Annotated in this window: 54 protein-coding genes (2 of these 54 running past the window's edge); 15 read left to right on the forward strand and 39 right to left on the reverse strand. The window is 60.8% G+C overall.

Going from position 1 to position 56090, the window contains the following annotated elements; translation table 11 throughout:
* The 3 genes in view from ACWNZ1_RS16005 to ACWNZ1_RS16015 are tightly spaced (at most 2 nt apart) and all read left to right on the forward strand, a layout consistent with a single transcriptional unit that may run on beyond the window.
* On the forward strand, positions 1-882 hold the 3' portion of the coding sequence (locus tag ACWNZ1_RS16005; RefSeq protein WP_135846904.1) for an aminotransferase class III-fold pyridoxal phosphate-dependent enzyme. Its footprint begins 243 nt before the window's first position; the window shows 882 of its 1125 coding nt (coding positions 244-1125); its start codon lies off the left edge, out of view; its stop codon occupies positions 880-882.
* Positions 860-2200, forward strand: a complete 1341-nt coding sequence (locus tag ACWNZ1_RS16010; protein ID WP_135846903.1) for an aspartate aminotransferase family protein — start codon at positions 860-862, stop codon at positions 2198-2200. The genes ACWNZ1_RS16005 and ACWNZ1_RS16010 overlap by 23 nt, the downstream gene beginning before the upstream one ends.
* 2 nt (positions 2201-2202) lie before the next feature.
* Positions 2203-3618 (forward strand): amidase, encoded by a 1416-nt coding sequence (locus tag ACWNZ1_RS16015; protein WP_456027761.1) that lies wholly within the window; start codon positions 2203-2205, stop codon positions 3616-3618.
* 6 nt (positions 3619-3624) lie between these two features.
* Here the strand turns inward: ACWNZ1_RS16015 and ACWNZ1_RS16020 are convergent, their stop codons facing one another.
* From ACWNZ1_RS16020 to ACWNZ1_RS16045, 6 genes are all read right to left on the reverse strand, one after another.
* On the reverse strand, positions 3625-4536 hold the full coding sequence (locus tag ACWNZ1_RS16020; protein ID WP_135848057.1) for a DMT family transporter: 912 nt from the start codon (positions 4534-4536) through the stop codon (positions 3625-3627).
* Between the two features lie 134 nt (positions 4537-4670).
* The gene (locus tag ACWNZ1_RS16025; protein WP_135846902.1) at positions 4671-5858 is read right to left on the reverse strand and encodes a cyanate transporter; all 1188 of its coding nucleotides are present in this window, start codon (positions 5856-5858) and stop codon (positions 4671-4673) included.
* 261 nt (positions 5859-6119) lie between these two features.
* The gene (gene copD / locus ACWNZ1_RS16030) at positions 6120-7031 is read right to left on the reverse strand and encodes a copper homeostasis membrane protein CopD (RefSeq protein WP_256453644.1); all 912 of its coding nucleotides are present in this window, start codon (positions 7029-7031) and stop codon (positions 6120-6122) included.
* A 4-nt stretch (positions 7032-7035) separates the two neighbouring features.
* Entirely contained in the window at positions 7036-7422 is a 387-nt protein-coding gene (gene copC, locus ACWNZ1_RS16035) for a copper homeostasis periplasmic binding protein CopC (protein WP_135846900.1), read from the reverse strand.
* Between the two features lie 53 nt (positions 7423-7475).
* Complete coding sequence (locus tag ACWNZ1_RS16040; RefSeq protein WP_256454427.1) at positions 7476-8402, reverse strand: copper resistance protein B; 927 nt, start codon at positions 8400-8402, stop codon at positions 7476-7478.
* Positions 8403-8421: 19 nt separating this feature from the next.
* On the reverse strand, positions 8422-10182 hold the full coding sequence (locus ACWNZ1_RS16045) for a copper resistance system multicopper oxidase (protein WP_456027743.1): 1761 nt from the start codon (positions 10180-10182) through the stop codon (positions 8422-8424).
* 327 nt (positions 10183-10509) lie between these two features.
* On the opposite strand from ACWNZ1_RS16045, the gene nadA reads away from it, so the two are divergent.
* Complete coding sequence (gene nadA, locus ACWNZ1_RS16050; protein WP_135846898.1) at positions 10510-11568, forward strand: quinolinate synthase NadA; 1059 nt, start codon at positions 10510-10512, stop codon at positions 11566-11568.
* Between the two features lie 234 nt (positions 11569-11802).
* Here nadA and ACWNZ1_RS16055 read toward each other — a convergent pair whose 3' ends face one another.
* The 8 genes from ACWNZ1_RS16055 to ACWNZ1_RS16090 form a co-directional block, all read right to left on the reverse strand.
* A complete protein-coding gene (locus tag ACWNZ1_RS16055) occupies positions 11803-12291 on the reverse strand; it encodes an RDD family protein (protein ID WP_210640373.1) in 489 nt (162 codons plus the stop codon).
* Between the two features lie 94 nt (positions 12292-12385).
* Positions 12386-12598 carry a cold-shock protein gene (locus tag ACWNZ1_RS16060; protein ID WP_003175786.1) on the reverse strand — a complete coding sequence of 71 codons (213 nt, stop codon included), beginning with the start codon at positions 12596-12598 and terminating at the stop codon, positions 12386-12388.
* 395 nt (positions 12599-12993) lie between these two features.
* The gene (gene gcvT / locus ACWNZ1_RS16065; protein WP_256453641.1) at positions 12994-14118 is read right to left on the reverse strand and encodes a glycine cleavage system aminomethyltransferase GcvT; all 1125 of its coding nucleotides are present in this window, start codon (positions 14116-14118) and stop codon (positions 12994-12996) included.
* A gap of 39 nt (positions 14119-14157) precedes the next feature.
* Complete coding sequence (locus tag ACWNZ1_RS16070; protein WP_456027744.1) at positions 14158-15534, reverse strand: L-serine ammonia-lyase; 1377 nt, start codon at positions 15532-15534, stop codon at positions 14158-14160.
* 139 nt (positions 15535-15673) lie between these two features.
* The gene (gcvP, locus tag ACWNZ1_RS16075; protein WP_456027745.1) at positions 15674-18535 is read right to left on the reverse strand and encodes an aminomethyl-transferring glycine dehydrogenase; all 2862 of its coding nucleotides are present in this window, start codon (positions 18533-18535) and stop codon (positions 15674-15676) included.
* Between the two features lie 10 nt (positions 18536-18545).
* Positions 18546-18929, reverse strand: a complete 384-nt coding sequence (gcvH, locus tag ACWNZ1_RS16080) for a glycine cleavage system protein GcvH (RefSeq protein WP_135846893.1) — start codon at positions 18927-18929, stop codon at positions 18546-18548.
* Positions 18930-19356: 427 nt separating this feature from the next.
* The gene (locus ACWNZ1_RS16085; protein WP_280944347.1) at positions 19357-20865 is read right to left on the reverse strand and encodes a sigma-54-dependent transcriptional regulator; all 1509 of its coding nucleotides are present in this window, start codon (positions 20863-20865) and stop codon (positions 19357-19359) included.
* Positions 20866-20979: 114 nt separating this feature from the next.
* Positions 20980-21885 carry a LysR family transcriptional regulator gene (locus tag ACWNZ1_RS16090; RefSeq protein ID WP_256453639.1) on the reverse strand — a complete coding sequence of 302 codons (906 nt, stop codon included), beginning with the start codon at positions 21883-21885 and terminating at the stop codon, positions 20980-20982.
* Between the two features lie 112 nt (positions 21886-21997).
* On the opposite strand from ACWNZ1_RS16090, the gene ACWNZ1_RS16095 reads away from it, so the two are divergent.
* Both ACWNZ1_RS16095 and ACWNZ1_RS16100 read left to right on the forward strand, forming a co-directional pair.
* Entirely contained in the window at positions 21998-22876 is an 879-nt protein-coding gene (locus ACWNZ1_RS16095; RefSeq protein ID WP_256453638.1) for an MBL fold metallo-hydrolase, read from the forward strand.
* A gap of 66 nt (positions 22877-22942) precedes the next feature.
* A complete protein-coding gene (locus ACWNZ1_RS16100; RefSeq protein ID WP_135846889.1) occupies positions 22943-23557 on the forward strand; it encodes an NAD(P)-dependent oxidoreductase in 615 nt (204 codons plus the stop codon).
* A 48-nt stretch (positions 23558-23605) separates the two neighbouring features.
* Here ACWNZ1_RS16100 and ACWNZ1_RS16105 read toward each other — a convergent pair whose 3' ends face one another.
* The 11 genes from ACWNZ1_RS16105 to ACWNZ1_RS16155 form a co-directional block, all read right to left on the reverse strand.
* Positions 23606-23935 carry a GlpM family protein gene (locus ACWNZ1_RS16105; protein WP_178084330.1) on the reverse strand — a complete coding sequence of 110 codons (330 nt, stop codon included), beginning with the start codon at positions 23933-23935 and terminating at the stop codon, positions 23606-23608.
* Between the two features lie 24 nt (positions 23936-23959).
* Positions 23960-25288 (reverse strand): two-component response regulator AauR, encoded by a 1329-nt coding sequence (gene aauR / locus ACWNZ1_RS16110; protein ID WP_135846887.1) that lies wholly within the window; start codon positions 25286-25288, stop codon positions 23960-23962.
* Positions 25285-27189, reverse strand: coding sequence for a two-component sensor histidine kinase AauS (aauS, locus tag ACWNZ1_RS16115; RefSeq protein WP_135846886.1), 1905 nt, complete (start codon positions 27187-27189; stop codon positions 25285-25287). The genes aauR and aauS overlap by 4 nt, the downstream gene beginning before the upstream one ends.
* A gap of 161 nt (positions 27190-27350) precedes the next feature.
* Entirely contained in the window at positions 27351-28085 is a 735-nt protein-coding gene (locus tag ACWNZ1_RS16120; RefSeq protein WP_003204983.1) for an amino acid ABC transporter ATP-binding protein, read from the reverse strand.
* Positions 28082-28753, reverse strand: coding sequence for an amino acid ABC transporter permease (locus ACWNZ1_RS16125; RefSeq protein WP_135846884.1), 672 nt, complete (start codon positions 28751-28753; stop codon positions 28082-28084). The genes ACWNZ1_RS16120 and ACWNZ1_RS16125 overlap by 4 nt, the downstream gene beginning before the upstream one ends.
* A complete protein-coding gene (locus tag ACWNZ1_RS16130) occupies positions 28753-29499 on the reverse strand; it encodes an amino acid ABC transporter permease (protein ID WP_135846883.1) in 747 nt (248 codons plus the stop codon). The genes ACWNZ1_RS16125 and ACWNZ1_RS16130 overlap by 1 nt, the downstream gene beginning before the upstream one ends.
* 192 nt (positions 29500-29691) lie before the next feature.
* On the reverse strand, positions 29692-30606 hold the full coding sequence (locus ACWNZ1_RS16135) for a glutamate/aspartate ABC transporter substrate-binding protein (RefSeq protein ID WP_256453637.1): 915 nt from the start codon (positions 30604-30606) through the stop codon (positions 29692-29694).
* Between the two features lie 357 nt (positions 30607-30963).
* Entirely contained in the window at positions 30964-32502 is a 1539-nt protein-coding gene (gene glpD / locus ACWNZ1_RS16140) for a glycerol-3-phosphate dehydrogenase (protein WP_135846881.1), read from the reverse strand.
* Between the two features lie 312 nt (positions 32503-32814).
* Positions 32815-33570, reverse strand: coding sequence for a DeoR/GlpR family transcriptional regulator (locus ACWNZ1_RS16145; RefSeq protein WP_135846880.1), 756 nt, complete (start codon positions 33568-33570; stop codon positions 32815-32817).
* Positions 33571-33660: 90 nt separating this feature from the next.
* Positions 33661-35166 carry a glycerol kinase GlpK gene (glpK, locus tag ACWNZ1_RS16150; protein ID WP_135846879.1) on the reverse strand — a complete coding sequence of 502 codons (1506 nt, stop codon included), beginning with the start codon at positions 35164-35166 and terminating at the stop codon, positions 33661-33663.
* 73 nt (positions 35167-35239) lie between these two features.
* The gene (locus tag ACWNZ1_RS16155) at positions 35240-36091 is read right to left on the reverse strand and encodes an MIP/aquaporin family protein (RefSeq protein ID WP_256453636.1); all 852 of its coding nucleotides are present in this window, start codon (positions 36089-36091) and stop codon (positions 35240-35242) included.
* Positions 36092-36401: 310 nt separating this feature from the next.
* Between ACWNZ1_RS16155 and ybaK the strand changes: the two genes are divergently transcribed.
* Positions 36402-36872 carry a Cys-tRNA(Pro) deacylase gene (gene ybaK, locus ACWNZ1_RS16160; RefSeq protein ID WP_256453635.1) on the forward strand — a complete coding sequence of 157 codons (471 nt, stop codon included), beginning with the start codon at positions 36402-36404 and terminating at the stop codon, positions 36870-36872.
* Between the two features lie 178 nt (positions 36873-37050).
* Positions 37051-37839, forward strand: coding sequence for a PhzF family phenazine biosynthesis protein (locus tag ACWNZ1_RS16165; protein ID WP_135846876.1), 789 nt, complete (start codon positions 37051-37053; stop codon positions 37837-37839).
* A 107-nt stretch (positions 37840-37946) separates the two neighbouring features.
* Here ACWNZ1_RS16165 and ACWNZ1_RS16170 read toward each other — a convergent pair whose 3' ends face one another.
* Both ACWNZ1_RS16170 and argF read right to left on the reverse strand, forming a co-directional pair.
* A complete protein-coding gene (locus ACWNZ1_RS16170; protein WP_135846875.1) occupies positions 37947-39056 on the reverse strand; it encodes an ABC transporter ATP-binding protein in 1110 nt (369 codons plus the stop codon).
* Complete coding sequence (argF, locus tag ACWNZ1_RS16175; RefSeq protein ID WP_135846874.1) at positions 39053-39973, reverse strand: ornithine carbamoyltransferase; 921 nt, start codon at positions 39971-39973, stop codon at positions 39053-39055. The genes ACWNZ1_RS16170 and argF overlap by 4 nt, the downstream gene beginning before the upstream one ends.
* 406 nt (positions 39974-40379) lie before the next feature.
* On the opposite strand from argF, the gene ACWNZ1_RS16180 reads away from it, so the two are divergent.
* From ACWNZ1_RS16180 to grxD, 3 genes are all read left to right on the forward strand, one after another.
* Positions 40380-40667 (forward strand): hypothetical protein, encoded by a 288-nt coding sequence (locus ACWNZ1_RS16180; protein WP_135846873.1) that lies wholly within the window; start codon positions 40380-40382, stop codon positions 40665-40667.
* A 131-nt stretch (positions 40668-40798) separates the two neighbouring features.
* Positions 40799-42907 (forward strand): molybdopterin oxidoreductase family protein, encoded by a 2109-nt coding sequence (locus tag ACWNZ1_RS16185; RefSeq protein ID WP_256453634.1) that lies wholly within the window; start codon positions 40799-40801, stop codon positions 42905-42907.
* Between the two features lie 89 nt (positions 42908-42996).
* Positions 42997-43338: a Grx4 family monothiol glutaredoxin gene (grxD, locus tag ACWNZ1_RS16190; RefSeq protein WP_135846871.1), complete on the forward strand. Its 342-nt coding sequence runs from the start codon at positions 42997-42999 to the stop codon at positions 43336-43338.
* Between the two features lie 226 nt (positions 43339-43564).
* On the opposite strand, the gene bfr is transcribed toward grxD, so the two are convergent.
* Positions 43565-44038 carry a bacterioferritin gene (bfr, locus tag ACWNZ1_RS16195; RefSeq protein WP_135846870.1) on the reverse strand — a complete coding sequence of 158 codons (474 nt, stop codon included), beginning with the start codon at positions 44036-44038 and terminating at the stop codon, positions 43565-43567.
* A 199-nt stretch (positions 44039-44237) separates the two neighbouring features.
* Positions 44238-44456: a bacterioferritin-associated ferredoxin gene (locus ACWNZ1_RS16200; protein ID WP_003178704.1), complete on the reverse strand. Its 219-nt coding sequence runs from the start codon at positions 44454-44456 to the stop codon at positions 44238-44240.
* Positions 44457-44773: 317 nt separating this feature from the next.
* Here ACWNZ1_RS16200 and ACWNZ1_RS16205 point away from each other — a divergent pair, with 317 nt between their 5' ends.
* On the forward strand, positions 44774-45376 hold the full coding sequence (locus ACWNZ1_RS16205; protein WP_047227018.1) for a peroxiredoxin: 603 nt from the start codon (positions 44774-44776) through the stop codon (positions 45374-45376).
* 185 nt (positions 45377-45561) lie between these two features.
* Here the strand turns inward: ACWNZ1_RS16205 and rnt are convergent, their stop codons facing one another.
* Together rnt and pyrC are read right to left on the reverse strand one after the other, a co-directional pair.
* Entirely contained in the window at positions 45562-46239 is a 678-nt protein-coding gene (gene rnt, locus ACWNZ1_RS16210) for a ribonuclease T (protein WP_123346475.1), read from the reverse strand.
* The gene (gene pyrC, locus ACWNZ1_RS16215) at positions 46236-47282 is read right to left on the reverse strand and encodes a dihydroorotase (RefSeq protein WP_135846869.1); all 1047 of its coding nucleotides are present in this window, start codon (positions 47280-47282) and stop codon (positions 46236-46238) included. Before pyrC ends, rnt begins: the two co-directional genes overlap by 4 nt.
* Before the next feature lie 191 nt (positions 47283-47473).
* Here pyrC and ACWNZ1_RS16220 point away from each other — a divergent pair, with 191 nt between their 5' ends.
* A complete protein-coding gene (locus tag ACWNZ1_RS16220; protein WP_135846868.1) occupies positions 47474-48454 on the forward strand; it encodes a flagellar protein MotY in 981 nt (326 codons plus the stop codon).
* A gap of 128 nt (positions 48455-48582) precedes the next feature.
* On the forward strand, positions 48583-49800 hold the full coding sequence (locus tag ACWNZ1_RS16225; RefSeq protein ID WP_003204943.1) for an argininosuccinate synthase: 1218 nt from the start codon (positions 48583-48585) through the stop codon (positions 49798-49800).
* 86 nt (positions 49801-49886) lie between these two features.
* Here the strand turns inward: ACWNZ1_RS16225 and ACWNZ1_RS16230 are convergent, their stop codons facing one another.
* Positions 49887-50387 (reverse strand): hypothetical protein, encoded by a 501-nt coding sequence (locus ACWNZ1_RS16230; RefSeq protein ID WP_135846867.1) that lies wholly within the window; start codon positions 50385-50387, stop codon positions 49887-49889.
* Positions 50388-50855: 468 nt separating this feature from the next.
* Between ACWNZ1_RS16230 and ACWNZ1_RS16235 the strand changes: the two genes are divergently transcribed.
* On the forward strand, positions 50856-51482 hold the full coding sequence (locus ACWNZ1_RS16235; protein WP_135846866.1) for a response regulator transcription factor: 627 nt from the start codon (positions 50856-50858) through the stop codon (positions 51480-51482).
* A gap of 54 nt (positions 51483-51536) precedes the next feature.
* On the opposite strand, the gene ACWNZ1_RS16240 is transcribed toward ACWNZ1_RS16235, so the two are convergent.
* The 7 genes from ACWNZ1_RS16240 to ACWNZ1_RS16270 all read right to left on the reverse strand — a co-directional run.
* On the reverse strand, positions 51537-51719 hold the full coding sequence (locus ACWNZ1_RS16240) for a PA3496 family putative envelope integrity protein (protein WP_135846865.1): 183 nt from the start codon (positions 51717-51719) through the stop codon (positions 51537-51539).
* Positions 51720-51826: 107 nt separating this feature from the next.
* Positions 51827-52465, reverse strand: a complete 639-nt coding sequence (nth, locus tag ACWNZ1_RS16245) for an endonuclease III (RefSeq protein ID WP_135846864.1) — start codon at positions 52463-52465, stop codon at positions 51827-51829.
* Positions 52462-52995, reverse strand: coding sequence for an Rnf-Nqr domain containing protein (locus ACWNZ1_RS16250; protein ID WP_256453633.1), 534 nt, complete (start codon positions 52993-52995; stop codon positions 52462-52464). Before ACWNZ1_RS16250 ends, nth begins: the two co-directional genes overlap by 4 nt.
* Entirely contained in the window at positions 52992-53600 is a 609-nt protein-coding gene (locus ACWNZ1_RS16255; protein WP_135846862.1) for an RnfABCDGE type electron transport complex subunit G, read from the reverse strand. Before ACWNZ1_RS16255 ends, ACWNZ1_RS16250 begins: the two co-directional genes overlap by 4 nt.
* Positions 53597-54583, reverse strand: a complete 987-nt coding sequence (locus ACWNZ1_RS16260; RefSeq protein ID WP_135846861.1) for an RnfABCDGE type electron transport complex subunit D — start codon at positions 54581-54583, stop codon at positions 53597-53599. Before ACWNZ1_RS16260 ends, ACWNZ1_RS16255 begins: the two co-directional genes overlap by 4 nt.
* Positions 54570-55577, reverse strand: a complete 1008-nt coding sequence (gene rsxB / locus ACWNZ1_RS16265; RefSeq protein ID WP_135846860.1) for an electron transport complex subunit RsxB — start codon at positions 55575-55577, stop codon at positions 54570-54572. Before rsxB ends, ACWNZ1_RS16260 begins: the two co-directional genes overlap by 14 nt.
* Positions 55574-56090, reverse strand: partial view of an Rnf-Nqr domain containing protein gene (locus ACWNZ1_RS16270; RefSeq protein WP_135846859.1) — the 3' portion only. 56 nt of this gene lie beyond the right edge of the window; only the last 517 of its 573 coding nucleotides appear in the window; the start codon falls outside the window, past its right edge; the stop codon is at positions 55574-55576. The genes rsxB and ACWNZ1_RS16270 overlap by 4 nt, the downstream gene beginning before the upstream one ends.

Raw genomic sequence — 56090 nt, forward strand, 5'->3', positions numbered from 1 at the left:
AGCTCCGGCGATGAGGCTTTTGAGGGCGCCTTGAAGTTGTGCAAGGGACTCAAGCCCAAGGGCAACACCATTGTGTTCATCCAGGGGGGGGATTACGGCTCGCTGACTTACGGGCGTTGCCTCAATGCCACGCAGGGCGATCTTGGCGTGCAGGGTTTCCTGGGGTTCAAGCGAGCGGCGATTCGTCATCTCGCTGACCTGGACACGGTGGATTGGAGCGACTGCTTTGCGGTGTGCCACAGCAGCACCCGCACGGATGCAAACGGCCGGCTGCAACTGCTCGAGCCGGCCTTGATCGAGCAGTTGCATGCTCGCGCGGCACAGGCGTCGGCGCCGGTCATCGCGGTCGACACCCAGAGCTGCCTCGGCAGCCTGGGTTCGCTGTTCGGTTTCCAGCGTTATCGCCCGGTTCCGGACATTGTCGTGCTCGGCGGGCCCCTGGGCGGCAGCGCGATTCCCATCGGCACCTATACCTGCAGCGAGCACATGGCCTGGCAGGTCTATGGGCGCAGCAGCCCGGCCAAACACGGTAGCACCACCGCCGGTAATCCAATGGCCTGCGTGGCGGCCCTGGCCGCGCTGGATTACGTGCAAACCCACGATTCGCCCTGGCAATGCCAGGAAAACGGCCAGTACCTGGCACAAACCCTGGCTTCATTCGGGGCCGTGGCCGTGGGGGCCTGGGTCAGTTTACCGCTGACCGATGACCTGCAACCGGCCATGCTCTGCGAAGCGCTTTACCAGCAAGGCGTCTATGTCAGCGCGCCCCGTGGCCGCGAATTGATCTTGCGCTGCCCGATCAGCGCTCGCCCTGAACACATTCAACGTGCTGCGCACATCATCAAGGAAACGTTAAGCCATGTCCTTACTCAGGCCGCATGAACAACTGTTGGATGACTGCCAGCGCCACTGGAGTGCGTCGGCGGCCAAGCTGTATCGCCTGGGCAAGACCAGCGTCGAGCAACAGGCCGATGGCATTCATGTCACCGACCACACCGGCAAGCGCTTTATCGACTGCGCGTGCAGTTATGGCGTGTTTATCGTCGGCCATCGCAATCCGACGGTGCGTGAGCGGGTGCAGGTGCAATTGAATCAGATGGCCTGGGTGCCGGAAGGCCGGCGCCACCCGCTTCAGGACACCCTGTCCGAGCGGCTGTGCCAGTTGGTGCCGGGGGAATGGGGCGATGTGCAATTCATGGTCTCGGGCGCCGAAGCCGTCGAGCAGAGCCTGCGGTATGTGTTGAAAGTCCAGTCCCATCGGCGTGGAATCGTGGTGATGAGCGGTTCTTACCATGGCAAGACCTTGGCGGCGATGAGCATTCTTGGCCAGCAACAGAACCATGCCAGCTATGGTATCGATCCCCCTGACGTGACCTGCGTGCCCTACGGCGATTTCGCCGCCCTGCAAAAAGCCGTGGGCGAGGGCGTGTGTGCGGTGTACGTCGAACCGATTCTGGGTGGTGCTCATTTACAGGTGCCCCCGGTGGGCTACATGGCCAATCTTCGGGCCTTGTGCGATGCCACCGGTACGCTGTTGGTGGCCGATGAAATCCAGACCGGTTTCGGGCGCTGCGGCAAATGGTTCGCTGTGCAATATGACGAAGTAGTGCCCGACATCATGATCCTCTCCAAGGGCTTGACCGGCGGCTACACCTCGTTTGCCTGCGCCATGTACAGCCAGCGCCTGGTCACCCAGTATCCGCTCAGCGAAATCGAGCCTGACACACGAACCAACGGCGGGCACCCGGTGGCCTGTGCTTCGGCGCTCGCGGCCATTGACTACATCGAGCAACACAACCTGGTGGAGCAGTCGCGGGTCAACGGTGGTTTATTGCGTCATGGCCTGCAACGGCTGGCCTTGCGCTATCCGCACATCGTCGAGGACGTACCAGGCGTCGGTTTGATGACCGGCCTACGTCTGCGCGGCTCGGTCTATGAAGCCTTGATGAGCATGGAACTGGGCAAGCGTGGCGTGCATGCCGGGCATTCGATGAATGAAAAGGCCACACGCCCGGTACTGCGCTTCTATCCGCCGCTGAACATCAGCGCCGAAGCGTTGCACCATGTCCTGGTGATGATCGAAGAAGCCCTGGAAGCCATCGACCGGCGCCCGGCGCTGGCGGTGAAGGCGTTTTCCCTGGTGGTGCGCAATATGTACCAGTTGCCCAACAAGTGGCTGCGCGGCAGGAAGGCATCATGAACATGTTCAATCCTGACACGCTGACCCTGCGGGAAATGGCGGGTCTGCTGCGCCGCGGCGTGCTGACCAGCGTGACGTTGTTGGAGTTCTACCTGCAACGCATCGCCGAGCGTAACCGGCACATCAACGCATTAATTCAACTGGCGCCGGTAGAGGTGTTGCGGCGCCAGGCCCGTGAGGCGGATGAGCTGGCACGCGTTGGGCAGATCAGCGGTCCATTGCACGGCATTCCCATCACCATCAAGGACGTCCTCCACGTTCGCGGATTCAAGATGTCCCGCGGCGTGGGGGAGCTGATGGGCGATGCCAGTCAGGAGGATGCGACGACGGTTGCCCGGCTTCGACAGGCCGGCGCGATCATTCTGGGCATCAGCAATGTGTCGGAATTGTGCATGGCCTTCGAGACCGAGAACCTGATCTACGGTCGTACCCTCAACCCCCACGACCTGCGGCGCTCCGCTGGAGGCAGCAGCGGCGGTGAAGCGGCAGCGATTGCCGCCGGCTGCTCGCCGGCCGGGCTGGCTTCCGATGCCTGTGGCAGTGTGCGGATTCCCGCGCACTTCAATGGTATCTGCGGCCTGAAACTGACCCAGGGTCGGGTGCCGTTGACCGGTCAGTTTCCCAATGACCGGTCCGGGCTGTTCCATATGACCTCGGCCTTTGGCGTGATGGGGCGTTATGTCGATGACCTGGCGCTGCTTGGTCAGTTGATCAGCGGCGCCGACGGCTATGACCCGGATACCGTCGATGTGCCGTTCGCCGCCAGCGAGCCGCTGGCCGAACTGCGCGTCGCGCTGTTTTCGCAGTCGAGCCGAACCCCCGTCAGCGCGGCGGTGAGCCAGGTGCTGCAGCAGGTCGAACGGTGCCTGGGGGCGGTGGCGGCGCAGGTGGATACGGTTGCGCCGCCGTTGCTCGGCGAGGCCTGCGATGTGCTATGGCGGGTGTTCATCACCGGCGCTGATGCCGGACGCGGCTGGCGGCAATTGTTCGATTCCATGAACAAACGCCAGTTCACTGCGCCTATCGCTCAGTTGCTGGACATGAGCGAAGCCGTGAAATTGAGCGTGGATGACGTCAAGCGCGACTGGATCATGATCGATACCTTCCGCTATCAGTTGGCGAAGTTCTTCAAGCAGCACGATTTGTTCATCTGTCCGGTATTCCCGGACGTTGCATTCCGTCATGGAGAGTCCCTGCAAGATCGCGATCGGTATGCCTTCGTGTTCCCGTTCAGTCTCAGCGGCTCCCCCGCGGTGGTGATCCGTGCCGGGTTCGACCCCGCCACCGGGATGCCCATCGGCATCCAGATTGTCGGGCCGCACTGGCAAGAGCAGCGTCTGTTGGCGGTGGCCGGTTTCCTTGAACGGGAGCTGGAACGTTGGAGCGCGGTTACGCCTTGCGAGGCATCGACCTACTGACGAATCTCAAGCCGTGGCAACCTTGGCAATGCGGCTGCCGGCCACCAGGGTCAGCATGCCAACGCCCACCAGGGTGGCGCCGATGATTTCGATCATCATGGGTTGCTCCCTGAGCCAGAACCAATGGATCAACGTCACGAACAGGGTGTTGAGGTACACATAGGAAATCACTGTCGACGGCGCAATCACCCCAATTGCCCGGTGCAGCAACCAGAAAGTGGCGAGTGTGCCGAACAATGCCAGGTACACCAGCCAGCCGATATCCAGCGTCGACAATTGCACGCCGCTGCGCCACCCGCCGCTGAACAGGCAGAACACCAGCAGAAACAGCGCGCCGAACAACATGTTCCAGAACGTCATCGTCACGGGTTCCCGGCCCTTCAATACCGAGGCTTTGAAGCGCTGGCTGAGGGGGGAGTACAACGCCATCGCCAGGCAACCGACGCCGAAGACCAGCGACGGATAGAGCGCAGGCAATTGCCCTGGGGCCGAGCCTTTGAGGGTCAGCAGCAGCGCGCCGATTGCCGCGACCAGCATGGGCAGCACGCGGGTCTTGAGGCTTGGGTTGGGCAGCAGGAATGCCTCGAAAAACAAAGTTATCAAGGGCACCAGCGTGTACAACGTCGCGGTGTTGACCGCTGAGGTATAGCGCAGTGCTTCGAACAGCGAACCAAAGTAAGTCGCCAGCAGCAGGCCGAGTACCGCGTGGGCTAGCAGGCCCCTGGTGGAGATGGGCGAGGTGTGTTTCAGGAGCAGTAGCGGCAGGAACATCATTGCCGAAAACAGCAGCCGCAGGCCGGTGAGCAGGATCGGATCGATCGTCTGGCTGACCTGTGCCGCGGCGAAGAACGACGAGGCGATCAGCATCGCCCAGATGAGCATGCCCCAGTGAGCGGCTGCAAAACCGACGTGTTTCATCAAGGTCTTATTCCTGCGTTACAGACCGCAGCGTCGTGAGGGACGAGTCGGTCTGCCGTCGTGGGTGAGTGTTGAAAAGTGGAGCGGCACGTAATGCCGCCCTTTGACTTTGTGCGCGGGGCTGTCTTCGGCGATTAGCTGATATGCCGCGCGTAGTGCTTGGGATTGAAGCGAAGGACCATCAGGACCATCAGAGCCATGACCGCGGTGAGCGACCACCAGGCCCATTCGAAGCTGCCCAACTGATCGCGAATCATCCCGGCAATCAACGGCGAGAGCCCTGCGATCAGGTAGCCGATGCCTTGCACGAACGCCGTCAGGCCACCGGCCCGGCGTGGGTTGTCCAGGTGGTCGAGAGACACGATCAGGCTCATCGGGAACAGGCCGCCGATGCCCAGCCCCAGCAGGCAGGGCCACAACAGGCTAAAGCGTTCCGGGCTGAGGATCAGGCCGCAGAAACCGCCCATGATCAGGAGCAGCAGAACGGCGAGGACCAGGCGTTTATCCTGGCTGCGGTTGGCAATCGCCGGGGTGACGAGGCCAGACAACACTTCCATGGCCGTGAGGAACCCCAGCAGCAGGCCGGCGTGTTGTTCGCTCCAACCCTTTTCCACGTAGTACGGCGCCAGCCAGGCGAGCACGCAGGTGTAGGAAGCAGTGCCGAGGCCGAAGAAAATCGCCAGCAACCAGGCCCGGGAGTTGCTGAAGAACGATTCTTTCTGCCGGGCAGGTGCTTCGGGTAACGGGGTGACGGCTGAGCGCTGGGCGTACCAGCAACCCAGGGCGATCAGCGCCAGCAGCGCCCAGATCGCCAGGCCGATGCGCCAGCTGCCGGTTTGTGTCAGGACAAACGGCGAAAACGACGCGGCAATCGCCGCCCCGCCCATGATCGAGGTGACATACAGGCCCATGAACAAGGAGACGTTGTCGGCGTAGCGCGACTTGATCAGCGCCGGCATCACGGCCTGGATCAGGGCGATACCGAGCCCGGCCAACACCGCACTGATGATCAGCTCGGCGGCGCTGTCCAGGTACAAACGCGATGCCGTGGCGATGCCGATGATCAACAGCGACAGCACAATGGTGCGGTGTTCACCGATGCGCAGGGCGATGCGCATGCCCAGGAACATCGCCAGGCCCATCGCCATGACCGGCAGCATGGTCAGCAGCGAGGCCGTGCTGAAACTCAAGGGCACCTCGCCGCGAATGGCCGACAACAACGGCCCGACCGCGGCCATGGAGGGCCGCAGATTCAGCGCCACCAACACGATGCTGACCATCAGCCAGACGGCGTGGGTGCTTGAGGTTCGAACGTTTTCCATAACAGAGCCTTGGCTTAACAAAGCCCTATTTAGGCTACGGCACCCTGCTATGGGCAAACTGAAAACTGGCGCGGCGTATTGAATAATTAAATGCCGCGCCCGAGTCGTGAAGATCCGGTGCTCTTGTGGCGAGGGGATTTGTCCCCGCTGTGGGAGCAAAGCTTGCTCGCGATGGCCGCGCCGCGCTCTAACAGCTGAACCGCGTTATCGTTCATCGCGGGCAGCCTTGCTCCCACAGGATTTGCTGTAGTTCACAACCTCCTATTCCATCACCGGGCTCAACGTCCCCAGCCACGCCACCAACCCCAGAATGACCACTGCCACACAGAGCTCCAGCACCATGCTGCGTCGCAGGGCATTCACCGCGACGCTGTGCTCCCCGGTCTGCCGGGCCTGCTCCAGCAGTGGGCTGAGGTGAAAACGATTCAGCGCGGCGAACACCAGCATAACCGCGAACAACACCAGTTTGAGCGCCAGCAACTGACCATAGGTACTGTCCAGCAGCCCTTCGATATTCGGGCCGACGATGAATAGATAGTTCACCACCCCCGTCACCCCGACCACCAACACCATCACCGCCCCGGCTGTTTCAAACCCGGTCAGCGTGCGCGCCAGAACCGGCAGTCGAGGTTCGGCCTGGTGCAGCAGCAGGGCAAATGCGGCCAAGGCGCCAACCCAGCCACCGGCGGCCCATAAATGCAAAAAGTCGGTGATGAAGTGCCAATTGCGGCGCTCACCTTCGTCCATGGCGCCATGCCCGGCCCAAGCCAGCGTTGCCAGCGCTACGGCGCCGCCCAGCAGGACCAGGGCCAAGCTGGCGCTCGGCCAACGTTTATTGAGCATCACGGCGAAACCAGCCAGCACGAGCGCCGCGATCCGCAGGTTCCAGCTCCAACCCACGTCGGTCTCGAATACCATCATTTCAATGTGCGGCCACAGCTCGGCCCAGTCCGCAATACCGCTCATGGCCCGAGCCATGCACACCATGGCGAGCACGGACAACAGCACGCCGAGCACGGTCGTGGTCAGCAGCAACGGCGCGAAACTCAACAGCGCACCCGACATCCGCTCTTTGCCACGCAGGCTATAGAGACCAAAAGCGGCCAGGCCGAACAGCAACATCAAATCCAGGTACAGGGCAAAGCGCAGGGCGATGTTGATGGACTCGCTCATCGAATCACTTCACCTTGAACGTGACGTTGCCGGTGATCGGATGAGTGTCGGATGACACCGCGCGCCACTGCACCTGGTAGGTGCCTGCGCTGAGCGGGGTGTTCGGGATGATGACCATGGTCTTGGGGTCATCGCTGCCGGACACCTTGGCTGGCATGGGCATCGGCGAATGGGCCGCCATGCCGGGCATTTCAGTCATCATCAGCTTGGCGCCGGAAAACTTGGTCATCAGGTTTTCCGAAAAATGCAGTTCGATTTTTGCCGGTGCAGCCCCGTCCGCACCTTCGGCGGGGGTAGAGGACAGCAGTTTCGGATGGGCCTGGGCCAAGCCACTGAGCAACAGGCCGGCGGACAGCGTGACAGCAACAACAGCGGTTTTGAGTAATGACATGCAAGGACTCCTACAGCTCGGTTTTTTAGTTTTTAGTGGAACAGATCAGCGGGTCAGAACCACATGCGCAGGCCCAGCACCAGGCGCGCTTCGCTGCGGTCTTCGCCTTCTTCCCGGGCGTAGTCGGCGGTGTTGCCGTAGACCCGATTCCAGGTGACGCCAATGTATGGTGCGAATTCACGACGGACTTCATAACGCAGGCGCACGCCGAGTTCGGTGTCCGACAGCCCCGAACCGACGCCGCGGGCAGGATCGTTCTTGCCATAAAAATTGACCTCGGCGGTGGGCTGCAGGATCAATCTATTGGTCAGTAGTATGTCGTAGTCGCCTTCCAGGCGCGCCGCGCTCTGGCCACCCTCACCGATGAATGCGGTGGCCTCGGCTTCGAAGTTGTAGAGCGCCATGCCCTGCACGCCGAAGGCGGCCCAGGTTTGCGGATCGCCAGGCTTGAAGTCCTGGCGTACGCCGGCGACCACGTCCCACCAAGGGCTGATGGCGTGTCCCCACAGCGCCTGAAGTTCCGCCTCTTCGGTCTTGCCATTGAGGCGTTCACCTTCGGAGCGCAACCACAAGCGGTCGATATCGCCGCCGATCCAACCGGAGGCGTCCCAGCTCAGGGCGCTGCCGTCATCGGCGTCTTGCCATTCCAGCTGGTCAATCAGGAAAAACGAATTGATGGCGCTGTCATGCACCGCATGTCCGCCATGATCCTCGTAGACGGCGGCGCGGTCGGCGGCGGTCAGTTCGGGGATCGGCGTGCGGCTGGTGGTCGGCGCCGATTGCATCGGTTCCATGCCCTGCATCGAATCCATGCCTTGCATCTGGCTGTGGTCCATGCCTTGCATCTGGCTGTGGTCCATCCCCGGCATCTGGCTGTGATCCATGCCTTGCATATCGTTGCCCGCCGCCCAGGCCGAGGCGGTGGTGCCGAGGGTCAGGCTGGCAATGACAGCCACGGGCAGGGTGCGGTGTTTAGTCATAATGCTCATGCTGGGCTCCTCATTCCTGCACCCGAACTTCACGGAACATCCCCATCTCCATGTGAAACAGCAGATGGCAGTGATACGCCCAGCGCCCCAGGGCATCGGCGGTGACCCGGTAGCTGCGCTTGGAACCCGGTGGCACATCGATGGTGTGTTTGCGCACCATGAACTGGCCGTTTTCGTCCTCCAGGTCGCTCCACATGCCGTGAAGATGAATGGGGTGGGTCATCATGGTGTCGTTGATCAGCACGATGCGCAGGCGTTCGCCGTACTTGAGCAGCAGCGGCGCGGCGTCGGAGAATTTCACGCCGTTGAACGACCAGGCGAATTTCTCCATGTGCCCGGTCAGGTGCAATTCGAGGGTTCGCCCCGGATCACGGCCGTCCGGGTCGGGAAAGGTGCTGCGCAGGTCGGCGTAGGTCAGCACCTTGCGTCCGTTGTTGCGCAGGCCCATGCCCGGGTCGTCGAGCTTGGGCTTGACGCTCATGGCCTGCATGTCCACCAGCGGGTTGTCTTTCTCGGTGTCCGGATGGGACTGCATGTCGCCCATGCCTTGCATGGAGCCGTGGTCCATGCCGGCCATGTCGTCCATGCCCTGCATCTGGCTGTGATCCATGCCCGACATGCCCGACATGCCCTGCATCGCCCCATGGTCCATGCCGCCCATGCCCATGTCGTCCATGGTCACCAGCGGTCGTGGGTCCAGCGCTGGCACCGGCGCCGAAAGGCCAGCCCGGGTGGCGAGGGTGCCGCGGGCGTATCCGGTGCGGTCCATCGACTGGGCGAACAAGGTGTAGGCCTCTGCGCTGGGTTCGATGATGACGTCGTAGGTCTCGGCCACGGCGATCCGCAACTCATCGACGCTCACTGGCTTGACGTACTGTCCGTCGGACGCCACCACGGTCATTTTCAGGCCGGGAATGCGCACATCGAAATAGGTCATGGACGAACCGTTGATCAAGCGCAGGCGCAGCCGCTCGCCAGGTTTGAACAGGCCGGTCCAGTTTCCATCCGGCGCCTGGCCGTTCATCAGATAGGTGTAGGTGGCACCGCTGACGTCGGCCAGGTCCGTGGGGTTCATCTTCATTTCGGCCCACATCTTGCGATCCGCTACGGTGGCGGCCCAGCCGTTCTTGCTCACATCGTCGATGAAGTCGCCGACGGTGCGCTTGTGGTAGTTGTAGTAGTCCGACTGTTTCTTGAGCTTGCGGATGATGGCGCCGGGGTCTTCGTCGGTCCAGTCGCTGAGCATCACCACATAGTCCCGCTCGTACTGGAAAGGCTCGGGTTCCCTGGCGTCGATCACCAGCGGGCCATAGACCCCCGATTGCTCCTGGAAGCCGGAGTGGCTGTGGTACCAGTAAGTGCCGTTCTGACGGACCTTGAACTGATAGACATACATGCCGTCGGGCTCGATGCCTTTGAAGCTCAGCCCGGGAACGCCGTCCATGTTGGCCGGCAGCAAAATACCGTGCCAATGGATGGAGGTGGCGTCCTTCAAGCGATTGCGCACCCGCAGGGTCACGGTGTCGCCTTCGCGCCAGCGCAGCAGCGGGCCGGGAATGCCACCGTTGATGGTTTGGGCTGTGCGCGGACGGCCGGTGAAATTGACCGGGCTTTCGCCGATGAACAGCTCGAATTCGGTGCCGGTCATTTCGTTGAGTTGGCCGGGGCTGGTCACCGCCCAGACGGGCGAGCGCCATAACCCCAGGCCACCGAGGATGCCGCCGGCAGTCAGGCCTTTGACGAAGGTTCGCCGGGAAGTTTTTGTTTGCATCGATGGAAATCCGTCAGTCGATTCGCAGCGAGCACAGGAACAGTTCCCTGTGCAGGTTTGAAAAGAAGATGACATAAGCCGGCGCGGCGGGTGATTACATTTCAGTCAGCTTGGCGGGGGGGAGGGAGCCCACAGTGGACCCCGTCCGGTTCTGTGGGCGGGCACAGGTCAGAATGATCTTTTGCATCGACGGGATATTCTGTAGCCTTGCCGGCTTCACGCTGTCCCGTGCCTGATTGATACCCACTTTCCCGGCGGTACCCGAGTGGTCCGGAGCCGGGTGTATACTCGACTTTCGCGCAAAACGCGCTTGCAGGTCTTGCGAACATGACGCAAATTTCCGAACGCCTTCTGGTCCAGGCCCACCTCGACGCCAAGCAGCCCAAACCGCTGAGCGCCGAGCAAGAGGCCTGGTACCGCGCCGCCATCGCCGCCGAGCTCAAGGCTCAGGACGCGGTGCTGGTCGCGCACTTCTATTGCGACCCAATCATCCAGGCCCTGGCCGAAGAGACCGGCGGTTGCGTGTCCGACTCCCTGGAAATGGCCCGCTTCGGCAACGCCCATCCGGCCAAGACCGTGGTGGTGGCGGGGGTCAAGTTCATGGGTGAGACCGCGAAGATCCTCAACCCGGAAAAACGTGTGTTGATGCCGACCCTGGAAGCCACCTGCTCCCTGGACCTGGGTTGCCCGGTGGATGAGTTCTCTGCTTTCTGCGACCAGCATCCGGAGCGCACCGTGGTGGTGTACGCCAATACCTCGGCGGCGGTCAAAGCCCGGGCCGATTGGGTGGTGACGTCCAGCTGTGCGTTGGAAATCGTCGAGAGCCTGATGGACAACGGCGAGACCATCATCTGGGGCCCGGACAAGCATTTGGGCACCTACATCCAGCGCAAGACCGGCGCCGATATGCTGCTCTGGGACGGCGCCTGTATCGTCCACGAAGAGTTCAAGTCCAAGCAGTTGGAGGACATGAAGGCGCTGTATCCGGACGCCGCGATCCTCGTGCACCCGGAGTCGCCAACGGCGGTGATTGAGCTGGCCGACGCGGTGGGCTCCACCAGTCAGTTGATCGCCGCAGCCCAGAGCCTGCCGAACAAGACCCTGATCGTCGCCACCGACCGCGGGATTTTCTACAAGATGCAGCAGCTGTGCCCGGACAAGGTCTTCATCGAAGCCCCTACCGCCGGTAACGGCGCGGCGTGCCGCAGTTGCGCGCACTGCCCGTGGATGGCGATGAACACCCTGGAACGCACCCTCAAGAGCTTGCAGGAGGGCACCAACGAGATCTTCGTCGACCCGGCGCTGATCCCCCAGGCCATTCGCCCGCTCAAGCGCATGCTGGATTTCACCCAGGCCGCGCGGATGAAGCTGGCGGGGAATGCCTGATTGTTGGGAGGCTTGAGACTTTCGAAGGTCTTGAGGCTTATAGAGGGGCTTGAAGCTTGGGAAGGCCTTGAGGTCTATGAGGCTTTTTGTGGCGAGGGAGCTTGCTCCCGCTGGGCTGCGAAGCAGCCCCTCTTGTCAGCACCCGATATCTTCAGATAGATCGCACAAGCCTCTTACGACTGCTTCGCAGCCGAGCGGGAGCAAGCTCCCTCGCCACGGGGTCTGATGGTGGCTTCACTTGGTCTTCTTGGGAATCCGCACCAACTGCGTATCCGAGTAGATGTCATGCCAGCTGCGCTTGCGCTTGTCGAACAGCGCCCAGATAAAGCCCAGCCCCACCAGCAGCAATGACGCGATCGACACCACAAAGCGCAACAGCGCCTGCCACAGGCTGATGGCCGTGCCATCGGCGTTCTGTACGCGGATGCACCACACCTGCATGCCCAGGGTCTGGCCGTTGTGGGTCCAGAACTTGGCGAAGAAGCCGAACAGCACGAAAAGCAGCACGGTGGACAGCAACGGGTCGCCGTCCAAGGCGCCCGCTTCCGTGAGGGCGCGCATTTTTTCTTCGCCGATGATCGCCATCTGGATCATCTTGTAGACGCCGCTGGTGACGATCAGCAGCGCCGTGCACAGCAAAAAGTCATAGAACATCGCGGCCAGGCGACGGCCAAGGCCTACGGGGGGGAAGTCGCCCTGGGGGGTGAGCAGGTGTTTCGGCATGACGGCCTCGGACGAAAAAAGAAGCCATTTTACGGATTTACGCCCATAAAAAAGCCCCTGATATCAATCAGGGGCTTTTTAGTTCGCGAAAGCCTTAGGCTTCGGCTTGTACTTCGTCAGCTTGCATGCCTTTCTGGCCTTGCACGGCAACGAAGGTGACTTTCTGGCCTTCTTTCAGGCTCTTGAAGCCATTGCCCTGGATGGCGCGGAAATGCACGAACAGATCCGGACCGCTTTCAGGCGTGATAAAACCAAAACCCTTCTCGTCGTTGAACCACTTGACGGTACCGCTCTGACGTTGAGACATTTTCTTATTTCCTTTGACGCTAAAATTGATGACAGCCTCTTTCACATGAAAGAGTACTGGGGCTGGGTTGCAGGAAAGTAAGAGACGTCGAACGGGATGTAGCGAACTTCATAAGCTACTGCCCAGGTCACGATTCCAAGCGACCCATGCAAACACAGTGACCAAACTCTACGCCAACTTCGAATAAAAAAACAACCCCCCTGCAAGGCCCGTATTTGCTCAGCTTGCCAGCATTTATGCCGCTTGCGGAGCAGGGCTTATTCGATAGGCTAGTTCAATTGTTTACGATCGTTATAAGGTCGGTTGAGTGTCTAAAGATATGCACCCTTTTATGGCGGTTGCGTGACACATTAGTGCACGTATAACGCAACCGCGTTACTTATAGAAACAACCAATCAGCCGCGGTAGTAGCGCTGTGGAACGAATGGCATTTTGCTTACAAGCAAAGGCACCTTTTTCCCACGCACAATGGCCCAGACCGGCGTATCCAGCGCTACATAGGCACTGTCCAGGTAACCCATCGCCAGCGGAGCGCCCAAGGTGGGGCCGAAACCGCCGCTGCACACAGAGCCGATGATCTCGCCGGCTTCGTTGACGATCTCCGCGCCTTCACGCACCGGTGTGCGTTCCTGGGGCAGCAGGCCGACGCGTTTGCGCTTCACGCTGCCCTGTTGTTGGGCGAACACGCTCTCAGCCCCGGGGAAACCACCGGCGCGAGCGCCATCGGCACGGCGCACTTTGGAAATGGCCCACAGCAGGCTGGCTTCGATCGGTGTCGTCTCGGTGTTCATGTCGTGGCCATAGAGGCACAGGCCGGCTTCCAGGCGCAGGGAGTCACGGGCGCCGAGGCCGATGGCCGCGACTTCCGGCTCGGCCAGCAAGGCGCGGGCGAGTTTTTCCGCGTCGGCGGCGGGTACGGAGATTTCGAAACCGTCTTCACCGGTGTAGCCCGAACGGCTGACAAAGCAGTCCACGCCCAATAGCGTGACGCGCTGGAACTGCATGAAGGTCATCTTCGCCACGTCCGGCGCCAGGCGGGCGAGCACGGTGACGGCGGCCGGGCCTTGCAGGGCGAGCAGGGCACGGGCTTCGAACAGCGGTTCGATGCTGCACTGCTCGCCAATATGGGCGCGCAGGTGCGCCAGGTCCTGATCCTTGCACGCCGCGTTGACCACCAGGAACAGCTCGTTGTTACCCAGGTTGGCGACCATCAGGTCGTCGAGGATGCCGCCGTTGTCGTTGGTGAACATGGCGTAGCGCTGCATGCCCACTGGCAGGTCGATGATGTCCACCGGCACCAGGGTTTCCAGAGCCTTGGCAGCACCTGCGCCGGTCAGGCGGATCTGGCCCATGTGGGAGACGTCGAACAACCCGGCCTGGTCGCGGGTGTGCTGGTGTTCTTTCATCACGCCCAGTGGGTACTGCACCGGCATGTCGTAGCCGGCGAATGGCACCATGCGCGCGCCGAGTTCGAGGTGCAGCGCATGCAGCGGGGTTTTCAGCAGTTGTTCGGTGGACATATCAGCTCCTGGAAAATGTGGAAGTGAGGCAAGCGCGCATCAGCATTCGATGATGTTGACCGCCAGACCGCCGCGGGCGGTCTCCTTGTATTTGCTTTTCATGTCGGCGCCGGTCTGGCGCATGGTGCGGATGACTTTGTCGAGGGAGACGAAGTGATGCCCGTCGCCGCGCATGGCCATGCGCACCGCATTGATGGCTTTCACCGAGCCCATGGCGTTGCGCTCGATACACGGCACCTGCACCAGGCCGCCGATGGGGTCGCAGGTCAGGCCGAGGTTGTGTTCCATGCCGATCTCGGCGGCGTTTTCCACTTGTTGCACCGTACCGCCCAGCACTTCGCAGAGGGCACCGGCGGCCATGGAGCAGGCCACGCCGACTTCACCCTGGCAGCCGACCTCGGCGCCGGAGATGGAGGCGTTTTCCTTGTACAGGATGCCGATGGCGGCGGCGGTCAGCAGGAAGCGCACCACGCCATCCTCATTGGCGCCGGGGATGAAGCGCATGTAGTAATGCAACACGGCCGGGATGATCCCCGCCGCGCCGTTGGTGGGCGCAGTGACGACGCGCCCGCCGTAGGCGTTTTCTTCGTTGACCGCCAGGGCGTACAGGTTGACCCAGTCCAGCACTGACAGTGGATCGCGCAGCGCGGCTTCGGGGTTCTTGCACAGCTGGCGATGCAGCGCCGCTGCGCGGCGCTTGACCTTCAGCCCACCCGGCAGAATCCCTTCGTTGCGACAGCCGGCGGCTACGCAATCCTGCATGACCTGCCAGATCTTCAGCAGGCCGGCGCGGGTTTCGGCTTCGGGGCGCCAGGCGCTTTCGTTGGTCAGCATCACCTGGCTGATGGACAGGCCGTAGGTGGTGCAATGGCCCAGCAGGTCCTTGGCGCTTTTGAAGGGGAAGGTCAGGGGCGTGGCATCTTCGACGATACGGTCGGCGCCGGCCGCGCCTTCGTCGACGACAAAACCGCCGCCCACCGAGTAGTACTCGCGGCTACGCACTTGCAGGCCCGCGGCATCGAAGGCACGGAAGATCATGCCGTTGGGGTGAAAGGCCAGCGGCTTACGGATCATCGCCAGGTGCAGTTTTTCGTTGAATTCGATGGCGTGCTCGCCGAGCAGATTCAGGCGACCGTTGCTGCGGATCGATTGCAGGCGGGCATCGACGGTTTCGGTATCCACGGTATCGGGGTGCTCACCTTCCAGGCCCAGCAGCACGGCTTTGTCGCTGCCGTGACCTTTGCCGGTGGCGCCAAGTGAGCCGTAGAGCTCGACCTTGACGCTGGTGGTGACATTGAGCAGGTCATCACGACGCAGCCCTTCAGCGAAACGGGCGGCGGCACGCATCGGGCCGACCGTATGGGAGCTGGAAGGGCCGATGCCGATCTTGAACAGGTCGAACACGCTTAACGACATGGTGTTTCTCCGGTTTCTTTTTATGAGGATCGACGAATATGAGTTTGGCGTAGATCCAATGTGGGAGCGGGCTTGCTCGCTCCCACAAGGGGATATGCGGTGTTGTTGAGAGGGCGGGCAAACCCGCCCCCTCCACAGGTCAAGCGTAGCTTTCGATCGACGGGCAGGCGCAGACCAGGTTGCGGTCGCCGAACACGTTGTCGACCCGGCCCACCGGCGGCCAGTATTTACCGTCGATCAACGACGCCACCGGGTATACCGCCTGTTCGCGGCTGTAGGGGTGGGTCCACTCGCCGACGATTTCCGCGGCGGTGTGCGGGGCGTTTTTCAGCGGGTTGTCGTCTTTGTCCAGGCTGCCGTTTTCTACCGCGCGGATTTCTTCGCGGATGCAGATCATGGCGTCGCAGAAGCGGTCCAGTTCTTCCTTGGATTCGCTTTCGGTCGGCTCGATCATCAGCGTGCCGGCCACCGGGAACGACATGGTCGGGGCGTGGAAACCGAAGTCGATCAGGCGCTTGGCCACGTCATCGACGCTGATGCCGCTGCTGTCCTTGAGCGGACGCAGGTCGAGGATGCATTCGTGGGCCACCAGGCCGTTGCTGCCGGAGTAGAGCACCGGGTAGTGCTCTTCCAGGCGCCGGGCGATGTAGTTGGCGTTGAGGATCGCCAGTTGCGAAGCGCGCTTGAGGCCGGCGCCGCCCATCATGCGGATGTACATCCAGGTGATCGGCAGGATGCTCGCGCTGCCGAACGGCGCCGCGCACACCGCGCCTTCCTTGCGTTCCATGTTGGCATGGCCGGGCAGGAACGGTGCCAGGTGGGATTTGACGCCAATCGGGCCGACGCCCGGGCCACCACCGCCGTGGGGGATGCAGAAGGTCTTGTGCAGGTTCAGGTGGGACACGTCGCCGCCGAACTTGCCTGGGGCGCAGAGGCCGACCATGGCGTTCATGTTGGCGCCGTCGATGTACACCTGGCCGCCATTGTCATGAATGATGCCGCAGATTTCGCGGATGCCTTCTTCGAACACGCCGTGGGTGGACGGGTAGGTGATCATCAGCGCCGCGAGGTGTTCGCGGTGCTCGATGGCCTTGGCGCGCAGGTCTTCGATGTCGACGTTGCCGCGGGCATCACAGGCGGTCACGACCACACGCATGCCGGCCATGTTGGCGGTGGCCGGGTTGGTGCCGTGGGCCGAGGACGGGATCAGGCAGATATCGCGACGGTCTTCGCCACGGCTCTGGTGATACGCACGGATCGCCAGCAGGCCGGCGTATTCGCCCTGGGAGCCGGCGTTGGGTTGCAGTGACACCGCGTCATAGCCGGTGGCGGCGCAGAGCATCGCTTCCAGTTCGTCAGTCAGTTGCTGGTAGCCGGCGCTTTGCTCGGCGGGGGCGAACGGGTGCAGGGCGCCGAACTCGGCCCAGGTCACCGGGATCATTTCGCTGGCGGCGTTGAGTTTCATGGTGCAGGAGCCCAGCGGGATCATGGTGCGATCCAGGGCCAGGTCCTTGTCGGCGAGCTTGCGCAGGTAGCGCATCAGCTCGGTCTCAGAATGGTAGCGGTTGAACACCGGGTGGCTGAGGATCGCCGACTGGCGCACCAGTTCGGCCGGGATGCGGCTTTGCACGGTGGCGGCCAGCGCAGTGAAGTCCGGCAGTGCCTTACCGTCGGCCAACAGGCTGCCTATCAAACGGAGCAGTGCTTCAACGTCGGCCTGGTTGGTGGTCTCGTCCAGGGACAGGCCCAGGCGTTCAGCGTCCACCACGCGCAGGTTGATGCGCTGGGCGCGGGCCTTGTCGTGCAGGGCGGCGGTTTGCGCGCCGGTGTGCAGGGTCAGGGTGTCGAAGAAGCTTTCTTGCTCGACGTTCAAGCCCAACGCGCCCAGGCCCTTGGCGAGGATCGCGGTCAAGTGGTGGATGCGGTTGGCAATCTGCACCAGGCCCTTGGGACCGTGGTACACGGCGTACATGCTGGCGATGTTGGCCAGCAGCACCTGGGCGGTGCAGATGTTGCTCGTGGCTTTCTCGCGACGGATGTGTTGCTCGCGGGTCTGCATCGCCAGGCGCAGGGCCGGTTTGCCGAAGCGGTCCACGGAAACACCGACCAAACGGCCCGGCATGTCGCGCTTGAAAGCATCCTTGGTGGAGAAATACGCCGCGTGCGGTCCGCCGAAACCCAGTGGCACGCCGAAGCGTTGGGCACTGCCGATGGCCACGTCGGCGCCGAATTCACCTGGCGCCGCCAGCACGGTCAGGGCCAGCAGGTCCGCTGCGACCGCCACCAGGGCGTTGCCAGCGTGGAAGCGTTCGGTCAGTTCACGGTAGTCGAACAGGTCGCCGTTGCTGGCCGGGTATTGCAGCAGTGCGCCGAAGAATCCTCTGACGTCGCTCAATTCGTGTTCATCGCCGACCACCACGTCGATGCCCAGGGGCTCGGCACGGGTGCGCAGTACGTCGAGGGTCTGCGGATGGCAATGGCGGGAAGCGAAGAACGCATTGCTGCCCTTGTTCTTGCTCAGGCGCTTGCAGAAGGTCATGGCTTCGGCGGCTGCGGTGGCTTCGTCGAGCAAGGAAGCGTTGGCGATCGGCAGGCCGGTGAGGTCGCTGATCAGGGTCTGGAAGTTCAACAACGCTTCGAGACGGCCCTGGGAAATTTCAGGCTGGTACGGCGTGTAGGCGGTGTACCAGGCCGGGTTTTCCAGCAGGTTGCGCAGGATCGGCGCCGGCGTATGGCAGTTGTAGTAGCCCTGGCCGATGTAAGTCTTGAACAGCTGGTTCTTGGCGGCAATGGCTTTGATCGAGGCCAGCGCATCGGCTTCGCTCTGGCCGTCGCCCATGTCCAGCACGCTGGTGCCCTTGATGCTTTCCGGGATGACACTGGCGCTCAACGCTTCCAGGGAGTCGTAGCCCAGGCGTTCGAGCATGGCTTGCTCGTCGCTGGCCCGCGGGCCGATGTGGCGGGCGATGAATTCGTTGGCGGTGCCGAGATTAACGGTCATGTTGCGCTCCTCAGGCTTCGGCGTTGGCTTTGATCAGGCGGTCGTAGGCGTCCTGATCCAGCAGTTGGTCAACTTGGGCGGCGTCGGCGGGCTTGAAGCGGAAAAACCAGCCTTCGCCCAGCGGATCTTCGTTGACCAGTTCCGGATTGCTCTCCAGGGCCGGGTTGATTTCGAGCACTTCACCGTCCAGTGGCATGTAGACGCCGCTGGCCGCTTTCACCGATTCCACGGTGGAGGCTTCGGCACCCTTGTCGTAGCTTTGCAGTTCCGGTAACTGAACATAGACCACATCGCCCAAGGCGTTCTGGGCAAACGCGGTAATACCGACGGTAACGCTGCCGTCGGCTTCAGTGCGCAGCCATTCGTGATCTTCAGTGAAACGCAACTCGCTCATGGAAACTCCTGGGGCCAGATTCGTCTGGTGGACGCGAAGAAAGGCGCGGGGCTTGGCCCGGCCGAATGGCTATACCCTTAGCAAGAATACGGCCAATGTTGATAAGTGTTTATAAATCAATGCGTTGGTTGATTTTTTTGCGAGACGAATGAATTCGGTTGTAGCGAAATCGCTACAGTTGCAGGCCTGGATAAAATCGTTGTGGGATCAAAGCCTTACTTGGCGCTGCTTAGCGGCTGCTGTAGCGATATCGTTCCACTGTAGCGCTTTCAGTACAGGTGGAGGTCGGTTTTGGCTCGGTTTTGAAGCCACTGGAGATTCCTTGTGGGAGCGGGCTTGCTCGCGAAGGCGGTGGGTCAATCGATATCCCATTGACTGTCACACCACCTTCGCGAGCAAGCCCGCTCCCACATTCGACCGCGTAAGGCTACGGCTTCCCGGAAATCCCATACTTGCGCAACCGGTGGGCGATCGCGGTGTGGGAGGTCTGCAGGCGGCTGGCGAGTTGGCGGGTGGAGGGATAGTTGACGTAAAGGCTTTCGAGCAGGTGTTTCTCGAAGCTTTCCACGGCCTGTTCCAGGCTTTCGACTTCCACATCGCCTTGACGCGCCACGGAAGTACCGGCGATGTCCAGGTCGCCGATGTCCACCAGGCTGCTTTCACAGATCGCGGCGGCGCGGAAGATCACGTTCTGCAATTGCCGCACGTTGCCCGGCCAGCGATTACCCAACAGTGCCGGGTAGGTGCCGGGAGCCAGGCGGCAGACCGGGCGCTGGATCTGCGCGCAGGCCTGCTGCATGAAATAACGCGCCAACAGCAGAATGTCCTGGCCGCGCTCACGCAGCGGTGGGACTTCGACGTTGAGCACGTTCAAGCGATAGAACAGGTCTTCGCGGAACGAACCTTCGCTGACCATTTTTTCCAGGTTGCGGTGAGTGGCGCTGAGGATCCGCACATTGACCTTGATTTCCCGGTCGCCGCCGACCCGGCGAAAGCTGCCGTCGTTCAAGAAGCGCAGCAGTTTGGCTTGCAGGTACGGCGACATTTCGCCGATCTCATCGAGGAACACCGTGCCCTGGTTCGCCAGCTCCATCAGTCCTGGCTTGCCGCCCCGTTGCGCGCCGGTGAAGGCGCCGGGGGCGTAGCCGAACAGTTCGCTTTCGGCCAGGTTCTCCGGCAGCGCGGCGCAGTTGAGGGCCAAAAACGGCGCACTGTGACGGGCACTGATGGCGTGACAGGCCCGGGCCACCAACTCCTTGCCGGTGCCGGTTTCACCCTGGATCAGCAGCGGTGCATCCAGGGCCGCGACCCGCTGGGCCCGGGCCTTGAGGGTGCGGATCGCTGGGGATTCACCGAGCAGCGCGTCGAAGCCTTCGGCGTGGTCGTGGTGCAGCGCCGACAGGCGTTCGCCGATGCGGTTCGGCTGATAGAGCGTCAGCAGGGCGCCGGCGTCCGTGATGGGGGTGGCGTCCAGCAGCAAGGTCTGGCCGTTGAGGGTGATTTCCCGCAGCGGCAGGCGGAAACCATTCTCCAGCAGGGTGCCCAACAGCGCTTCGTCCGCGAACAGTTCGGCGACGCTTTCCCCGGCCGGCTCACGACCGTACAGGGCGATCAACGCCGGGTTGGCGAGCAACACCTTGCCGGCGCTGTCCAGCGCCAGCACCGGATCGGTCATGGCCGCGAGCAGGGCATCGAGCTGCAAGTGCCGGCGCTGGCCCGGCAGGATGTCCACCACGGTCACCGCCTCCACGCCCCGCACGCTGAACAGCGCCTCGCGCAACTCGTCCAGCACTTGCGGGCTGAGGGTCGGGGCGTCGATGTAGACGTTGGGCGGCACCATCTCCACCGCATCCAGATTGAGATTGCGCCCACCGAGCAACGCCAGGACTTCCTGGGTGATGCCGACGCGGTCGATGAAACTGACGTGGATACGCATGGGGCGGTTTTGGGTTCTGGAATGCGGAGGGTGGCAAGTATGCCTTGGGGCGGGCTATTGGTGAAATCCTGGTGAAAAGCTTGAGATCGTACAGAGATCCCCTGTGGGAGGCAGCTATAACCCCACATCCCACTCCGGCCTCTCGGGAAACCGCAGCACCAAAAAATCCAGCAGGCTGCGCAGCGCCGACGGCATGTGTTTGCGGGATGCATACACCGCGTACATGTTCATCTGCCGGGGTTCGGCGTGGGCCAGCAGGCGGATCAGTTCGCCGTTCTTGATGTGGGTGCCGGCCTGATAGCTGGGCAGCATCGCCACGCCGGCGCCGGCTATCGTGGCCTGAAGCAATGTGCTGGCTTCGTTGGCGCTGATATTACCTTGCACCGGCACCGAAACCTGCTCGCCGTCCTGCTCGAAATGCCAAAGGCTCTTGCCGACGTAGGAGTGGGTCAGGCAGTTGTGCCGGCTCAGGTCTTCCACGCGCAGCGGTGTCGAGTGCTCACGCAGGTAACCGGGCGAGGCGCAGATCACCGAGCGACAGACTGTGAGGCGACGGGCGATCAGGTTCGGGTCCAGGTCGTTGCTCATGCGGATCGCCAGGTCGATGCGCTCGTCCACCAGGTTCACGGTGCGGTCGAGCATTTGCAGGTCGACGCTCACCCCTGGGTAGCGCACGACGAACTCGGTCATGGCGGACGCCAATTGGGCCTGGCCGAACGAGGTGCTGGCACTGATGCGCAGCATGCCTCGTGGCGCATCGCCCTGAGTGGTGACCGCTGCTTGCATGTCGCCAGAGAGCTCCAGCATCTGTCGACAGCGCGGCAGGATCTCGGAACCTGCGGCCGTCAGGCTCAGCTTGCGGGTGGTGCGGTGCATCAACCGGGCACCGACCCAGTCCTCCAGCTCTGCGAGATAACGCGATACCACCGGGCGTGACAGGTCCAGGTGCTCGGCCGCCGCCGACTGGCTGCCCAGGTCCACCACCGTGACGAACACCCGCATTGCTTGTAGACGATCCATGATTAGCCCGGTTTTAGAAACAAACTATGTTTCAGCATCGCATTTTTTAGAATGAATCAGGTAACTAAGCTCAGTCTCATCGCCTTTCGGGCATTTCGACAATGGAGCACACATGACCGGATTTACCCCACTCAAGCGCCTGCTGCTGGCAACTGCCTCGATGGCTTTCGCGGCCCACACCTGGGCAGCCGACCTTACGCTCGATGTCTACAATCCAGGCGCGGCGGCGGTTTTTCCGGTGACCTCGGTTTTGGTCAGCGGCGAAAAAGAAGCGATCCTGGTGGACGCCCAGTTCGGCAAATCCCAAGCCGAACAGGTTGTGGAAAAGATCCGCGCCAGTGGTAAGCGATTGACCACGATCTACATCAGTCACGGTGATCCCGACTACTATTTTGGTCTGGAAACCCTGACCACCGCCTTCCCTGAGGCCAAGGTCCTGGCATCCGCGCCGACCGTGGAGCACATTCAGCACACCATGGACGGCAAGCTGAAATATTGGGGGCCGATCCTGAAAACTGACGCGCCAGGCAAAGCCATCGTGCCTCAGGTCCTCAAGGGCGACAGCCTGACCCTGGAAGGCAAACGCTTGCAGATCGTCGGTCTTGATGGCCCGCAGCCGGACCGTAGCTTTGTGTGGATTCCATCGATCAAGGCGGTGGTCGGCGGCGTGGTGGTGGCCGAGAACATTCACGTCTGGATGGCCGACACCCAGACGCCGAAATCTCACCAGGATTGGTTGGCGACGCTGGCGGGCATTGAAAAGTTGCAACCGAACACTGTGATCCCCGGCCATTACCTGGGTGAAAGTGCCCGGTCCCTGGCCCCGGTGACATTCACCGCCGGCTACATCAAGGCCTTCGACGAGGAAAACGCTCGGGCCAAGGACTCCGCCGCGCTGATCGCCGCCATGAAGCAACGCTACCCGAACCTGGGCGAAGACAGCTCTCTGGAACTCAGTGCCAAGGTGGCCAAGGGGGAGATGAAGTGGTGAAACCCGATCTGTGATCGGAACCCCAAGAGCATTCATTTCAAACATCGCTAATCACTGGAGAACATCATGAGCAAAATCGCAATCATCGGCGCCACCGGTCGGGCCGGCAGCCAACTGTTGGAAGAGGCCCTGCGTCGTGGTCACAGCGTGACGGCCATTGCCCGCAATACCGCAAAAATCGGCGAAAGGGCCGGGGTGGTCTGCCAGCAGTTGGACGTGTTGGACAGCGAGGCCTTGATCGCAGCCGTCACCGGTCATGACGTGGTGATCAGCGCGGCCCACTTTGCCAGCGTGCCAGCCGACAAGCTCATCGCGCCACTGAAGGCCGCTGGGGTCAAGCGGCTGCTGGTAGTGGGCGGGGCCGGTTCGTTGTTGCTGCCGGACAACAGCCGGGTGATCGACAGCGAGGGCTTCCCGGAGGAATACCTTGCCGAAGCCAGCGCCGGTGCGTTGTTCCTCGACGTGCTGCGCAAGGAGCAGGACCTGGACTGGACCTTCCTCTCGCCTTCGGCGGAGTTCGTCGAAACCGAGCGCACGGAGCAGTTTCGTCTCGGCAAGGATCACCTGTTGTTCGACGATGCCGGACGCAGTTGGATCAGCTTTGCCGATTTCGCCATCGCGATGATCGATGAAGTGGAAACGCCACAGTTTTCGCGGGAGCGGTTCACCGTCGGGTACTGATCCACCCTTCACCGTGCAGGAGCCCGCGACGGCTCCTGCCGGGCACCATCAGCCGTGAACCCTCACCCAGACGCTGACCAGCACCGTCGCGGCCATCAGCCATGCCACCGCCGCCACGGCCAGGGACGCCTCCAGGCGCATGCGGTCGACCATTACATACAGCGTCGCCAGATAGACGAAATACGGAATGATCGACCACATTCCAAACACGATGGTGGTCTTCAGGTCCTCTACCGAGCGGCCTTTGCCGACAATGTAATGGGCGATCAGGGCGAATGTCGGGAACAGCGGCACCAGCCCGGCGATGTAATAGTTTTTGGTCTTGGCCAGCATCGCCAGGATGACCACCACGGCCGCACCCAGCGCCGCCTTGAAAATCAAGTCCACAGGTTTACGCCCCGGTTAATGGCTCAGGCCATACTTTTTGACTTTGTCGAACAGCGTGGTCTTGGCCATGCCCAATTCCAGGCTGGCCTGGGTCAGGTTGCCACCGCTGCGTTGCAGCGCGTCCACCAACAAATTGCGCTCGAAAGCTTCTACTGCTTCGGCAAAGGCCAGGCTCTGGTTGCCGCTGCTGGCTCCGGACTTCTTGAAGGCGGGTAAACCGAGGGCGTAGCGCTCGGCGACGTTGCGCAGTTCGCGCACGTTACCCGGCCAGTCGTGGCTCATCAGGTTCGACAGCGTCTGGTTATCCAGCTCCGGCACCGTACGGTCGAAGCGCAGGGACGATTGCTGGAGAAAGTGCTTGAACAATTGCAGGATGTCTTCGCGTCGTTCGCGCAGGGGGGGCAGTTCCAGGGTCACCACGTTGAGGCGGTAATACAAGTCGCTGCGAAACTGCCCAACCCGGCCCATTTCGTCCAGGTCGGACTTGGTGGCGGCAATCACCCGGCAATCCACCGCGACGCTCTGGTTTGAGCCCAGGCGTTCGAGAGTGCGTTCCTGCAACACCCGCAGCAGTTTGATCTGCAAGGGCAGGGGCATGCTTTCCACTTCATCGAGAAACAGCGTGCCGCCGTCGGCGTGTTCGATCTTGCCGATCCGACGTTTGCCGGCGCCGGTAAAGGCGTTGGCCTCGTGGCCGAAAATCTCGCTTTCGAACAGGTTCTCCGGCAGGCCGCCGCAATTCAGCGCGACGAATTGTTTTTCGTGGCGGCGGCTGAAGTCATGCAGGCAGCGGGCGACCAATTCCTTGCCGGTGCCGGTTTCGCCTTCGATCAGCACGTTGGCCGAGGTATCGGCGACGTTGGCGATCAGCGCTCGCAGGTGCTGCATGGCCGGTGAACGGCCAATGATCCGGCCTTCCAGGGTATCGCGCTCGGCCAGTTGCCGGCGCAAGGAGGAGACCTCACGGGCCAGGCTGCGCTGTTCCAGGGCGCGGCGGGCGACGTCCACCAGACGTTCCGGGGAGAAGGGTTTCTCCATGAAGTCGTAGGCGCCTTTTTGCATGGCGCCGACCGCCATGGAGATGTCGCCATGCCCGGTGATCAACACCACCGGCAGGCTGCGGTCCCGTGCCTTGAGGCGTGTCAGTAGCTCCAGGCCATCGATGCCCGGCAGGCGAATATCGCTGATGACGATGCCGGCAAAGTCATCGCCGACCCGCTCCAGGGCTTCTTCGGCGCTGCCCACGCCGACGCAGGGAATGTCTTCCAGGGTCAGCGCCTGCTGGCAGCCCAGCAGAACATGGGGGTCGTCTTCGACGATCAGTACGCTCAGGTCGTTGTTCATAGCGGCTCGGCAGGTAAAAGGCTTACCAACGGTAAACTGAGGACAAACGTGGTTCCATTGCCCTCGACCGGGTGCTCGACGCCCAGGTAGCCACCCGTGGCGGCGGCCAGGCTGGCGGAGAGCGTCAGGCCCAGACCCAGGCCTTGTTCGCCGGGTTTGGTGGTGAAGAAGGGTTCGAACAGATGCTTGCGTGCTTCTGGATCGATGCCGTGGCCGTTATCGCGCACGCGCAGGCGATATTTGCCGTCGCCGGCCTGGCCTTCGAGCCACAGATGCGGCTCGGGTTGGGTCTGCATGGCGTCCAGGGCGTTGCCGATCAGGTTCACCAGGATCTGCTCCAGGCGCGTCTGGTCGATTTGCACCTGGACGTCGTCGAAACTGGAATGGATCTGGATGTTCAAGCTTTCCAGGCGTGCGCCGAGCAGTTGCAGCGCGGCCTCGACGCCCTTGCCGAGGCTGGCCTGGCCCTGGTCGTCCCCGCGCCGGGCAAAGGAGCGCAGGCTGGCGGTGATGCGGCCCATGCGGTCGATCAAATCGTTGATGGTCTTGAGGTTGGCGCTGGCGATATCCAATTGACCGCGTTCCATGAAGCGCACGGTATTGCCGGACAAGGTGCGCAGTGCCGCCAGCGGCTGGTTGAGTTCGTGGGCGATGCTGGTGGACATCTGGCCGATGGCCGCCAGTTTACCGGCCTGCACCAGTTCGTCCTGGGCCCGGCGCAAGGTCTCTTCGGCCTGTCGCCGCTCGCGGATCTGGCCCTTGAGGCGTTCATTGCTGGCCCGCAGGTCGGTGGTGCGTTCGGTAATCCGACGCTCGAGCTGATTGTTGGCTTGTTGCAAGGCTTCCCGGGCGGCGAGGCGGGTAGCAATGACCTTGCGCCGTTCGTTCCAGGCAATCAGCAGGAACGCCACCAGGGCGAATGCCACCGCCACCAGGATGCCCTGGTTGATCGCCTGGCGACGCAGGTCTTCAAGCGGGGTCAGCAGGGTGAAATTCCACGGCGTGTCACTCAGGGGCCGGGTCTGGGACAAGTAGCTGATGGCGCGTTCGTCGGACACCAGTTCGGTGTTGGCCGGGAAGGTCAGCTTCTCCATGCCTTCGGCCAGTCGTTCCCTGGCCAGGGGCACCAGTTCGTTCAGCGGAAACCAGTAGTACTGCAGGCTGCGGGCCAGGCGCTCCTTGGTCTCATCACTGAGCGGGCGCACGGACTTGAGCCGCCGCGCCGGGTCGCTGGACAAGATGATGATGCCGTTCTCGTCACTGACGAACGCCTCCAGGCGCGCGCGCTGCCAGCGTTCTTCCAAGGCTTCGAGGCGCACCTTGACCACGGCGACGCCGATGATCTTGCCCTGTTGTTCCAAGCCATGGGCCAGGTAATAGCCGGGCTCGCCGTTGGTGCTGCCGATGCCGTAGAAGCGCCCCGGCTGGCCGCGCACGGCGTTCTGGAAATAGGCGCGGAAGGACAGGTCTTCTCCCAGGTAACTGTCGACGTCGCGCCAGTTACTGGTGGCCATGACCCGGCCGGTGGTGTCCATGACATAGATGGCCCGGCTGCGGCTGCGCCGGTTCAGGCCTTCGAGGTATTCGTTGACGGTTTTGCGATGTTCGGGCGTCGGGTCGTCGAGCAATTGCGAAACACTGGACTCAAGCTCCAGCAGGCTGGGCAGGTAGGTGTACTTGCTGATCTCGCTCTCCACCGCGCGGGCGTGCAGCTCCAACTGGCGCTCGCCGTTCTCGGCGAGGCCGCGAACGCCGTAGTGCTCGCTGATCCAGAAGCCGAGATAACCCAGGCCGATCATCAGGGCGATGACCAGCGGCGGCAGGAACAGATGGCGGATCAGGCGAGGTTTCACGGCAAGTGATGGCGGCGCGGCGCGATAGAGGGTGGGGTCGCATTTCATCACAGAAGCCTTGGGTCAACCACAACACAAATCGACAAACCAACACTGGATCCTTGTGGGAGCGAGCTTGCTCGCGATGACTGCTGATCAGCCGACAATGATGTTGACTGGCAGTCCGCTATCGCGAGCAAGCTCGCTCCCACAGGAGCGGTGCGTGTTGTTTAGTGCTGCAGGATTTTCTCAAGGAAATGCTGCGCACGTTCGGAGCGGGCGCTGATGTCGCCGAAGAACTCTTCCTTCTTGCAGTCTTCGATGATCTGCCCCTGGTCCATGAAGATCACCCGGTTCGCCACTTTGCGGGCGAAGCCCATTTCGTGGGTCACGCACATCATGGTCATGCCTTCGTGGGCCAGTTGCACCATCACGTCGAGCACTTCGTTGACCATTTCCGGGTCAAGGGCCGAGGTCGGTTCATCGAACAACATCACCACCGGATCCATCGCCAGGGCACGGGCGATCGCCACGCGCTGCTGCTGGCCGCCAGACAGTTGGCCCGGGTGTTTGTGGGCATGGGCCGACAGACCGACCCGCTCAAGCAATTGCAGGCCTTTCTTGGTGGCCTCTTCCTTGCTGCGGCCCAACACCTTGATCTGCGCGATGGTCAGGTTTTCGGTGATGGTCAGGTGCGGGAACAGTTCGAAATGCTGGAACACCATGCCCACGCGCGAACGCAGTTTCGGCAGGTTGGTCTTCGGGTCGGCGATGGACGTGCCGTCGACCACGATGTCGCCTTTCTGGAACGGTTCCAGGGCGTTCACGCACTTGATCAGCGTGGATTTGCCCGAACCCGAAGGGCCGCACACCACCACAACCTCACCCTTGCTGACCTCGGTGCTGCAATTGGTCAGTACCTGGAAGTCCCCATACCACTTGTTGATGTTCTTGATAGAGATCATACGGCGAACCTTTTTTGCAGACGCTTGACCAGCAGCGAGGCGGCAAAGCTGATTGTGAAGTACACGAGACCTGCGACGATCAGGAACTCATTGGAGCGGCCGATGATGTCGCCATTGGCCCGCGAAGCATTGAGGAAGTCCACCAGGCCGACCGTGTAGACCAGCGAGGTGTCCTGAAACAGGATGATGCTTTGTTGCAACAGCAGTGGGGTCATCTTGCGAAACGCCTGGGGCAGGATGATCAGGCGCATGGTCTGGCCATAATTCATCCCCAGTGCCTGGGCGGCGCCCATCTGGCCCTTGGCGATCGACTGCACGCCGGCCCGGACGATTTCGCAGAAATACGCAGCTTCAAACATCATGAAGGCCACGACGCAGGAGCCGAACGCACCGATCGGGGTGTCTTCGCCGGTGATCCAGCGCAACACGAACGGCACCGCCAGGTAGAACCAGGTGATCACCAGCAGCAACGGGATCGAGCGGAAGTAATTGACGTAGGCGCCGGCGATGTTGGAGACCAGCTTGTTATGGGACAGGCGCATCAGCGCCAGGATCGTCCCCAGGATGATCCCGCCGATGACGCCCATGACCATCAGTTGGAGGGTCATCAGCATGCCGTTCCACAAACCGGGAATGGCCGGGATGACGCCACTGAAATCGAATTCCATTATTTACCCCCCACGGAGATCAGGCCGGGCACCGAGACCTTCTTCTCGACCATGCGCATGAGCAGCATCAGGCTCATGTTCAGGGTGAAGTAGATCAGCGTCGCCAGGGTGAAGGCTTCGAACAGGTTGGCGGAGAACTCGGCGGTCTGTTTGGTCTGCGCGAGCAGCTCCATCAGGCCGATCAGCGAGGCCACGGAGGAGTTCTTGAAGACGTTGAGGAATTCCGAGGTAAGCGGCGGAATGATGATCCGGTAGGCCTGGGGCAGCAGCACGTTCCAGTAAATCTGCGGCAACTTGAAACCCATGGCACGGGCCGCGGATTCCTGGCCACGGGGCAGCGCCTGGATACCGGTGCGCACCTGCTCGCAAACCCGGGCGGCGGTGAACAGGCCCAGGCACACGACGACGCTCAGATAGGCCGAGGTGGTCGGGTTCAGGTCCTGCTTGTACCACTCCTGCATATCGGCGGGCAGCAGGTCCGGCACCAGGAAGTACCAGATGAACAGCTGAACCAGCAGCGGCACATTACGGAAGAGTTCCACGTAGCAAGTGGCGATACCCGACACCAGCCGGTTCGGCACGGTGCGCATCACGCCCAGTACCGAGCCCAGCAGCAGGGCGATGATCCAGGCCACGACGGCGATGGCGATGGTCCAGCCCAGACCGGCGATGTACCAGTCGAGATAGGTCTCGCTGCCCACGCCGGTGGACTTGAAGAACACGCCCCAGTCCCAGTTGTAATTCATTAGGGTCTCCCCTCAGATCGTTCGATGTACAAGTGCCCGCCTGGGGAAACTCCGTTCCCGTCCCGACTTGAGGGTCGGGCACACGCGATCGGCTCGACAGCCACCGGTTCGAGTGTTTCCAGAATATGCCAGCAGGGAGTGACCATCCCCTGAAAGAGCCGGGCTCTTCCAAGGGATAAGGTTAGTCAGAAATCAGGATTTCTTGTCGTCAGCCGCTTTGTCGGTCGGCTTGGCGATCAGTGCCTTGAGTTCGTCGCTCATCGGGAAGCTCAGGTTCAGGCCTTTTGGCGGGATAGGTTGCATGAACCATTTTTCGTAGATCTTGTTGATCTCGCCCGACGCGTAGGTGGCCTTGATGGCGTCATCGACAGCCTTTTTGAACGGCTCGTCGCCCTTGCGCATCATGCAGCCGTAGATTTCGTAGGACTGTGGGGTACCGGTCACGGCCCAATCGTCGGCTTTCTTGGCCTTGGCTGCTTCACCTGCCAGCAGGGCGTCGTCCATCATGAACGCAACGGCACGACCCGATTCCAGCATCTGGAAGGATTCACCGTGGTCCTTGGCGGAGATGACGTTCATGCCCATCTGCTTGTCGGCGTTCATCGCCTTGAGGATGCGCTCGGACGTGGTACCGGCGGTGGTCACGACGTTCTTGCCCTTGAGGTCGTCGAAATCCTTGTACTTGGAGTCTTTCTTGGACAGCAGGCGGGTGCCGATCTCGAAGATGCCCACGGAGAAGTCAACTTGCTGCTGACGCTCGACGTTGTTGGTGGTGGAGCCGCACTCCAGGTCCACGGTACCGTTCTGCACCAGCGGGATACGGGTTTGCGAGGTGACCAGGTTGTACTTGACCTGCAGGTTCGGCAGGTCCAAGTCTTTTTTGATCGCTTCGACGACTTTCAGCTGGATGTCGTGGGAATAGCCGACCGGCTTGCCGGAAGCGTCCGCGATGTAGGAGAACGGAATGGAGGCGTCGCGATGGCCAAGCGTGATGACGCCGGACTCTTTGATCTTTTTCAGCGTGCCGGTCAGTTCGGCTGCGAAAACCGGAGTGCTGATCAGAGCAGCAGCAATGGCTGCGCCCAGGAGATGGGGAACGATGCGCATCTATATTTCCTCGACATTGTTTTTCTTATTTAGCCGGTTCGTCGGCCCTGAGTGCTTCGAATGCTCGGTAGCTCCTGTTGTGTTGGCGTCCAGGCATTCGTCTCCCGGAGTGTAGAGCATGACTCGTGCCAGGCCAGGGCTGCTATCGTAACTTGTTGTTTTAAAATGAAATTAATGTTTTGTTTCAGGTTTTTGGCGGCTTGATTATCCGGTTAGCCGAATTGACTGGCGGGTTCTGTTCGGAAAACCGAATGGCTTGGGCCTGTCTCGCTCCCACAGGGGGTATCGGTGGACGCCAGATAGCAAAAAGCCCCTGAATCGATAGATTCAGGGGCTTTCGTATAAGCGGTTAACCGATCAGGCCGCTTCGATCTTGCGACGGTTTTGCTCAACTTTACTCAGGTACTGCTGCAGCTTTTCCTGTTCGACCGCAGTGGTGAACAGCCCCAGCTTGCTGCGGCGCCACAGGATGTCCTGGGCATCGACGGCCCATTCGTCGCTGCACAGGTAGTCGACTTCCCGAGTGTAAAGACCTGCACCGATGTGCTCACCCAGATCGCCGAGACTGTGCACGCCTTCGAGCATGCGCCAGGTGCGGCTGCCGTAGGTGGTGGCCCAGCGCCGGGCGATGTCGGTCGGCAGCCAGTCGAACTTGTCGCGGATCGCCGAGCAGAGTGCCTGCGGGGTGGTCATGTTTTCGCCGCCAGGGAGGGCTTCTATGGCGGTCCAGCTCGGACGCATCTGCGTGAAATACGGGGCCAGCTGCGCCATGGCCGATTCGGCCAGTTTGCGATAGGTGGTCAGCTTGCCACCAAACACCGACAGCAACGGGGCTTCTTCACCACTGCCGGAGAGCGCCAGGGTGTAGTCGCGGGTGACGGCCGACGGGTTGTCGGATTCGTCGTTGCACAGCGGGCGCACACCGGAATAGCTGTGCCGGATATCGTCGCGGCTGATCTGCTTCTTGAAGTGCGCGTTGACCACTTTCAGCAGGTAATCGGTTTCACCTTCGGTAATGGCCACTTTGGCCGGGTCACCGGTGTATTCACGGTCGGTCGTGCCGATCAGGGTGAACTGGTTCAGGTATGGAATGGTGAACACGATGCGCTGGTCTTCGTTTTGAAGAATGTGCGCGTGCTCGCCTTCGTAGAGTTTCGGCACGATCAAGTGGCTGCCCTGGATCAGGCGGATGCCGTAGGGCGATTCCATCTTCAGGTCATCGCGAATGAACTTGGCGACCCACGGGCCGGCGGCGTTCACCAGGGCCTTGGCGCGTATCGAAAACAGGCTGCCGTCGGCGCGCTCCAGATGCAGATGCCACAGGCCTTTGCTGCGGCGGGCGTTAACGCAGCGGGTACGGGTGTGGACATGCGCGCCTTTTTCCCGGGCCGCCATGGCGTTGAGCACCACCAGCCGCGCGTCATCGACCCAGCAGTCGGAGTATTCGAAGCCTTTGGTGATTTCGCTTTTCAAGGCGCTATCTGCACCGAACTTCAAGCTCTTGGAGCCGGCGAGCTGCTCACGTTTGCCCAAGTGATCGTAGAGGAACAGGCCGGCGCGAATCATCCAGGCCGGACGCAGGTGCGGGCGGTGGGGGAGCACGAAGCGCATTTGCTTGACGATATGCGGGGCCTTGGTCAGCAGCACTTCGCGCTCGGCCAGTGCTTCACGCACCAAACGGAATTCGTAATGTTCGAGGTAGCGCAGGCCGCCGTGGATCAGCTTGCTGCTGGCCGACGATGTGTGGCTGGCCAGGTCGTCCTTTTCGCAAAGGAACACCGAAAGACCGCGACCGGCAGCGTCCGCGGCAATCCCCACGCCGTTGATACCACCGCCAATGACGGCGATATCGTAAATCTCGGCGAGAGGGGGCGTAGGCAAGGTGGAAGTGGGCATCGGCTGGCCTCGGGTTCTTTTCGTAATATTTGAATTCGAACATTAATGTTCATTTTCGAAAATACTAGCCTATAAACTCGGCAACAGCCAGCTGACTTCGATTGAAAATACTGATCAAAGGAAGCTGAAAGGAAAATTTTCGAACATGAAGAAGGGTTGAAGCCGACAGGGTGGCCGTTGCGGCGAGGGGATTTGTGGGAGCAAAGCTTGCTCGCGAAACAGGCACCTCGTTCTATGTAGAAACCGTGTCGCCGTCATCGCGGGCAAGCCTTGCTCCCACAGCGGCCTCGCCACAGGGTATTGGGGAGGGCGTCAGACCACCTCCAGCCGAATCTTGTGCTGGCTCAGCAATTGCGCCAAAGCCGGCACTGGTTGCTGGTCGGTGACCAGGCAATCGATCAGGCTGATGGGGCCCAATCGAACCATGGCATTGCGTCCGAATTTGCTGGAGTCCGCCGCCAGCAGCACTTTCCTGGCATTGGCGATGATCGCTTGGGAAACCCGTACTTCCTGGTAATCGAAGTCCAGCAGACTGCCGTCCTCATCTATGCCGCTGATGCCCACCAGGGCGAAGTCGACTTTGAACTGGCTGATGAAGTCGACACTGGCCTGGCCGACGACGCCGCCGTCACGGCGTACGTTGCCGCCAGCGATCAGGACCTCGAAGTCGTCCTTGGCGCTGAGGATCGAGGCCACATGCAGGTTGTTGGTGATGACCTTGAGATGGTTGTGATTGAGCAGCGCCCGGGCGATGGATTCGGTGGTGGTGCCGATGTTGATGAACAACGAGGCGTGATCGGGGATCTGCGCGGCAATGGCTTCGGCGATGCGTTGCTTCTCGTCGCGCATCTGGTCGGCGCGCATGGCGTAGGCGGTGTTTTCCACGCTGGAATCGTAGGCAGCGCCACCATGGTAGCGGCGCAACAGGTTCGCTTCCGCCAGCTGATTGATGTCGCGGCGGATGGTTTGCGGGGTGACAACGAATAGCTGCGCCATTTCCTCGATGCTGACATAACCGCGTTCGCGGACCAGTTCGAGGATTTGCTGCTGACGGGGAGGCAGATTCATGGGCGTCCTTTGGGCTGCCGAAATTTGCCCATGATGCCGCAGGAATCCACTCCCGACCAGTTTCCCAGCCTTATCGTGCCCGGCCTCAGCTTATTCAGCGTCTTCGTGAGGCTCCCAATCGCGGGTGCGGCTGACCGCTTTCTGCCAGCCGGCGTAGAGTTTTTCTTTCGCTTGCTCGTCCAGTTGCGGTTCGAATTCGCGCTCGATCACCGCCTTGCCGCGCAGTTCTTCCAGGCTGCCCCAGAAGCCGCATGCCAGGCCGGCCAGGTACGCGGCACCCAAGGCGGTGGTTTCGCGCATTTTCGGGCGTTCGACCTGGGTACCCAGGATGTCGGCCTGGAATTGCATCAGGAAGTTATTCGCCACCGCGCCGCCGTCCACGCGCAGGGCCTTGAGGCGTTCGCCCGAATCCTGCTGCATGGCGTCAAGTACGTCGCGGGTCTGGTAGGCAATCGACTCCAGCGCCGCACGAATGATGTGATCGACTCGCACACCGCGGGTCAGGCCAAACAGCGCGCCACGGGCATAGGGGTCCCAGTACGGCGCGCCCAGCCCGGTGAAGGCGGGTACGAGGTAGACGCCATTGCTGTCCTTGACCTTGCTGGCAAAGTACTCGGTGTCGTGGGCATCGTTGATGACTTTCAATTCATCGCGCAGCCACTGCACCGTGGAGCCGCCATTGAACACCGCGCCTTCCAGGGCGTAGGCCACTTCGCCGCGCGGACCGCAGGCGATGGTGGTGAGCATGCCGTGATTGGATTTGACGGCTTTGGCGCCGGTGTTCATCAGCAGGAAGCAGCCAGTACCGTAAGTGTTTTTCGCCTGGCCCGGTTCTACGCACATTTGGCCGAAAAGGGCCGCCTGCTGGTCGCCGGCGATGCCGCCGATGGCGATGCCGCTCTTGGTACGGCCGTAGATTTCCGAGGAAGACTTCACTTGCGGCAACATCTCGCGGGGGATGTCGAGGATGTCGAGCATCTTCGCGTCCCACTCCAGTGAGTGAATATTGAAGAGCATGGTGCGCGAGGCGTTGGTGTAGTCGGTGACGTGGACCTTGCCGCCGGTAAATTTCCAGATCAGCCAGCTGTCGACGGTGCCGAACAGCAGTTCACCGTTGCGTGCACGCTCGCGGCTGCCTTCGACGTTGTCCAGGATCCACTTGAGCTTGGTGCCGGAGAAATACGGATCGGTGACCAGACCGGTGGTTTCGTTGATGTATTGCTCGTGGCCGTCGCGCTTGAGCTGCTGGCAGATCTCGGTACTGCGACGGCATTGCCAGACGATGGCGTTGTAGATCGGGCGGCCGGTGGTCTTGTCCCAGACCACGGTGGTTTCACGCTGGTTGGTGATGCCGATGGCGGCGACCTGGTCATGGTGCAGGCCGGCCTGGGCAAGGGCTTCGACCATCACCGCGCTCTGAGTGGCGAAAATCTCCATCGGGTCGTGTTCGACCCAACCGGCCTGTGGGTAATGCTGGGCGAATTCGCGCTGAGCGGTGCAGACCACGTTGGCGTCACGGTCGAAAATGATCGCGCGCGAGCTGGTCGTACCCTGGTCGAGGGCAATGATGTAGTTCTTGTTCTGAATGTCGGTCATGTCGATTGCCTTGGGACGAAAATAAGGGGAGAAGCCATGGCGCACGCTGGAAGGACCGCGTGCGCACACTGTTTCAGGATGTTCTGGGCTTGCCGTCAATGGCCGGTGTTGCATCCTTTGTAGCAGGTGTGGCGCTGGGCAGATGGCGGGCAATCAGCCCGCGATAGGCCGCAGCACCCAGGCACGCACCGAAAATCGGTGCAAAAATCGGAACCAGGAAGTACGGGATGTCGCGTCCCCCCGTGAGGGAAATTTCACCCCAGCCAGCGAAGAAAGTCATCAGTTTAGGGCCGAAGTCCCGTGCCGGGTTCATCGCGAAACCCGTCAGTGGCCCCATCGAGCTGCCAATCACCGCAATCAGCAGGCCAATCAGCAGTGGCGCCAGCGGGCCACGGGGCAGGCCATTGTTGTCGTCGGTCAAGGACATGATTACGCCCATCAGGATGGCGGTGATGATCATTTCCACCACGAACGCCTGGCCGGTGGACAGCGCCGGGTGCGGGTAAGTCGAGAACACCGAGGCCAGTTCGAGGCTGGCTTGGCTACCACGAATCATGTGCCGGGATTGTTCGAAATCGAAGAATAGATTGCTGTACAGCGTGTAGACCAGCAGCGCAGCGCAGAACGCACCGGCCACTTGGCTGACGATATAGAACGGCAGTTTGCGCTTTTCGAAGTCAGTGAAAAAGCACAGGGCGATGCTGACGGCGGGGTTCAGGTGCGCACCGGAAATACCAGCGCTGAGGTAGATCGCCATGCTGACGCCGATGCCCCAGATGATGCTGATTTCCCACAGGCCGAAACTCGCACCCGCGACCTTGAGCGCCGCAACGCAACCGGTACCAAAAAAAATAAGCAGGGCGGTCCCCAGGAATTCGGCCATGCACTGGCTGGAAAGGGACGGCTGTTGTGAAGCAATTGTCATTCAAACCTCGGTTCTTGTTGTTTTGCGGCGCCTTCGATACAGCCCGATGGCGCGATTTCCGCCGAGGCAGGACCTCCATCCTGATCTCGGGTTGCTGTTTGAGACATGCGTTATGACTTTCAGTTTCGAAAAAATATAGACAAGAAACGCTAGTGTCAAAGGTCGAAAGTGAACCGTCGGTCATATTTCAACTATTCGTGGCGTGAATGACGGTTTCATCGCCATCGCTCCGCCCGTATTGACGCCTTTTTGGCTGACGATGGCTTAGAATCCGGCCCACTGTTTTTTGATTTGCTTGTCAGGAGCCGTCATGACACCCGCATTGGATCTGCTGAAGAAAGTGCGCGCCGAACATCGCATCCACAGTTATGAACACGATCCCAAGGCCGCGTCCTATGGCCTGGAAGCGGCGGAAAAGCTCGGGCTGGAGCCGGCGCAGGTGTTCAAGACATTGCTGGCGGCCAGCGAGAAAGGTGAATTGCTGGTGGCGGTGGTGCCCGTGGCCGGGAGCCTGGATTTGAAAGGCCTGGCCCATGCCGCCGGGGTGAAAAAGGTCGAGATGGCCGACCCGGCCGCCGCGCAGCGTTCCACCGGTTATTTGCTCGGTGGCATCAGCCCGCTGGGGCAGAAGAAGCGTCTGCGTACTTTTATCGACAACTCGGCGCAACCACTGGCCAGCATTTTTGTCAGTGCCGGGCGGCGGGGGTTGGAGGTGGAGCTGGCGCCCACGGTTCTGGCCGAGCATACCGGGGCGACGTTTGCGGATATCGGGCGGGCCTGAATCCACTGGGGCCGCTTCGCACCCCAGCGGGAGCAAGCGCCCTCGCCACAATGGTGAAGGGCTCAAGCCTGGCAGGATTCTCACGCTAATCTGTAGGGTGAAAATTGCGCTGATCTGTCACTGGAAAACCGGGAGCGCGGGCCCTCATGCTGGCGCATCAATAAAAAGGAGAAGTGCCATGCAGCTTGCGTTTCATCAAGTCGACGCGTTCAGTGATCGGCCGTTTGGCGGTAATTCGGCGATGGTCTATCGGCTTGACGCCTGGCTTGCCGAGGACCTGATGCAAAAGATCGCCGCCGAACATAACCTGGCTGAAACCGCTTTTCTGGTACGCGAAGGCCAGTATTGGCATATCCGCTGGTTCACCCCCACCACTGAAGTCCCGTTGTGTGGGCATGCCACTTTGGCCAGCGCCTACGTGCTGTTCGAGGTCTACCACGAAACCGCCGAGCGATTGGATTTCATCTGCAAATCCGGGCCGTTGAGCGTCAGTCGCGAAGGCGATCGGTTGTGGCTGGATTTTCCCGCCATGATGCCTAGTGAGTTGGGTGCGTCCCTGGCCGTGCAGAGCGCCCTGGGTGTCGAAGCGGTGGATGTGCTCAGTTCGAACGTCCTGTTCGTGGTGCTGGAGTCGGAGCAGGCGGTGCTCGATTGCAAACCGGACATGGTGGCCCTGGCGAACCTGCCGTGGCCGGGCGCTATCGTGACTGCTCCGGGCAGCAAGCATGATTTTGTCTCGCGTTATTTTGCACCGGCGATTGGCATCAATGAGGATCCGGTGACGGGGTCGACCCATTGCAGCCTGATTCCGTACTGGTCCAAGCGCCTGGGCAAACAGGGGCTGACGGCTTACCAGTGCTCGGCCAGGGGCGGGGCGTTGTTCTGCCGGCTGGAGGGGGAGCGCGTGAAGATTGGCGGGAATGCGACGTTGGTGGCCAGCGGGACGTTGATGCTGGGTCAACACTGATCCTTTGTGGGAGCGGGCTTGCTCGCGAAGGCGGCACATTCAATATCAATGCAAGTTGAACCCACCGCTTTCGCGAGCAAGCCCGCTCCCACGATGGATTCGCGTTGTTAGCTGGCGGTGCTATAGCGCCGCACGCCACTGTCCACCGGCGGTATATGCGCAGCGGTACTGCCCGAGGCCTGGAACAGCACCAGGTGTTCAGCCGCCACGCGAATACCGACGGTGTCCCCGACCTGATGGTCGGCATGGCTTGGGAAGATCGATTCCAGTTGCGCGCCCGTCGGCAATTGCAGGCGATACAAGGTCGAGGCTCCCAGGAATGTCTTGCCGACAATGCTGGCTGTGAGCGGGCTGTCCGGTGCGTAGACGATATCGTCCGGGCGCAGCAGTACGTCCACTGCGCAGCCGATCGGCCACGTGTAGGCCCGGTTGCCACGCAGGATGCCCAGCTCGGTCTGCACCGATTCCGGGCTCTCGAGCCGGCCGCGAATGAAGTAGCCTTGGCCAATGAAACTGGCGACAAAGGGCGTCAGCGGTTCGTGGTACAGGTTGTAGGGCGTGTCCCATTGTTCCAGCCGACCTTCCTTGAACACGCCGACATGATCACTCACCGCGAAAGCTTCTTCCTGATCGTGGGTGACCAGGATCGCGCTGGTGCCACGGGCCTTGAGAATGTCCCGCACCTCATGGCTGAGCTTGCGTCGCAGCTCGCCATCGAGGTTGGAGAATGGCTCGTCGAGCAGCAGCAACTGCGGCTCAGGGGCCAACGCACGGGCCAGGGCCACACGCTGTTGCTGGCCTCCGGACAATTCGTGGGGAAAGCGCTTGCCCAAACTTTTCAGGTTGACCAGTTCCAGCAGTTCTTCGACGACGCGGTCCTGGTTCGGATGCTTGCGAATACCAAAGGCGATGTTCTCGGCCACGCTCAGGTGGGGGAACAGCGCATAGTCCTGGAACACCATGCCGATGCGGCGTTTTTCCGGGGCGAGGGTGAAGCCGGCGCGGGAGATGGTTTCCCCGGCCAGTTGGATCTCACCCTCGTGCACCGGTTCGAAGCCGGCAATGGCGCGTAACGTCGTGGTCTTGCCGCACCCGGACGAGCCGAGCAGGCAACCGATGTCACCAGCATTGAGGTGCAGGTTGAGGTTCTGCACCACCCGCTGGTGTTGATAGCCGCAGGCCAGGTTGTGCAAATTCAGCAGCAGCGAGTGGCTCATGCGTGGCGGTACGCTGGCTCGACAAGAAACTCGAGCAGGGCCTTTTGCGCGTGAAGCCGATTCTCTGCCTGGTCCCATGCCACTGAGCGTGGGTCGTCCAGCAAATCGAAACTGATTTCCTCGCCACGGTGGGCCGGCAGGCAGTGCATGAACAGCACTTGCTCATCCGCGAGGTCGAGCAGGGCACGGTTGACCTGGAACGGCGCGAACAGCTTGAGGCGCTTGGCGGTTTCTTCTTCCTGGCCCATGGAGGTCCAGACGTCGGTGCTCACCAGATGCGCACCGGCCACGGCTTGTTTCGGATCACGAACGATGGTCACTCGATCCCCGGCCCTGGCAACCAGTTCAGCGTTCGGGTCGTATCCTTCGGGGCAGGCGATGCGCAGCTGGAAGTCGAATTGCATCGCCGCTTCTATATAGCTGTTGCACATGTTGTTGCCATCGCCGATCCAGGTCACGGTCTTGCCCTGGATCGAGCCACGGTGTTCGAGGAACGTCTGCATGTCGGCCAGCAGTTGGCAGGGGTGCAGGTCATCGGACAGACCGTTGATCACCGGCACGCGGGAATGGGCCGCGAACTCGGTCAGGGTGCTGTGGGCAAAGGTACGGATCATCACGGCGTCAAGCATGCTCGACATGACGATGGCGCAATCGCTGATGGGTTCGCCACGGCCCAGTTGGGTGTCACGCGGCGACAGGAAGATCGCCTGGCCGCCCAGCTGGATCATGCCGGCTTCGAAAGAGATGCGCGTGCGGGTCGATGACTTCTCGAAGATCATCCCCAGCACGCGGTTTTTCAAGGGCTCGAACAGTACGCCGCGGTTACGCAGGTCCTTGAGCTCCACGCCTCGACGGATCACGCCGAGCAACTCATCGGGCGTGAAATCCATCAGGGAGAGAAAGTGCCTTGCGCTCATGATTGACTACCTTTTTTGTAACTGACCGCAGATGCTCAGAGCCTTGTTTATTCAAAAAACGGGCGAGACCTGCGGCAAAAGCCGCACGGGGCGACGAAAATAGGGGAAGGCGCGATATTGACATTAAATGTCGCGTCTTACCAATAGGCTACGGTGTTTAGGGGATTTCAGCGAGGCCATCGCAGGTCTGCGATGGCATGTATGAAGCCGGTTTCCTGACAGCAGCGGCCCATTTGTACACTGGCGTTGCGCAGCTTGGCAATCGAGCAGGGCGGGTATGGCGTAGTGGGGAGTCGGTCTGTGGCCTGTCATTCCAGGTTTTCGCCTGTCTGTTGTCGGGTGCGAAACATTTCCTAAAGCAAGGGGCTGGGTTATAAATGAGCCTCTAGACGCAGGAGCCCCCGAAATGGATTCGAAAGAGCAACAATTAATGGAACTACTGGGGCTGACGGCACGTTCCCTGACTCATCTGACCGCTTCGGTGACGTCCATGTCATTCGAATTGTTGCGCAGCGACGACGAGGTAACCAAGGCCGCAGGCCGCAGAATGATCGATCGCATGGCCACCATCAGCAATGGACTCGACGAGCATTGGCGCCTGATTGGCGAGCTGACGGGCGTGCCCATTGCCCAGGAGCAGGTGGAAACCGTCGAGGAAATCCAGCTGCTGGCGCCGCCTCCCGAGCGGCCTTGACGCCCCTGCATCGGCGGGCCTGATGCCCGGCAATTCACAGGACGAACGTCGCTGGCGCTGCTGGGGATCACGCGCCATAGTTTTGTTCCCGCGGCCGAAAGTGCCCGCTACGAATAAAACAGAGACTGGCCATGACCAAGACTCTCCACCACCGTGCGTGCCATCTGTGTGAAGCCATCTGCGGCTTGACCCTCGAAACCACCGAAACCGACGGCCAGGGCCTGGCGATCACCTCGATCAAGGGCGATGCGCTGGACAGCTTCAGCCGAGGCCACATCTGCCCCAAGGCGGTGGCCCTGCAGGATATCCAGAACGATCCGGACCGCCTGCGTCAGCCTATGCAGCGGATTGGCGACGAATGGCAACCCATTGCCTGGGACGACGCCTTCGCGCTGGTGGCCGAGCGCCTGGCGGGTATCCAGGAGCGCCACGGCCAGAACGCGGTGGCGGTCTACCAGGGCAACCCCAGCGTGCATAACTATGGGTTGATGACCCACAGCAACTATTTCCTCGGCCTGTTGAAAACCCGCAGCCGCTTCTCGGCGACCTCGGTGGATCAACTGCCTCATCACCTGACCAGTCATCTGATGTATGGCCACGGCCTGTTGCTGCCGATTCCGGATATCGATCACACCGATTTCATGCTGATCCTGGGCGGCAATCCGCTGGCGTCCAACGGCAGCATCATGACCGTGCCGGACGTGGAAAAGCGCCTCAAGGCGATCCAGGCCCGTGGCGGCAAAGTGGTGGTGGTTGATCCGCGCCGCAGCGAAACGGCGGCCATTGCGAACCAGCATGTCTTCGTGCGCCCCGGTGGCGATGCCGCGCTGCTGTTCGGCTTGCTCAATACGCTGTTCAGCGAGGGCCTGACCCGCGACAGCCATCTGCCGGTGGACGGCCTGGAAGAGGTGCGCGAGGCCGTTGCCACCTTCACGGCTGAGGCGATGAGTCCGCTTTGCGCCGTGCCAGCGCAACAGATCCGCCAATTGGCCCGGGACTTTGCCGCAGCGCCGTCCGCAGTGTGTTACGGGCGGATGGGGGTTTCGACCCAGGCATTTGGCACGCTGTGCCACTGGCTGATTCAACTGATCAATCTGGTCACCGGCAATCTCGATCGGGTGGGCGGGGCGCTGTGCACCGAACCGGCGGTGGATTTGGTGGCCACCACCTCGGGCGGGCATTTCAACCGTTGGCAGAGCCGGGTGTCCGGGCGTCCCGAGTACGCCGGGGAGTTGCCAGTATCGACCCTGGCCGAGGAAATGCTCACCGAAGGCGAAGGCCAGATTCGCGCGCTGGTCACCGTGGCCGGCAACCCGGTGCTGTCCACGCCCAACGGGCGGCAACTGGAGCAGGCGCTGGACGGGCTGGAGTTCATGGTCTGCGTCGATTTGTACATCAACGAAACCACGCGCTACGCCGACCTGATCCTGCCCTCGACCTCGGCGCTGGAAAACGACCATTACGACACCACGTTCAACCTGTTCGCAGTGCGCAACGTGACTCGCTTCAACCGGGCCATTCTGCCCAAGCCAGAAGGGGCGTTGCATGACTGGGAGATTTTTGTTGGCCTGGCCAAGGCCTTTGCGGCCCGAACCGGCAAGGAACTCAAACCGACCATGCCGCCAGCGCAAATGATCGATTTCGGTCTGCGGGCCGGGGCGTATGGCGATGCTTCGCCACACAAACTGTCCCTGGCGACCTTGTTCGACCATCCCCACGGCATTGACCTCGGCGCACTCAAGCCCAACCTGGCCCCGCGGTTGAAAACCGAAAACCAACGGGTGCAAGCCGCGCCGGCGGTGATACTCGCCGATCTGGAGCGTTTTGCCGCGTTGCAGGCTCCCGCACCTGACGAGTTGCTGATGATTGGCCGTCGCCATGTGCGCAGCAATAACTCCTGGATGCACAACTTCCACCGGTTGGTGAAGGGCAAGCCGCGTCATCAGTTGCTGATGCACCCGGATGACCTTGCCAGTCGCGGGCTTGTCGACGGACAGCGGGTGAAGGTCAGTTCGCGGGTGGGTATGATCGAAGTCGAAGTGCAGGGCAGCCTGGACATGATGAAAGGCGTGGTGAGCCTGCCCCACGGTTGGGGCCATGCCCGGCCGGGCGTGCAGATGACCATCGCCAGTGGCCAGCCGGGCTCCAGCGCCAATGACCTGACCGATGATTGTCAGCTCGATGAGTTGTCCGGCAATGCGGCGCTCAACGGCGTACCGGTGAAGGTGGCGGCTGCGTAAAATTGTCTCTGGAGCACGTTCGGCTTTCCGTTACAATGCGTCACCGTGTCGACAACTTAAGTCGCAAGAGTTTTAAGCCGAGGTGCTCCATGGATATCATCGAAACGATTAAAGACCAGATTGCCAACAACACCATCCTGCTTTACATGAAAGGCTCGCCGAACGCGCCACAGTGCGGTTTCTCGGCCAAGGCTGCTCAGGCCGTGATGGCGTGTGGCGAGAAGTTTGCCTACGTGGACATCCTGCAGAACCCGGAAATCCGCGCCAACCTGCCCAAGTACGCCAACTGGCCAACTTTCCCACAGCTGTGGGTAGGTGGGGAGCTGGTCGGTGGTAGCGACATCATGACCGAGATGGCCGCTGACGGCTCTCTGCAGGCCACGATCAAGGAAGCGGTAGAAAAAGCTGCGGCGAACAAGACTGAAGCCTGATCCATGATGATCTGTGTTCACCACATGATGAGTTGAACACGGACATGTGGGAGCGGGCTTGCTCGCGAATGCGGTGGGTCAGTTAGCACTTCTTTACCTGACCCACCGCATTCGCGAGCAAGCCCGCTCCCACAGTGGATTTTCGGTGGCCTGGGAATCCAGGCAATAAAAAGCCCCGCCTCTCGAAAGAGGGCGGGGCTTTTTAGTGGCTCACTGTCGGGGAAGGTTACTCTTCACCCATCTGCGATTGCAGGTAGTTCTCCAGACCGACTTTGTCGATCAGACCCAATTGGGTTTCCAGCCAGTCGATGTGCTCTTCTTCGGACTCGAGAATGTCCTCAAGCAGTTCACGGCTGCCGAAGTCGCCAACGCTTTCGCAATGGGCAATGGCGATTTTCAGGTCCTTGTGGCCGGCGCGCTCGATTTTCAGGTCGCACTCGAGCATTTCCCGGGTGTGTTCGCCGATGTGCAGCTTGTTCAGGTCCTGAACGTTCGGCAGACCTTCGAGGAACAGGATGCGCTTGATCAGCTTGTCCGCGTGTTTCATCTCGTCGATGGACTCGTGGTACTCGTGCTTGCCCAGCTTGTTCAGGCCCCAATCCTCGTACATGCGCGCATGCAGGAAGTATTGATTGATCGCGACCAGCTCATTGGCAAGGATCTTGTTGAGATGCTGGATGACTGTAATGTCGCCTTTCATGGTGAGGGCCTGTCCTGTAGGTGCTGTGTATAAGGCCGAGTTTGAGCCGCACATTTATCAGTGTCAAACCTAAGTTATTGAATAATAAATGAAAATTAATCGGAATAAGAATGTTTGTGTTCCGCGTCTGGAGGCTAAGCAATTGATTTACAGGCATAAAAAAACCGGACATTGAGTCCGGTTCTTTAGAAAGCTGGATTTAAGCGGCAGTAAATTCTACCGGATAAGGAATAGAAGCCTGTGCCGTTTGCACTTTGGCGAGGGTCTCACGGACCACTTCCTTGGCCAGGCAGGCACATTTGCCGCATTGGCTGGCTACGCCGGTGGCCTGGCGGACTTCGCGATAGCTGCAGCAACCTTCATAGATCGCTTCGCGGATTTGTCCGTCGGTGACGCCAGTGCAGAGGCATACGTACATAAGCAAGAACCGTCGCTGGTTGTGACTCAATTGAGACGGATCTTAATGTTAACGAGAATGATTGTCAAAGTGGTTTCTTAAACCCTTGTGCCAGAGCGGCGCCTGGCTGACGAACGGTTTTTGCCCGAGGCCATTGAGGTGTCATCAAGTGCTACAGAGATTTTTCTGTACCGCCGAAAAACCGTTGAAGACAGCCCAAATTCGCGGTGTATGATGGTCGGCCCTTGCAAAGCGGGTTCGTGTCACAGGGCTGTCGCCTGAGGGTGGCAGGCTGGCGCGGACCTTGTTTTTCACGTTACTACACCAGGAGATATCCAATGAGCGTACTCGTAGGCAAACAAGCCCCTGACTTCACCGTCCCGGCCGTGCTCGGCAACGGCGAAATCGTCGACAGCTTCACCCTGTCCTCGGCCATCAAAGGCAAATACGGCCTGGTGTTCTTCTACCCGCTGGACTTCACCTTCGTCTGCCCGTCCGAGCTGATCGCACTGGATCACCGCATGGACGACTTCAAGGCCCGCAACGTTGAAGTGGTTGCTGTTTCGATCGACTCGCATTTCACCCACAACGCCTGGCGCAACACGGCTATCAACGCTGGCGGTATCGGCCAGGTGAAATACACCATGGCTGCCGACATGAAGCACGAAATCGCCAAGGCCTACGACGTTGAGTCCGAAGGCGGCGTGGCTTTCCGTGGCGCGTTCCTGATCGACGACAAAGGCGTTGTCCGTTCGCAGATCATCAACGACCTGCCGCTGGGCCGTAACATGGAAGAGCTGATCCGTCTGGTCGACGCGCTGCAATTCCACGAAGAGCACGGCGAAGTCTGCCCGGCCAACTGGAAGAAAGGCGACAAGGGTATGACTGCATCCCCTGAAGGCGTTGCCGCTTACCTGGGCGAGCACAGCGACAAGCTGTAAGCGCAACAGGCATAAAAAACCGGCCCTCGATAGGGCCGGTTTTTTTATGGGTGTTTCTAGGCGGAGCATGGATCCCGTGGCGAGGGAGCTTGCTCCCGCTTGAGTGCGTAGCGCTCACAAAATCTTGGGGCGGCTGCGCCACCCAGCGGGAGCAAGCTCCCTCGCCACAAAGAGCCAGGCCGATGTCAGTCGTCGAAATCCTGCCAGCCACCCATCTGTTTCCAGCGGTTGACGATGCCGCAGAACAGCTCCGCCGTTTTCTCGGTGTCGTAACGGGCCGAGTGGGCTTCACGGCCATCAAAATCGATGTCGGCCGCCTGGCAGGCCTTGGCCAGTACGGTCTGGCCATACGCCAGGCCAGCCAGGGTTGCCGTGTCGAAGCTGGAGAACGGGTGGAACGGGTTGCGCTTCATGTCCATGCGCGCGACGGCGGCGTTGAGGAAACCCAGGTCGAAGCTGCTGTTATGGCCGACCAGGATCGCTCGCTTGCAACCGTTGGCCTTCAGCGCCTTGCGCACGCCACGGAAAATGTCGGTCAGGGCGGTCTCTTCACTCACCGCCATGCGCAATGGGTGATCGAGCTTGATCCCGGTGAATTCCAGGGCTGCGGCTTCAATGTTGGCGCCTTCGAACGGTTCGACGCGGAAGAAATAGGTGTGGTCAGGGAACACAAAGCCTTTTTCGTCCATGCCGATGGTGGTCGCGGCGATTTCCAGCAAGGCGTCGGTGGCGGAATTGAAACCACCGGTTTCTACGTCGACGACGACCGGCAGATAACCCCGGAACCGGGCGGCCATGGGGTGGCGAGCACCGCCCGAACCACCATTGCCGTCCTGTTCGTCGTCGAAATGATCTTCACTCACGCGTTTTCCTCCAGCAGGCGCCAGCGCAGTTTTTCACCGGCGCGCAGCGGGATGACAGTCAGCTCGCCGAAGGGCAGGCTGGCGGGGGCGGTCCATTCGTCGCGGACCAGGGTAATACGATCGGTGTTCACGGGCAGGCCATAGAACTGCGGGCCGTGCAGGCTGGCGAAGCCTTCGAGCTTGTCCAGCGCATTGCGCTGCTCGAACGCCTCGGCGTACATCTCTATGGCGGCATAGGCGGTGTAGCAGCCGGCGCAACCGCAGGCGGCTTCCTTGGCATGGCGGGCGTGGGGCGCCGAGTCCGTGCCGAGGAAAAACTTGGCGCTGCCGCTGGTGGCGGCGTCGAGCAGAGCTTCCTGGTGAGTGTTGCGCTTGAGGATCGGCAGGCAATAGAAGTGCGGCCGAATCCCGCCCACCAGCATGTGGTTGCGGTTGTACAGCAGGTGATGGGCGGTAATGGTCGCGCCAACGTTGGCCGGGGCCTCGTTGACGAACTGCACGGCATCACCGGTGGTGATGTGTTCGAACACCACCTTGAGTGTCGGGAAACGCTCCACGACGCGGCGCATGTGCTCGTCGATGAAGATTTTCTCGCGGTCGAACACGTCGACGTCGCCCCGGGTGACTTCACCATGGATCAACAAAGGCATCCCGACTTCGGCCATGGCCTCCAGCGCCGGGAAAATCTTGTCGATGCTGGTGACGCCGGAATCAGAGTTAGTGGTGGCGCCGGCCGGATACAGCTTGGCGGCGTGCACAAAGCCACTGGCCTTGGCGTCGCGGATCTCTTCGGGCTGGGTGCGATCGGTGAGGTAAAGCACCATCAGCGGTTCGAAGCGGCTGCCGGCCGGTCGTGCGGCGAGGATACGCTGGCGGTAGCCGTCGGCCTCGGTGGCGTTGCGCACGGGCGGAACCAGGTTAGGCATGATGATTGCGCGCCCGAAGGTGCGCGCGACATCGGCGACGGTATGGGTCAACACAGCACCATCGCGAAGATGAATATGCCAGTCGTCGGGACGCAGCAGGGTCAGGCGGTCGGACATTGGGGGGCTTCCAGGCGGGTCAAACTCTGGGGAATGCTACCGGAAAAGACCGATTCAGGCACCCGCTATCAAGTTCTGCCGCAACTTACCGATAGCTCCTACAGGTGTGCCACGAATCCGTGCAGTGCCCCGGACAGGCGTCATGCCCTCGGCATGTGTCGATCTTTGTATAAAAGTCAGTGGAGCCTCCCGTGCGCCAGCGTTATCTAGCCTTGCTCAGTGTGTTTGCCAGCCTTCCCGCCATGGCGCTCACTTTCCAGACCCGCCTGGAGAGCATTGAGTGGACGGTCGAAGGCGACAAGTTCGAGTGTCGGCTGAGCCAGCCGATCACCGATTTCGGCAGCGGCGAGTTCGTGCGTCGGGCGGGCGAGCAGGCCACATTCAGGCTCAAGGCCTATAACCCGATGCTCGGTGGCGGTTCGGCGACCTTGCTGGCGGCTGCGGCGCCATGGCAACCGGGGCGCGGCGACATCAACCTGGGCTCGGTCAGGATTGGCAGTGGCGATGTCTTGTTCAACAGCTCCCAGATCCAGGCAGGTCGCTTGATCAGTGGGCTGATGGACGGGCGCAGCCCTGTGGTGCGACGCAACACCGAGGACGGGCGGGTCTCGGAAGTCCGATTGTTGCCGGTGCGCTTCAATAAGGCCTTCAGTGACTATCAAGGCTGCGTGGCGAAACTGTTACCGAAGAATTTCGAGCAGATCAAGCAAACCCAGATCGGTTTCCCCGGCGAAGGGGTCGAGCTCGATGCTCAGGCCAAGGCCCAGTTGCAGGTGATGCTCGACTTCATCAAGGCCGACCCGAGCGTTAATCGTGTCGAGCTCGACGGTCACTCTGACAATAGCGGCAACCGTCTGACCAACCGTGAACTGTCGCGTCGCCGCGCCCTGGCGGTCCAGGACTTCTTCAAGGCCAATGGTTTCCAGGAGTCACAGATCACCCTGCGGTTCCATGGCGAGCGTTATCCCCTGGTGTCCAATACCAACGCCGCCAACCGGGCCAAGAACCGTCGCGTGGTCGTGCGCCTGGAGCGTGGGGCGCCGGTTGAAGCACCGGCACCCGCACCGCAGCCAGCGCCCGCTGTGGCTCCAGCCAAGGTCCCGGCGCCGGCCGCCGCTCCGGCCAAGGCACCGATCCCTACGGCCGCTCCCGCCGCTGCGCGGACGTCCTGATCCCGGGTTGATCGTCGCGCGGTCGACATAATCTGTCGCTTCGTCGTCATAAGCTGTCGCGCCCCTGTAAATTATCCGCATTGGACGTTAGACTTCCCGGCTTTCCGTACAACCCGTGGAGTGATGGCATGGCGGACGTAAACAAGGTCGTTCTGGCGTATTCCGGCGGCCTGGACACTTCGGTGATCCTCAAGTGGCTGCAGGACACTTATAACTGCGAAGTGGTGACCTTCACCGCAGACCTGGGGCAGGGCGAAGAAGTCGAACCTGCACGCGCCAAGGCTCAGGCCATGGGCGTCAAAGAGATCTACATCGATGACCTGCGCGAAGAGTTCGTCCGCGACTTCGTGTTCCCGATGTTCCGCGCCAACACCGTTTACGAAGGCGAGTACCTGCTGGGTACGTCTATCGCCCGTCCGTTGATCGCCAAGCGCCTGATCGAAATCGCCAATGAAACCGGCGCCGACGCCATTTCCCATGGCGCCACCGGCAAAGGCAACGACCAGGTGCGTTTCGAGCTGGGCGCCTATGCTCTCAAGCCGGGCGTGAAAGTCATCGCCCCTTGGCGTGAGTGGGACTTGCTGTCCCGTGAAAAGCTGATGGACTACGCCGAGAAGCACGCGATCCCGATCGAGCGTCACGGCAAGAAGAAATCCCCGTACTCGATGGATGCCAACCTGCTGCACATCTCCTATGAAGGCGGCGTGCTGGAAGACACCTGGACCGAGCACGAAGAAGACATGTGGCGCTGGACGGTCTCCCCGGAGAAAGCTCCTGATACCCCGCAATACCTGGAACTGACCTATCGCAACGGCGATATCGTTGCCCTGGACGGCGTGGAAATGAGCCCGGCCACCGTGCTGGCGACCCTGAACCGCATCGGTGGCGAACACGGCATCGGCCGTCTGGACATCGTCGAGAACCGCTATGTCGGCATGAAGTCCCGTGGTTGCTACGAAACCCCGGGCGGCACCATCATGCTGCGCGCTCACCGGGCGATCGAATCGATCACCCTGGACCGCGAAGTGGCTCACCTTAAAGACGAGCTGATGCCCAAGTACGCCAGCCTGATCTACACCGGTTACTGGTGGAGCCCTGAGCGTCTGATGCTGCAGCAGATGATCGACGCCTCCCAGGCCCACGTGAACGGTGTGGTACGCCTGAAGCTGTACAAAGGCAACGTGATCGTTACCGGTCGCAAGTCCGATGAGTCGTTGTTCGATGCCAACATCGCGACCTTCGAAGAAGACGGTGGCGCTTACAACCAGGCCGACGCAGCCGGTTTCATCAAGCTCAACGCCCTGCGCATGCGTATTGCGGCGAACAAGGGTCGCAAGCTGTTCTGACCCTGGCGATATGAAAACGGCCTGCCATGAGCAGGCCGTTTTTGTTTGTGGCTCCCTCCTGTTGTGCAGCGCTATTCCTTGAGCGCTCACCCCTCCTGCCTGTCCGGTACACCGTCTGCGTTGTCGCGGCTGTGCATGACGTACAGAACAATTTCAGTGTGTCCCGTAGCCGGCTTCAAGGGTTTGGCCCGATACACTGCAATCAGCTCTCCCGATGGGCTGAACAGCAGAAAAATGAACCGTTGTGGATCGTGTTTGCGCCGATGACCGCGCATGACTGATTTTTTGACTTTATCGGCCCGACGTAACACTCGTCTATGACGGCAGGTCGAGTCATCCATGGTCTTTATGAAGTGTTTGCTCTTGCGAAAATCTGACGGTGAATATAACGAGCGATAGTTGAAGTTGAGTGTGATGAAAAAAAGCAACAGCAGATAAAACGGAAAGCTGATCAAAAACCACAGATAATATTCACGGTCCTGGTCATCCAGGAAAGGCAGGGAAATCGCCGCAGAGGTTTCAGACAACGTGGCAAATATAGCGATCAGGGTCATGGGGTTGGTGATGGTTTTCAAAGGTTTGTTCATGGTGATGGCTCATGGTTATTTATGCTCGATGATTGAATGAAATGAGTGAGTTGTTAATGAATTGTCGGTTGACTATGGGGAGGGGTCATATCCTGTTTTGGACGTTGGGTTTGTGCTCGCTGGTTTTATATAAGTTTTAGCCGTGTTAGTGAGATTGTTGCTGTTTTATCGATAATAATTCAGTTACTTTTTATGAGTGGAATGACTTCTATCTCTCTGCATACGGGATAGCCAAGTGCAGAAAAACACATTGTCCGAAAAGGTGTCGGGTGGTTAGGGAGGGGAGTCAGCGTTCCGTGAGAAAATTTATGGCACATTATTTTCACGGTAATTTGTAGGATTTTTCTGTATTGCTTGTAGGTTGCGTCTCTCGGTGCGAGCACTCAGGGGGGGGCGGCATGCCAAGGTAGAAATGACTAGGCTATTGTGCGTGCTCTAAAAATTCGAACAGCGAAGTTGGATTTACCCATGAATAAAGTGCTGATCGTGGATGATCATCCCGTCATTCGTCTTGCTGTACGTCTACTAATGGAGCGTCATGGTTATGAAGTGGTTGCCGAAACGGACAATGGTGTCGATGCCTTACAACTCGCCCGTGAACTTGCGCCCGACATTGTCATCCTGGATATCGGTATTCCGAAACTGGACGGGTTGGAGGTTATCGCGCGCCTGACTGTCAACCCTTCACCGCTGAAAGTATTGGTGCTTACCTCCCAGGCGCCCGGGCATTTTTCGATGCGCTGCATGCAAACGGGCGCGGCCGGTTATGTATGCAAGCAACAGGACCTCACGGAGTTGTTGAGTGCGATAAAGGCAGTACTTTCCGGTTACAGCTACTTTCCCAATCAGGCATTGCATACGGTGCGTTCGAGTCTTGGCAACGCCAGCGAGTCCGATATGGTGGACCGTTTGTCTGGGCGAGAGATGATGGTTCTGCAGCAACTGGCGCGAGGAAAAACCAATAAGGAAATTGCCGATGGGATGTTTTTAAGCAACAAGACGGTCAGTACTTACAAGACGCGCTTGTTGTTGAAACTCAATGCACGCTCGCTGGTCGATCTGATCGAGCTGGCGCAGCGCAATGGGTTGGTGTGAGTTTTCGATCACGCGTACTCAGTAAAAAGCCTCCATCAGGGAGGCTTTTACGTGTCAGAGGTCAAAATCGTAATCGGCCAGTTGTTTCTGCAAGCGGCGCTCTTCCAGCAGGTTATCAATGGTGCGGCGTTTGCTCAGATTGGTTTTCGCCACTTCCACGACCACAGGTTCCGCGTCGTCAGCCTCAACGGCGATGAAATCGTCTTCTACATCCAGTTGTTCTTTGCCAGCACTCATGGGTTCGACTCCAGGCTAAGACTGCCATTGGCGCTCCTTATATCGATAAACCACGGGCGGGTAAAAAAGATTTTTTCAATCGATAGATCGATAAAATCAATAGTGTCTCAATCGTCGGAGGTCTTGTGCTTGTATTCGCACAAGTCTTCGATTCGGCAGCTGCCACAGCGGGGCTTGCGTGCCAGGCACACGTATCGCCCATGGAGAATGAGCCAGTGATGAGAGTCCAGGAGAAATTCCTTGGGTACGAATTTCATCAGTTTTTTCTCCACCTCCACCACGTTTTTACCCGGCGCCAGCCCGGTGCGGTTGCTGACGCGGAAGATGTGGGTGTCGACCGCCATGGTCAACTGACGAAACGCGGTATTGAGCACGACGTTGGCGGTTTTGCGGCCCACGCCTGGAAGGGCTTCCAGCGCTTCGCGAGTCTGTGGGATTTCACTGCCGTGGCGCTCGATCAGCAGGCGGCAGGTTTCGATGACGTTTTTCGCCTTGCTGTTGAACAAGCCAATGGTCTTGATGTATTCGGACAGCCCTTCGACGCCCAGGGCATGGATCGCCTCCGGTGTGTTGGCCACCGGAAACAGTTTGGCCGTGGCTTTGTTGACGCCGACGTCAGTGGACTGGGCCGACAGAATCACCGCGATCAACAACTCGAATGGCGAGGAGTAGGCCAGTTCGGTTTTCGGTTCCGGGTTGTCTTCGTGAAAACGGCGAAATATTTCCAGGCGTTTTGCGGCGTTCATGGGCGCGGCGTTTCCTCAAGGGTTGAATGGGGTTTGGCGGCCGTCCACGCCTGGCAAGCCGCCAGCAGCAGGCCGAGCAGAATGAACCCGCCAGGGGCGAGCAGGACCAGGGGCAGGTTGCTACCGATCAGCTCGCGCAAGGCGCCCAGGCCGATCATCCAGAGGCCGAACAGCCCTGCCAGCCTGAGGCTTGCAGGCAAGCGGGGCTCAATGAAGACCCCCTCATGCTCCAGTGCCACGCAGCTCAAGGCGATCCAGCCAAAATAAAGACTCAACGGCCGATACAATTCCAGCGCCCAGGCCTGTGCGGCAAGGCCTGCGCAAGCGGTCAGGGTGGCGGCCAGCACGACGGAGGCGAGCAGCCGTTGATACGCTGTCAGGCGGGGCCGGACAAGTCCCATCGCCAAGCCATGGCCGAGGGTAATCACGACCCAGGCCAGCCATAACCCCAATGCGCCGGCCAGCGAGTTTGTCGCACCGATCAGCGGGACGAGCAACAGGCCGCCTGTCAGTACCCATGGTTTATTCATTCGCTAGCCACCGCGGTCAGTTGAGCCTTGTGTTCGTCGAAGTAACGCAACGCATCGTGAATCGCCTGGAGGACTGCCCGGGAGGTCACCGTCGCGCCTGCCAGTTGATCGAACTGCCCGCGGTCCTTTTTCAAGGCCCAACCGTTGTCGTCCGGGTCCTGGCGCGATTTACCGTTGAAGGTTTGCAACCAAGTGTTCGGCCAGCCGGCAATCGCCGCACCCAGCCCGGGTGTTTCGGCCTGGCGCAGGGTTTTCACGCCCAGCAACCGACCCTGCGGGTCGATGGCAATCAGCAATTGGATGCTGCCTTCATAGCCCAGCACCTGGCTGCGTAACAGCACAGCGCTTGGCTGGCCGCTGCGGGTCGCCAGATAACCGCCCAGCAGCGTGCTATGGGCCAGGGCCAGTGGGTCCGTCATGACAGGCTGCGCCAATGGCTGGTTGTCATATTGCTCGGCTGGCAGCACCTCGAGAAGGCTTCGGTTGGCGATCGCTTGTTGCTGTGCCTCGATGCGTCCGGCGGTGCTGAGCTGCGCGAGGTAAGTCGCACCGATACCGAGGCTGATCAGCAGGATCAGGATTACAACGCCGCCAGGTTTTTTCATGTCAGTTGCCGCCGTTGTCGCGCCTCGGCAAACCGCTCCAGTGCTGGTACACCGAGGTTCATCAGCAACACCGCAAAGGCTACGCCATCAGGGTAACCACCCCACGTTCGGATCAGGTAAACCAGCAGCCCCACGCCTGCGCCAAATAGCAGCCGTGCGAGCGCGGCTTTGGCGCCCGAGACCGGTTCGGTCACGATGAAAAATGCGCCGAGCATGGTTGCGCCGGTGAACAGATGAAACAACGGTGAGCCATGGGAGTCGGAGCCCGAGCCGTTCCAGCACAACAAACTGACGATGAACAGGCTGGCCAGCATGCCTATTGGCGCATGCCAACTGAACACGCGTTGTTGCAGCAGAAACAGACCGCCGGCCAAAAACGCCAGGTTGATCCATTCGATACCTCGGCCACCGAAACGCCCGAACGCCGGATCGTTGGCGAACAATTCGTCGATGGTCAGGCTCCTGTTGGTTCGCAGACTGTCCAGCGCGGTCGCTCCGGCCCAGGCATCGGGCGCCGTCTGCATGCCGAACACTTGTTGCAAGCCTTCAAGCAAACCCACGCCGTGGGGCGCGGGCCAATGACTCATATGGGCGGGGAACGCCACCAGCACCAAGGCGTACCCGAGCATTGCCGGGTTGAACGGGTTGCTGCCGACACCGCCCCACAGGTGCTTGCCGAACAGTAAGGCGCAGGCGGCCGCCGTGACGGTCAGCCACCAGGGGCAATACGCCGGCAGGGCCAAGGCCAGCAGCGTGGCGCTGACCAGCGCGCTGCCGTCGCTCAGTTCAGGCATGAGAGGCCGGCGCCGCACACGTAACACCAAGGCTTCGACCGCCAGGGCGGTGAGGCCGGATAACAGTAGATTGAGCGCCACGCCCCAGCCATGGAACCACAGCAACGCCAGCACGCCAGGCAGCGTCGCCAGCAGCACTCGCTTCATCGCTTGCTGCAGCCGTTCGTCCATGGGCTCAGGGAGCGGCATGGGCGTCCACCTGGTGTTCGGCGTCCTTCACGGCTTGCTCCAGCGCTTGCAGGTGCTCAACCGATGCCGCCGCAGCCCGGGCCTTGCTGAGTTCGGCCCGGCGCATCGCCAGTTGGATCTTGGCCCGCTTCAGTTCGGCGTTTTGCGCTGGTGCAGGGGCCGCAGCGCTCGGCGACGGGTTGCTTTCCAGTTGAGCCAGGGCTTGTTCCGCGGCTTCGAACTGGCGTTGCAGCAGGATCAATTGCGACTGCTGCTCAAAGGTCGGCGGATGTCCGAACGCTTTCAAGGATTTGTTCAACTGCGCCCGGCTCATGGCCAGATCGACCTTGGCTTTTTTCAGGGCCGCATCGGCGCTGGCGGCTTTTTGCGCCCGCACTCGCTCCAGCGCAGCTTGTACGGGATCGAGGGTTTGAGTCGGAGCCTGGGCCGCGCGCTGGGTGCGGGCCAGACGCTCGGCCTGGCGCTGCTCTTCTTCGCGCCGCAGCCGCGCATTGCGCTGTTCGAAACGCCGCCGGGCGTGATTACGCTTGGCAGCTCGCGCTTGTTGCGCTTCGGGGCTGAAGGCCAAGCCGCCGACAATCGGCAGCACGTTCGCCATCGGCAAGGGCCGCATCTCGATGCAATCGACCGGGCAGGGCGCCACGCAAAGATCGCAGCCGGTGCATTCGTCGATGAGGACGGTGTGCATCAACTTCGCCGCGCCGACAATCGCGTCCACCGGACATGCCTGAATGCACTTGGTGCAACCGATGCATTCAGCTTCACGGATAAAGGCGATCTGCGCGGGGGCTGGACCACGGCTGGCGTCCAGTTCCAATACCGGTATTTTCATCAGGTCGGCCAGGGCCGCGATGGTTTCACGCCCGCCGGGCGGGCATTTGTTGATCGGCTCGCCCTGGGCGATACCCTCGGCGTAGGGCTTGCACCCGGGGTGGCCACACTTGCCGCATTGGGTCTGCGGCAGCAGGGCGTCGATACGTTGAATCAGACTCATGTTTTGACCAGCCCGCGCAAACCGAGAAATGCCACCGCCATCAGTCCGGCGCTGATCAACTGAATCGGCAGGCCCCGAAAGGGCAAGGGAATATCGTTATTGAAGGTGCGCTGGCGCAGATCATCGAACAGGCTCAACACCAGCCAGAATCCCAGCCCGCCACCCAGGCTCAAGGCGATGGCCTGGCCCAGGCCCTGGTCATCCTGGCTGTTGAGCAACGTGACGCCCAGTATGCCGGCATTGCCAAGCAACAGTGGCCACAGGCCCTCGAACGGCAATGCCGGCAGCCAGCGCGCCAGCAGACGCAGCACTGGCCCGATCAACAACACGCTCAAGGACAGCCATGCAAGCAACCGCAGGGATGTCAGGTTTGCCGGAGCCAGCAACCAATGATCCAGCAGATAGCCCAAGGTGCCGACAATCAGCATCAGGCACGCCGTCGCCAGGCCCAAGGCGTGTACTTGCCTTCTGGCGTTCGTCGCCAGCAGTGGATCGACGCCCAGCGGCCAGTGC

The organism is Pseudomonas sp. CFBP 5748 (genome assembly GCF_053850495.1).

Coding starts and splice junctions, on each gene's coding strand:
- ACWNZ1_RS16230 (WP_135846867.1), bottom strand. CDS start 50,387: ATGAACAAACCTTTGAAAACCATCACCAACCCCATGACCCTGATCGCT.
- ACWNZ1_RS16250 (WP_256453633.1), bottom strand. CDS start 52,995: ATGAATAAACCATGGGTACTGACAGGCGGCCTGTTGCTCGTCCCGCTG.
- ACWNZ1_RS16145 (WP_135846880.1), bottom strand. CDS start 33,570: ATGAATCTGCCTCCCCGTCAGCAGCAAATCCTCGAACTGGTCCGCGAA.
- ACWNZ1_RS16045 (WP_456027743.1), bottom strand. CDS start 10,182: ATGCAAACAAAAACTTCCCGGCGAACCTTCGTCAAAGGCCTGACTGCC.
- aauS (WP_135846886.1), bottom strand. CDS start 27,189: ATGAAATGCGACCCCACCCTCTATCGCGCCGCGCCGCCATCACTTGCC.
- glpD (WP_135846881.1), bottom strand. CDS start 32,502: ATGCCCACTTCCACCTTGCCTACGCCCCCTCTCGCCGAGATTTACGAT.
- gcvT (WP_256453641.1), bottom strand. CDS start 14,118: ATGTCCACCGAACAACTGCTGAAAACCCCGCTGCATGCGCTGCACCTC.
- aauR (WP_135846887.1), bottom strand. CDS start 25,288: ATGAACAACGACCTGAGCGTACTGATCGTCGAAGACGACCCCCATGTT.
- ACWNZ1_RS16260 (WP_135846861.1), bottom strand. CDS start 54,583: ATGCCGCTCCCTGAGCCCATGGACGAACGGCTGCAGCAAGCGATGAAG.
- ACWNZ1_RS16015 (WP_456027761.1), top strand. CDS start 2,203: ATGTTCAATCCTGACACGCTGACCCTGCGGGAAATGGCGGGTCTGCTG.
- pyrC (WP_135846869.1), bottom strand. CDS start 47,282: ATGTCCGACCGCCTGACCCTGCTGCGTCCCGACGACTGGCATATTCAT.
- copD (WP_256453644.1), bottom strand. CDS start 7,031: ATGAGCGAGTCCATCAACATCGCCCTGCGCTTTGCCCTGTACCTGGAT.
- bfr (WP_135846870.1), bottom strand. CDS start 44,038: ATGAAAGGCGACATTACAGTCATCCAGCATCTCAACAAGATCCTTGCC.
- argF (WP_135846874.1), bottom strand. CDS start 39,973: ATGAGCGCAAGGCACTTTCTCTCCCTGATGGATTTCACGCCCGATGAG.
- ACWNZ1_RS16060 (WP_003175786.1), bottom strand. CDS start 12,598: ATGTCTCAACGTCAGAGCGGTACCGTCAAGTGGTTCAACGACGAGAAG.
- ACWNZ1_RS16200 (WP_003178704.1), bottom strand. CDS start 44,456: ATGTACGTATGCCTCTGCACTGGCGTCACCGACGGACAAATCCGCGAA.
- ACWNZ1_RS16235 (WP_135846866.1), top strand. CDS start 50,856: ATGAATAAAGTGCTGATCGTGGATGATCATCCCGTCATTCGTCTTGCT.
- ACWNZ1_RS16025 (WP_135846902.1), bottom strand. CDS start 5,858: ATGGAAAACGTTCGAACCTCAAGCACCCACGCCGTCTGGCTGATGGTC.
- ACWNZ1_RS16040 (WP_256454427.1), bottom strand. CDS start 8,402: ATGACTAAACACCGCACCCTGCCCGTGGCTGTCATTGCCAGCCTGACC.
- ACWNZ1_RS16205 (WP_047227018.1), top strand. CDS start 44,774: ATGAGCGTACTCGTAGGCAAACAAGCCCCTGACTTCACCGTCCCGGCC.
- ACWNZ1_RS16010 (WP_135846903.1), top strand. CDS start 860: ATGTCCTTACTCAGGCCGCATGAACAACTGTTGGATGACTGCCAGCGC.
- ACWNZ1_RS16085 (WP_280944347.1), bottom strand. CDS start 20,865: ATGCGTATCCACGTCAGTTTCATCGACCGCGTCGGCATCACCCAGGAA.
- ACWNZ1_RS16130 (WP_135846883.1), bottom strand. CDS start 29,499: ATGAATTACAACTGGGACTGGGGCGTGTTCTTCAAGTCCACCGGCGTG.
- glpK (WP_135846879.1), bottom strand. CDS start 35,166: ATGACCGACATTCAGAACAAGAACTACATCATTGCCCTCGACCAGGGT.
- ACWNZ1_RS16120 (WP_003204983.1), bottom strand. CDS start 28,085: ATGATCTCTATCAAGAACATCAACAAGTGGTATGGGGACTTCCAGGTA.
- ACWNZ1_RS16055 (WP_210640373.1), bottom strand. CDS start 12,291: ATGCCGAAACACCTGCTCACCCCCCAGGGCGACTTCCCCCCCGTAGGC.
- grxD (WP_135846871.1), top strand. CDS start 42,997: ATGGATATCATCGAAACGATTAAAGACCAGATTGCCAACAACACCATC.
- rsxB (WP_135846860.1), bottom strand. CDS start 55,577: ATGAGTCTGATTCAACGTATCGACGCCCTGCTGCCGCAGACCCAATGC.
- ACWNZ1_RS16095 (WP_256453638.1), top strand. CDS start 21,998: ATGACCGGATTTACCCCACTCAAGCGCCTGCTGCTGGCAACTGCCTCG.
- ACWNZ1_RS16125 (WP_135846884.1), bottom strand. CDS start 28,753: ATGGAATTCGATTTCAGTGGCGTCATCCCGGCCATTCCCGGTTTGTGG.
- ACWNZ1_RS16225 (WP_003204943.1), top strand. CDS start 48,583: ATGGCGGACGTAAACAAGGTCGTTCTGGCGTATTCCGGCGGCCTGGAC.
- ACWNZ1_RS16185 (WP_256453634.1), top strand. CDS start 40,799: ATGACCAAGACTCTCCACCACCGTGCGTGCCATCTGTGTGAAGCCATC.
- gcvH (WP_135846893.1), bottom strand. CDS start 18,929: ATGAGCGAGTTGCGTTTCACTGAAGATCACGAATGGCTGCGCACTGAA.
- ACWNZ1_RS16155 (WP_256453636.1), bottom strand. CDS start 36,091: ATGACAATTGCTTCACAACAGCCGTCCCTTTCCAGCCAGTGCATGGCC.
- ACWNZ1_RS16180 (WP_135846873.1), top strand. CDS start 40,380: ATGGATTCGAAAGAGCAACAATTAATGGAACTACTGGGGCTGACGGCA.
- ACWNZ1_RS16255 (WP_135846862.1), bottom strand. CDS start 53,600: ATGAAAAAACCTGGCGGCGTTGTAATCCTGATCCTGCTGATCAGCCTC.
- ACWNZ1_RS16240 (WP_135846865.1), bottom strand. CDS start 51,719: ATGAGTGCTGGCAAAGAACAACTGGATGTAGAAGACGATTTCATCGCC.
- ACWNZ1_RS16165 (WP_135846876.1), top strand. CDS start 37,051: ATGCAGCTTGCGTTTCATCAAGTCGACGCGTTCAGTGATCGGCCGTTT.
- nadA (WP_135846898.1), top strand. CDS start 10,510: ATGACGCAAATTTCCGAACGCCTTCTGGTCCAGGCCCACCTCGACGCC.
- ACWNZ1_RS16135 (WP_256453637.1), bottom strand. CDS start 30,606: ATGCGCATCGTTCCCCATCTCCTGGGCGCAGCCATTGCTGCTGCTCTG.
- ybaK (WP_256453635.1), top strand. CDS start 36,402: ATGACACCCGCATTGGATCTGCTGAAGAAAGTGCGCGCCGAACATCGC.
- copC (WP_135846900.1), bottom strand. CDS start 7,422: ATGTCATTACTCAAAACCGCTGTTGTTGCTGTCACGCTGTCCGCCGGC.
- ACWNZ1_RS16090 (WP_256453639.1), bottom strand. CDS start 21,885: ATGGATCGTCTACAAGCAATGCGGGTGTTCGTCACGGTGGTGGACCTG.
- ACWNZ1_RS16170 (WP_135846875.1), bottom strand. CDS start 39,056: ATGAGCCACTCGCTGCTGCTGAATTTGCACAACCTGGCCTGCGGCTAT.
- nth (WP_135846864.1), bottom strand. CDS start 52,465: ATGAACGCCGCAAAACGCCTGGAAATATTTCGCCGTTTTCACGAAGAC.
- gcvP (WP_456027745.1), bottom strand. CDS start 18,535: ATGACCGTTAATCTCGGCACCGCCAACGAATTCATCGCCCGCCACATC.
- ACWNZ1_RS16070 (WP_456027744.1), bottom strand. CDS start 15,534: ATGTCGTTAAGCGTGTTCGACCTGTTCAAGATCGGCATCGGCCCTTCC.
- ACWNZ1_RS16020 (WP_135848057.1), bottom strand. CDS start 4,536: ATGAAACACGTCGGTTTTGCAGCCGCTCACTGGGGCATGCTCATCTGG.
- ACWNZ1_RS16100 (WP_135846889.1), top strand. CDS start 22,943: ATGAGCAAAATCGCAATCATCGGCGCCACCGGTCGGGCCGGCAGCCAA.